40 protein-coding genes and 1 pseudogene are annotated in these 42,557 nt (G+C 55.2%); 24 read left to right on the forward strand and 17 right to left on the reverse strand.

What is annotated here, in order from left to right:
• Positions 1-168: 168 nt before the first annotated feature.
• Positions 169-1,002: a metallophosphoesterase gene (locus tag QQ91_RS09535; protein WP_166281889.1), complete on the forward strand. Its 834-nt coding sequence runs from the start codon at positions 169-171 to the stop codon at positions 1,000-1,002.
• Here the strand turns inward: QQ91_RS09535 and QQ91_RS09540 are convergent.
• Complete coding sequence (locus QQ91_RS09540) at positions 999-1,733, reverse strand: ABC transporter ATP-binding protein (RefSeq protein WP_166281891.1); 735 nt, start codon at positions 1,731-1,733, stop codon at positions 999-1,001. The genes QQ91_RS09535 and QQ91_RS09540 overlap by 4 nt on opposite strands.
• A gap of 15 nt (positions 1,734-1,748) precedes the next feature.
• Between QQ91_RS09540 and QQ91_RS09545 the strand changes: the two genes are divergently transcribed.
• Positions 1,749-1,886 carry a hypothetical protein gene (locus QQ91_RS09545; protein WP_166281893.1) on the forward strand — a complete coding sequence of 46 codons (138 nt, stop codon included), beginning with the start codon at positions 1,749-1,751 and terminating at the stop codon, positions 1,884-1,886.
• 165 nt (positions 1,887-2,051) lie between these two features.
• Here the strand turns inward: QQ91_RS09545 and QQ91_RS09550 are convergent, their stop codons facing one another.
• Complete coding sequence (locus QQ91_RS09550) at positions 2,052-2,279, reverse strand: ferredoxin family protein (protein ID WP_166281895.1); 228 nt, start codon at positions 2,277-2,279, stop codon at positions 2,052-2,054.
• A gap of 115 nt (positions 2,280-2,394) precedes the next feature.
• Between QQ91_RS09550 and QQ91_RS09555 the strand changes: the two genes are divergently transcribed.
• The 3 genes from QQ91_RS09555 to ftsH4 all read left to right on the forward strand — a co-directional run bounded on the left by QQ91_RS09555 (position 2,395) and on the right by ftsH4 (position 6,828).
• Entirely contained in the window at positions 2,395-4,335 is a 1,941-nt protein-coding gene (locus QQ91_RS09555) for an ABC transporter ATP-binding protein (protein ID WP_166281897.1), read from the forward strand.
• 336 nt (positions 4,336-4,671) lie between these two features.
• Positions 4,672-4,902 (forward strand): DUF2949 domain-containing protein, encoded by a 231-nt coding sequence (locus QQ91_RS09560; protein ID WP_166281899.1) that lies wholly within the window; start codon positions 4,672-4,674, stop codon positions 4,900-4,902.
• Between the two features lie 33 nt (positions 4,903-4,935).
• Positions 4,936-6,828: an ATP-dependent zinc metalloprotease FtsH gene (ftsH4, locus tag QQ91_RS09565; RefSeq protein ID WP_166281901.1), complete on the forward strand. Its 1,893-nt coding sequence runs from the start codon at positions 4,936-4,938 to the stop codon at positions 6,826-6,828.
• A gap of 124 nt (positions 6,829-6,952) precedes the next feature.
• Here ftsH4 and QQ91_RS09570 read toward each other — a convergent pair whose 3' ends face one another.
• Positions 6,953-8,875: a DNA polymerase III subunit gamma/tau gene (locus QQ91_RS09570; protein WP_166281903.1), complete on the reverse strand. Its 1,923-nt coding sequence runs from the start codon at positions 8,873-8,875 to the stop codon at positions 6,953-6,955.
• A 393-nt stretch (positions 8,876-9,268) separates the two neighbouring features.
• On the opposite strand from QQ91_RS09570, the gene QQ91_RS09575 reads away from it, so the two are divergent.
• The 4 genes from QQ91_RS09575 (at position 9,269) to QQ91_RS09590 (ending at position 13,411) form a co-directional block, all read left to right on the forward strand.
• On the forward strand, positions 9,269-10,618 hold the full coding sequence (locus QQ91_RS09575) for a hypothetical protein (protein ID WP_166281905.1): 1,350 nt from the start codon (positions 9,269-9,271) through the stop codon (positions 10,616-10,618).
• 44 nt (positions 10,619-10,662) lie between these two features.
• Positions 10,663-11,271: a PilW family protein gene (locus QQ91_RS09580; RefSeq protein WP_166281907.1), complete on the forward strand. Its 609-nt coding sequence runs from the start codon at positions 10,663-10,665 to the stop codon at positions 11,269-11,271.
• 188 nt (positions 11,272-11,459) lie between these two features.
• Positions 11,460-12,287 carry a pilus assembly FimT family protein gene (locus tag QQ91_RS09585; RefSeq protein ID WP_166281909.1) on the forward strand — a complete coding sequence of 276 codons (828 nt, stop codon included), beginning with the start codon at positions 11,460-11,462 and terminating at the stop codon, positions 12,285-12,287.
• The gene (locus QQ91_RS09590; protein WP_166281911.1) at positions 12,284-13,411 is read left to right on the forward strand and encodes a hypothetical protein; all 1,128 of its coding nucleotides are present in this window, start codon (positions 12,284-12,286) and stop codon (positions 13,409-13,411) included. The genes QQ91_RS09585 and QQ91_RS09590 overlap by 4 nt, the downstream gene beginning before the upstream one ends.
• 46 nt (positions 13,412-13,457) lie before the next feature.
• On the opposite strand, the gene pyrR is transcribed toward QQ91_RS09590, so the two are convergent.
• Both pyrR and cbiB read right to left on the reverse strand, forming a co-directional pair.
• A complete protein-coding gene (gene pyrR, locus QQ91_RS09595) occupies positions 13,458-13,994 on the reverse strand; it encodes a bifunctional pyr operon transcriptional regulator/uracil phosphoribosyltransferase PyrR (RefSeq protein WP_166281913.1) in 537 nt (178 codons plus the stop codon).
• Between the two features lie 17 nt (positions 13,995-14,011).
• Complete coding sequence (gene cbiB / locus QQ91_RS09600; protein ID WP_166281915.1) at positions 14,012-15,013, reverse strand: adenosylcobinamide-phosphate synthase CbiB; 1,002 nt, start codon at positions 15,011-15,013, stop codon at positions 14,012-14,014.
• A 243-nt stretch (positions 15,014-15,256) separates the two neighbouring features.
• Between cbiB and QQ91_RS09605 the strand changes: the two genes are divergently transcribed.
• On the forward strand, positions 15,257-15,844 hold the full coding sequence (locus QQ91_RS09605; RefSeq protein WP_166281917.1) for a GspH/FimT family pseudopilin: 588 nt from the start codon (positions 15,257-15,259) through the stop codon (positions 15,842-15,844).
• Here the strand turns inward: QQ91_RS09605 and QQ91_RS09610 are convergent.
• The 8 genes from QQ91_RS09610 to QQ91_RS09645 all read right to left on the reverse strand — a co-directional run bounded on the left by QQ91_RS09610 (position 15,841) and on the right by QQ91_RS09645 (position 24,183).
• The gene (locus QQ91_RS09610; RefSeq protein ID WP_166281919.1) at positions 15,841-16,689 is read right to left on the reverse strand and encodes a DUF6816 family protein; all 849 of its coding nucleotides are present in this window, start codon (positions 16,687-16,689) and stop codon (positions 15,841-15,843) included. The genes QQ91_RS09605 and QQ91_RS09610 overlap by 4 nt on opposite strands.
• Entirely contained in the window at positions 16,686-17,615 is a 930-nt protein-coding gene (gene cysK, locus QQ91_RS09615) for a cysteine synthase A (RefSeq protein ID WP_166281921.1), read from the reverse strand. The genes QQ91_RS09610 and cysK overlap by 4 nt, the downstream gene beginning before the upstream one ends.
• A gap of 10 nt (positions 17,616-17,625) precedes the next feature.
• Entirely contained in the window at positions 17,626-18,063 is a 438-nt protein-coding gene (locus QQ91_RS09620) for an RrF2 family transcriptional regulator (protein WP_166281923.1), read from the reverse strand.
• Between the two features lie 155 nt (positions 18,064-18,218).
• The gene (locus QQ91_RS09625; protein ID WP_166281925.1) at positions 18,219-19,031 is read right to left on the reverse strand and encodes a prepilin peptidase; all 813 of its coding nucleotides are present in this window, start codon (positions 19,029-19,031) and stop codon (positions 18,219-18,221) included.
• Between the two features lie 55 nt (positions 19,032-19,086).
• Positions 19,087-19,371 carry a hypothetical protein gene (locus QQ91_RS09630; RefSeq protein WP_201277404.1) on the reverse strand — a complete coding sequence of 95 codons (285 nt, stop codon included), beginning with the start codon at positions 19,369-19,371 and terminating at the stop codon, positions 19,087-19,089.
• 135 nt (positions 19,372-19,506) lie between these two features.
• On the reverse strand, positions 19,507-21,408 hold the full coding sequence (mnmG, locus tag QQ91_RS09635) for a tRNA uridine-5-carboxymethylaminomethyl(34) synthesis enzyme MnmG (protein ID WP_166281927.1): 1,902 nt from the start codon (positions 21,406-21,408) through the stop codon (positions 19,507-19,509).
• Between the two features lie 177 nt (positions 21,409-21,585).
• Positions 21,586-22,443: a GGDEF domain-containing protein gene (locus QQ91_RS09640; RefSeq protein WP_166281929.1), complete on the reverse strand. Its 858-nt coding sequence runs from the start codon at positions 22,441-22,443 to the stop codon at positions 21,586-21,588.
• A 252-nt stretch (positions 22,444-22,695) separates the two neighbouring features.
• A complete protein-coding gene (locus tag QQ91_RS09645; protein ID WP_166281931.1) occupies positions 22,696-24,183 on the reverse strand; it encodes a hydroxysqualene dehydroxylase in 1,488 nt (495 codons plus the stop codon).
• Between the two features lie 113 nt (positions 24,184-24,296).
• On the opposite strand from QQ91_RS09645, the gene QQ91_RS09650 reads away from it, so the two are divergent.
• Positions 24,297-24,518 (forward strand): hypothetical protein, encoded by a 222-nt coding sequence (locus tag QQ91_RS09650; RefSeq protein WP_166281933.1) that lies wholly within the window; start codon positions 24,297-24,299, stop codon positions 24,516-24,518.
• Positions 24,519-24,817: 299 nt separating this feature from the next.
• On the opposite strand, the gene argJ is transcribed toward QQ91_RS09650, so the two are convergent.
• Entirely contained in the window at positions 24,818-26,032 is a 1,215-nt protein-coding gene (gene argJ / locus QQ91_RS09655) for a bifunctional glutamate N-acetyltransferase/amino-acid acetyltransferase ArgJ (protein ID WP_166281935.1), read from the reverse strand.
• A 178-nt stretch (positions 26,033-26,210) separates the two neighbouring features.
• Here argJ and QQ91_RS09660 point away from each other — a divergent pair, with 178 nt between their 5' ends.
• Together QQ91_RS09660 and hemL are read left to right on the forward strand one after the other, a co-directional pair.
• Positions 26,211-27,140 (forward strand): class I SAM-dependent methyltransferase, encoded by a 930-nt coding sequence (locus QQ91_RS09660; RefSeq protein ID WP_166281937.1) that lies wholly within the window; start codon positions 26,211-26,213, stop codon positions 27,138-27,140.
• Positions 27,141-27,252: 112 nt separating this feature from the next.
• Positions 27,253-28,548, forward strand: coding sequence for a glutamate-1-semialdehyde 2,1-aminomutase (gene hemL / locus QQ91_RS09665; protein ID WP_510980327.1), 1,296 nt, complete (start codon positions 27,253-27,255; stop codon positions 28,546-28,548).
• Between the two features lie 100 nt (positions 28,549-28,648).
• Here hemL and QQ91_RS09670 read toward each other — a convergent pair whose 3' ends face one another.
• The 3 genes from QQ91_RS09670 to QQ91_RS09680 form a co-directional block, all read right to left on the reverse strand.
• Positions 28,649-28,801, reverse strand: a complete 153-nt coding sequence (locus tag QQ91_RS09670; RefSeq protein WP_166281941.1) for a hypothetical protein — start codon at positions 28,799-28,801, stop codon at positions 28,649-28,651.
• A 172-nt stretch (positions 28,802-28,973) separates the two neighbouring features.
• Positions 28,974-31,703: a cation-translocating P-type ATPase gene (locus tag QQ91_RS09675; protein WP_236096144.1), complete on the reverse strand. Its 2,730-nt coding sequence runs from the start codon at positions 31,701-31,703 to the stop codon at positions 28,974-28,976.
• Positions 31,704-31,764: 61 nt separating this feature from the next.
• A complete protein-coding gene (locus QQ91_RS09680) occupies positions 31,765-32,625 on the reverse strand; it encodes a helix-turn-helix transcriptional regulator (RefSeq protein WP_166281943.1) in 861 nt (286 codons plus the stop codon).
• 185 nt (positions 32,626-32,810) lie between these two features.
• Between QQ91_RS09680 and QQ91_RS09685 the strand changes: the two genes are divergently transcribed.
• The 11 genes and pseudogenes from QQ91_RS09685 to QQ91_RS09735 all read left to right on the forward strand — a co-directional run.
• Entirely contained in the window at positions 32,811-33,131 is a 321-nt protein-coding gene (locus QQ91_RS09685) for a hypothetical protein (protein ID WP_236096145.1), read from the forward strand.
• Positions 33,132-33,274: 143 nt separating this feature from the next.
• Positions 33,275-33,745, forward strand: coding sequence for a transposase (locus tag QQ91_RS09690; RefSeq protein ID WP_250833313.1), 471 nt, complete (start codon positions 33,275-33,277; stop codon positions 33,743-33,745).
• A 17-nt stretch (positions 33,746-33,762) separates the two neighbouring features.
• A complete protein-coding gene (locus tag QQ91_RS09695; protein WP_166281947.1) occupies positions 33,763-34,014 on the forward strand; it encodes a DUF433 domain-containing protein in 252 nt (83 codons plus the stop codon).
• Entirely contained in the window at positions 34,011-34,367 is a 357-nt protein-coding gene (locus QQ91_RS09700; protein WP_166281949.1) for a DUF5615 family PIN-like protein, read from the forward strand. The genes QQ91_RS09695 and QQ91_RS09700 overlap by 4 nt, the downstream gene beginning before the upstream one ends.
• Before the next feature lie 6 nt (positions 34,368-34,373).
• On the forward strand, positions 34,374-34,934 hold the full coding sequence (locus tag QQ91_RS09705; RefSeq protein WP_166281951.1) for a Uma2 family endonuclease: 561 nt from the start codon (positions 34,374-34,376) through the stop codon (positions 34,932-34,934).
• A 36-nt stretch (positions 34,935-34,970) separates the two neighbouring features.
• The gene (locus QQ91_RS09710; protein WP_166281953.1) at positions 34,971-37,670 is read left to right on the forward strand and encodes a CRISPR-associated protein Csc3; all 2,700 of its coding nucleotides are present in this window, start codon (positions 34,971-34,973) and stop codon (positions 37,668-37,670) included.
• A gap of 11 nt (positions 37,671-37,681) precedes the next feature.
• Positions 37,682-38,689: a type I-D CRISPR-associated protein Cas7/Csc2 gene (cas7d, locus tag QQ91_RS09715; RefSeq protein ID WP_166281955.1), complete on the forward strand. Its 1,008-nt coding sequence runs from the start codon at positions 37,682-37,684 to the stop codon at positions 38,687-38,689.
• A gap of 3 nt (positions 38,690-38,692) precedes the next feature.
• Complete coding sequence (gene cas5d / locus QQ91_RS09720; RefSeq protein WP_166281957.1) at positions 38,693-39,478, forward strand: type I-D CRISPR-associated protein Cas5/Csc1; 786 nt, start codon at positions 38,693-38,695, stop codon at positions 39,476-39,478.
• Complete coding sequence (cas3, locus tag QQ91_RS09725; RefSeq protein WP_166281959.1) at positions 39,471-41,801, forward strand: type I-D CRISPR-associated helicase Cas3'; 2,331 nt, start codon at positions 39,471-39,473, stop codon at positions 41,799-41,801. The genes cas5d and cas3 overlap by 8 nt, the downstream gene beginning before the upstream one ends.
• A 37-nt stretch (positions 41,802-41,838) precedes the next feature.
• A complete protein-coding gene (locus QQ91_RS21835; protein WP_250833314.1) occupies positions 41,839-42,087 on the forward strand; it encodes a hypothetical protein in 249 nt (82 codons plus the stop codon).
• A gap of 102 nt (positions 42,088-42,189) precedes the next feature.
• Positions 42,190-42,557: pseudogene (locus tag QQ91_RS09735) on the forward strand (CRISPR-associated endoribonuclease Cas6); the annotation flags it as partial.

Raw genomic sequence — 42,557 nt, forward strand, 5'->3', positions numbered from 1 at the left:
TTAACTCCTCAAACAGCCTGGTCATCCGTAGTCACTGCGGATGACCTTTTTGTCTAGAGAGAAAACAGACTTTAACGCTTCTTGATGTTCTCATAACCTTCAAGGGGTTTAATAAACAGGAAAAAAAGATGAAATTATCATTAAGATCTTCCTGACCCCCTAAAAGATATGCCATTTATTTCCCAACGGGCCGTGACCATTGAACGATGCACGGTCAAAATCAACGGTCTGTCCCCCTCCCTAGATGGGCTACGACTGGTGCAGCTCTCGGATTTTCACTTTGATGGCCAGCGCCTTTCGGAATCCTTGTTAATTAACGCCATTGAGACTGCTAACCAGCTCCAGCCTGACCTGGTCCTGTTGACGGGGGATTACGTCACCGATAGCCCGGACCCTATTTTTCAGCTGGTGCCCCACCTAGAGCGCCTCAAGAGTCCCTATGGGACCCATGCGGTTCTGGGCAACCACGACAACTATTTTCCCCACTCCCGCACCACCATCACCCAAGCCTTGAGTTCAGCCCATATCAACGTGCTTTGGGATCAGGTGACCTATCTGTGGGATCATTCCGTGGCCTTAGTGGGACTCAGCGATTACTGGTGGACTAAATTTAATCCTCATCCGGTAATGGCAAATATTCCTGCGGATGTGCCCAGAATTGTACTGGCCCATAATCCCGACACCGCCCGGACCCTCCGGAACTGCCGCGTAGACCTACAGCTTTCGGGGCATACCCATGGCGGGCAGGTGGTTGTGCCCGGCCTCGGTCCGGTGGTCAAGGGGATTCGGAAGGTGCGCAAATGTTCCTCTAGGCCTGTGCGCCGCTGGCTACCGCTACTGACTCAAAACTGCGACAAGGTGGTGCAAAACTGGGAATGGGCGCAGGGCCTGCATCACATTGGGGATAACCGGCTCTACGTTAACCGGGGATTGGGCAGCTTCTGGCCGGGGCGAATGTTTTGCCCGCCGGAGGTTTCACTCCTGACGCTCACCTGTGCCTAGTGACCGCCTCCCCCAAGATAGAGTGCCCCAACCTTAGAATCGTTGAGCAGATCTGGACCGGCACCTTCGTAGCAATCGCGTCCGGCATCAAGGACCACTCCTCGATGGGACATGGCCAGGGCCTTGCTGGCATTTTGTTCCACCAGGATAATGGACGTCCCTGCCCTATTAATGTCCTGAACCTTACTGAACACCTCATCCACCAAAATGGGAGAGAGGGCCGCAGAGGGTTCATCCAGGATCAATACCGGTGGATTCAGCATCAGGGCACGGCCCATGGCTAGCATTTGGCGCTCGCCTCCAGAAAGGGTTCCGGCTAGCTGCTTCCGACGCTCTTTCAGTCGGGGAAAGGTTTCGTATATCTTAGCCTTGAGGGGCTTAAGGGGGGTATTGCGGATAAAAGCGCCCATCTCCAAGTTTTCTTCCACGGTGAGTGCTTTGAAGACGTTTGCCAGCTGCGGTACGTAACAGATCCCGCGATCAACAATCTGATTGGCCTTGAGGCCGGCGATATTCTGACCGTTGAGGCGGATCTCGCCCTTGTGGGGACTGAGCAGCCCGGCGATGGTTTTGGCCAGCGTTGACTTTCCGGCCCCATTGGGACCAATGATGGCCACCATCTCTCCCTGGGCTATCTTCAGGTTGACCCCTTGCAAAATATCCAGGCCGGGGACGTAGCCAGCATAGACTGAATCGACTTCAAGAATAAGGGAATCCGGATTAACAGTCATAGGAACGGGTTGGGAATGGCGCTGGTCTTAAAGGAGGTTCTGTTCATTTATACCCTAACGGTGTCTCTCTGGATTGCGAGGGTTGCCCAGGGCTGGATCAGCTGGGTCCTGCCCTCCCCAGGACGCCTGCGTTGCCAGTCCTCTTGGCAATGACCGACGATGATTCAACCCTCTGCCTGCGATATGCAAGATCTCGCGGTGGCTCTGGCGCGCAAGACCATTGCCGCAAATGATTTCCATTGCCCCCTCCAGCGCGATTCCTGATGGGGCATGGATTCACATCACTGGTCAGGTCCCTCAAAGAACCCAGCCTCGGCGTCAAGAGGGTGTCTTTTGCAGGTCGGGTCGCTCTTCCGCCAGGATAGCCCCTTCAACGGGACAGACCTGGAAACAGATCCCGCAGTCAATACAAGTGGAAAAATCAATCCAGTACCAGTCTGTTCCCTTCGCATTTTTGCCAGGACCTTCGCTAATGCAGGCAACGGGACAGGCATCGACGCAATCCGCTACGCCTTCGCAAACATCAGTAACAATTGAATGAGCCATGGGTCTTCTTTCCTCTCTAAACAGGCGGTCGTTGCGACTTTTTTTATGATACGGGTTTGGCTCGGTTACAATCACGGGTACCCATCCCTATTGTCCCTTACCCTGACAGACGCCCATGACCGATACGATTCTGGAAGTTCGCGACCTGCGGGTGCACTTTGTAACGGATGCAGCCGTGGTGAAGGCCGTGGACGGCATCTCCTTTGCGTTGAAGCGCGGTCATACCCTGGCCATTGTGGGAGAGTCTGGATCGGGCAAGTCAGTGACTTCGTTGGGCCTCATGGGGTTAGTCCCCTACCCTGGAAAAATTGTGGGGGGAGAAATTTTGTTCTCGCCCCAGTCGCCAACCCAAGCCAGCGAACCGCCCGTGCCCCTGCATCAGTTGTCCAACTCCCAGATGCAGGCCTACCGGGGGGACAAAATTGCCATGATCTTTCAAGAGCCGATGAGTTCGCTCAATCCGGTTTTTACCTGTGGCTTTCAGATGGTCGAAGCTCTCAAGACTCATCAAAAGCTTTCCAAGGCTGAAGCGCGCCGACGGGCCGTGGCCCTGCTGCAGGAGGTGAAGCTCATTCCCAGCGATGCAGAACTGCGCGAAAAAGTTCTGCATCGCGAAAAGATCTCTGAGTCAGCGCTACAGGTCCGGATTAATGCCCAGAAGTATGCCTGGCTGTCGCGCTATCCCCACGAACTGTCGGGAGGCCAGATTCAGCGGGTGATGATTGCCATGGCCCTGGCCAGCAACCCCGATATTTTAATTGCTGATGAACCCACCACCGCCCTCGACGTTACGGTGCAGGCAACGATTCTGGAGCTGTTACGAGAGCTGCGCGATCGCCGGGGGATGTCCATTATCTTTGTGACCCACGACCTAGGGGTGGTGGCCGAACTGGCAGATGAGGTGGTGGTTATGTACCAGGGAAAAATTGTAGAAACAGGCAGTGTGCAGGAGATATTTACGCAGGCGCAGCATCCCTACACCCAGGGACTGTTGGCCTGTCGTCCCCAGCCGGATCGGCAGCTGCGCTATTTGCCTACCGTGACGGACTTCCTGGCGCAGACCGAGGCGGCCGGATCCGCGGCATCCGAGAACAAAGCATCCGAGAACAAAGCATCCGAGAACGCAGCTGCCGCTGCCGATCTGTGTGCATCCGAGGCCACCCCCGCCGCCCCGATGGAGTTGATCCTCGAAGAGATTCCCGATCAGGAGGTTGCAACCCGTCTGCTTCAGCTTCAGGATCAGCCTCCCCTGTTAGAGGTTAAGGACCTGCGGGTGTACTATCCCGTGCGGGGCGTTTTTGGACAAACTCAGCGCTATATCACCGCCGTAAACGGCGTCAGCTTTCAGATTTATCCTGGGGAAACCCTGGGTCTGGTGGGCGAATCCGGCTGCGGAAAAACGACCCTGGGACGCACCTTGGTGCGGCTAGTGCGCGAATCCGGGGGCGAGATTTATTTCGAAGGCCAGAACATTACTCGCCTGCGCGGGCGTGCCCTGCGCAAGATTCGCAAGAATTTACAGATTATTTTCCAAGATCCCTACAGCGCCCTCGATCCCAGGATGTCTGTGGGGGCAGCCATCATGGAGCCGATGCGAATTTTTGGATTAGGGGAACTCGGCCCGAAGCAGTCGTCTCAAAACCCCCGCGATCGCGCCGCCTATTTGCTCGAACGGGTGGGGCTGTGCGCCGATGATATGCGCCGTTATCCCCACGAGTTTTCCGGAGGGCAGCGGCAGCGTATCTGCATTGCACGGGCGCTTGCCCTCAATCCCAAGTTTATTATTTGCGATGAGTCGGTGTCGGCCCTAGATGTCTCGGTGCAGGCGCAGGTGCTCAATTTGCTCAAGGAGCTCCAGCAGGAATTTCAGCTCACCTATATTTTCATTTCCCACGATCTGGGAGTGGTGAAGTTTATGAGCGATCGCATCATGGTCATGAACAAAAAGGGCGAAATTGAGGAAACGGGACCCGCCGCTCAGATTTACACCCAGCCTCAGCGGGAATACACCCAAAGACTCATCGCCGCCATTCCCAGGGGAATTCCCGTCGCCTAGGTCTTTTCAACGCCCAGGGCGTAGATCATCACCGGAATTCAGCGGGTCCGACCCCAGCGGCCTCATGTTTGACGGACTGTTGAACGGACCACTGAACGGACTGTCGAATTGTTCCCACGCTCCTCCGGGACCGGCCTTGGTCGCTCCTCAGGCTGTTACGGTCTGCTTTTGCAGGGGGAGACCCCCCGCTTCTCATCCGATGGACAGAGGCTGGAATCCCTCGGAATGAACAGGAATCGCCCCTGGCGATCGCCCACAATGGACCCTATCGCAACAACCGAACCTGAGAGTTCGTAACATTTGTTAATATTTGTTAGAGACCGTTCATCCAACGTCATGTCTACCCACCAATCCCTCCTCCAAAAGTTGCTGAAGTTTCTTGAGAACGAAATAGGTCTTGAGTCTCGAGCGATCGATTTGGCGCTGCGCGAGGTTCAATTTCCGTTTCAAATTCCGGTCAGCCTCTGGCAATACGGTTTAATTTCATTAGATGAGGTCAGCCGAATTTGGAACTGGGTGGATTCAACGGGAGAATCTGATTACTTTCCTTCCGGTCATCACGGTTGATGGTCCGTTTGAACTATAAAGGAGGCACGGTTGATGCCGATCAAAAACGATAACAACCGCTCGCGGTTACTGAGCAGAATTTTTTTATACCTCACCGGGGGCCTTCTGGTCCTCAATCTCGTTTCTCCCCTGCTGTTTGGGCAAAATATTCAGCGAGTGCCCTACAGCATGTTCATCCACCAGGTGGATGAAAACCAGGTGGCTCAGGTGTCCATGGGGCAGAATCAAATTCGCTACCAGCTTAAGCCCCAAGACGGTGAAGAAAACGGCCAGGTTCTCTCCACCACGCCCATTTTTGATATGGAGCTTCCCAAGCGGCTCGAAGATCACGGCGTCACCTTTGCTGCGGTTCCACCGCCCCGCAATACCTGGTTTAACAACATCTTAAGCTGGGTCATCCCGCCCCTCATCTTCGTAGGCGTCTGGCAGTTTTTCGCCCGTCGCGGCCTGGGGGGAGGCCAGCAGGGTGTTCTCTCCATCGGAAAAAGTAAGGCCAAGGTTTATGTCGAAGGCGAAGCCGGAAAGGTGACCTTTGACGATGTGGCGGGCGTGGACGAGGCCAAAGTTGAACTCGAAGAGATTGTGGAATGTCTGAAGGAGCCGCAGCGCTATACCCAGCTGGGGGCCAAAATTCCCAAGGGCGTTTTGCTGGTGGGTCCGCCCGGAACAGGGAAAACGCTTTTGGCGAAAGCCGTGGCCGGTGAGGCTGGAGTTCCGTTCTTTAGCATTTCCGGATCTGAGTTTGTGGAAATGTTTGTGGGGGTGGGATCGTCCCGAGTCCGGGATTTATTTGATCAGGCCAAGAAGCAGGCTCCCTGCATTGTGTTTATCGATGAACTAGATGCCATTGGCAAATCTCGCGCCTCGAACGGATTCTATGGCGGCAATGATGAGCGTGAACAAACCCTCAATCAGCTCCTGACCGAAATGGACGGCTTTTCTGCCGGAGACAACACCGTAATTGTGCTGGCTGCAACCAACCGTCCTGAAACCCTTGACCCCGCGCTGTTAAGACCCGGTCGATTTGACCGCCAGGTTTTGGTAGACCGTCCCGACTTGGCAGGGCGCGAACGCATCTTGCAGATTCACGCTAAGGAGGTGTCCCTTGCCGATGAGGTGGATCTCAGGGTGATTGCCACACGCACTCCGGGCTTTGCCGGTGCTGATCTGGCCAACTTGGTCAATGAAGCGGCCCTGCTGGCTGCCCGCAACAAGCGGACGGCGGTGGCCCAGGAAGACTTTTCTGAAGCCATTGAGCGCGTCGTGGCCGGCCTGGAGAAAAAAAGTCGCGTCCTGAACGACAAGGAAAAGAAAATTGTGGCCTACCACGAAGTGGGGCATGCCCTGGTGGGAGCCCTGATGCCCGGCAGCGGCAAGGTCGAGAAAATTTCCATTGTGCCTCGCGGGATGGCAGCCTTGGGCTACACCCTGCAGTTGCCCACGGAAGATCGCTTCTTGAAAGACGAACTGGAGCTTCGCGGCGAGATTGCGACCCTTTTGGGAGGGCGAGCTGCCGAGGAAATTGTGTTCGGGAACATTACCACCGGCGCTGCCAATGACTTGCAGCGGGCCACCGATGTGGCAGAGCGCATGGTGACCACCTACGGCATGAGCAAGGTCCTGGGGCCGCTGGCCTACGAACAGTCTCAGCAAAACGCCTTTCTTGGGGGACAAATGCCCAATCCCCGCCGTGCCGTGAGCGAAACGACGGCAAAGGCCATTGATGAAGAGGTTAAGGGAATTGTGGAGACCGCTCACCGGCGAGCCCTGGAGATTCTCAATCTCAACCGCGATCTGCTTGAGGCTCTGTCTCAAAAACTTCTGGAGGTGGAGGTCATGGAGGGCGCGTCGCTCCAGGAGCTTTTAGCCCAGGTGAAAAACCCGCCGGAGTTGACCCAGGCTGAGGTGCCTCTGGTTCATGCGTAGGATTATGCCTGGGGGCATGTCCAGAATCTAACCCGCCCCGCATTACGAGTCTCTCAAAGCCGCCCTTTTGGGCGGCTTTGCTCTGAAAAGAGGTCTTGGGATAGGCTTCCGGTGGACGGAGGGATCATCCCAGAGGCGGAGAGGATTCCCTGGAGTCCTCTTGATCGGAGGCCCTTGGGTCGGTCTCCGACAGCTCCACCAGGGCGCCGTTGAAAAATTGAGCAAAGCTGCGGGCCGCAGCGGTGAGGTCATCCTCGGGTTCCCAGACTCCCTCGGCAACAGGGGGATCGAGAGGATCGGATGGGGACCGCGATCGCTGAGGGGACCGCTCAGGGGCTGTTGGCAGGGGCGCAGGGGCCACCGCCGGGGAATCAAAGGGACTTGTTGGCGGGACTGGGGGCGGGGCCGGTGGGCGATCCGTTGTCGGTGCGGAGAGGGGGGCCGGGGCCGGATCGGCGGGCTTGAGTACTTCCAACGTCACTTTGATCGGGCGCTGCATCAGCTGTGCAAAGGCGGCCTCAATATCGGCCAGGCGACTCAGGGCAATTTTGGCCAGAGGCTTGGTGGTAATGCCTAGGGTGGCGCTAGACCCGCGCAAAGAGAGGAGCGTTCCATGCTCTACTAGGAGGGCGCTGGTGAGCGGACTTAAATGACGCTGCAGCGCCTGCCAGGTTTGGGCTAGATCGATGGTGGGAGGAGCCGGCTCTGGCGCAGGGGACACTGGGGCAGCGGACACTGGGGCAGCGGATACTGGGGCAGCGGGATCTGGCGCAGGGGACACTGGGGCAGCGGAAGGTGAACGATGCATAGCACCGGCCACAGCTTGCGGCGGCGGGTTCGCCCCTGCGGAAGGTGCAGGGGCGGGCGCTGCAACCTGGGGGTGGGCTCTCCCCTGGTCCTGGGGGGGGTGGGGAGGAACCGAGACCTTGGGCAGCGGGGGGTCACTGGCGGTTGGGGAGACCGGGGCCATGAGGCCCAAAATGGAAATTTCCAGCCACAGGCGAGGCTGAGTGGTATTTTTGACCTGGACTTCGCATTGGCGCAGATGCTGCTGGCCCCGCAGAATTTCATCCATGGACAACTGCTGGCCAAAGGCGCACAGGTCGGCCCAGGTTTGCTCTGTGATCGCCACCAGATCCCGGCGAGCTGGGGCGGTTTTGGCAATGAGCAGATCACGATAAAAGCTGGTGAGATTTTGCAGCACAATCAGCGGTTCGCGGCCTCGGTCCAACAGGCGGCGCACCTGTTCTAGTAAGGTTTCAGGATGACGCGTGGCGATCGCCTCCAGCAAATGCAGCAGATCCTGTTCTGGCACCGACCCGGCGAGATCCCAGACGTGATCCAGGGTAATTTGCCCGGCTAGCAAACTGAGCTGATCGAGCAGGCTTTCTGCATCTCGTAACCCGCCCTGGGCCAACTGGGCAATCAGCTCAATGGCGTCGGGGGTAATGGCAATGGACTCTTGCTGGGCAATATAGGTGAGATGGTCCACCATGGCCGACAGAGGAATGCGGCGAAAGTCGAAGCGCTGGCAGCGAGAAATAATCGTGGGCAGCACGCGCTGGGGATCGGTGGTCGCCAGCACAAATACCACGCGATTCGGCGGCTCTTCCAAGGTCTTCAACAGTGCGTTGAAGGCTGCCGTACTGAGCATATGTACCTCATCCAGGCAGTAAATTTTAAACCGACACTGGACCGGGGCAAATTGCGATCGCTCAATTAACTCGCGGATATTATCCACCCCGGTGTTACTGGCGGCATCGATTTCCGTCACATCCAGCGAGGTGCCTCTGGCGATCATTTGACAGGCTTCGCAGATGCCGCAGGGGGCCGCTGTGGGGCGATCGCTGCTCAGGCAGTTCAGAGACTTGGCCAAAATTCTGGCACTGGAGGTTTTGCCCGTCCCCCGTGGGCCAGAGAACAGATAGGCCGGAGCAATGCGCTCTAGCTCAATGGCATTAGACAGGGTCGTCGCAATGGCATCCTGGCCCACAAGGTCGGCAAAGGTTTGCGGGCGGTATTTATGGTGCAGGGGCTCGTAGGTCACGATCTTGCTCGTCGCTCACGATCAGATAGGGACGCGCCCTCTCTTCTTATCAATGTATCAATCTACCAAGATCCGCTGCTTCACCCCCCTAACCGCTTCGCGGTATAGGCGGATCACGGCGACAAATCGTGGTAGCCTGTTGGGCTCAGGCGCGAGGGGGACTGGCCCAAACCAACAGCCTCCGAATTTTCTCGGATGAGAACAGTTCCAGCGATCGACTACACTACTGACAGCAGTGTGGCTTAAGCTAGCATCAGCCCGTCTAGATTCCCCAAGTAACGCCTTCCCCTGATGAATCCAATCCTGCTGAACCGGTGCGCCGCCTCCCCAGGTGGGAGGGTCCTTGTTTCCCTCTCCCTCCAGGGAAGCGCCGCGGCTGGATTCGCCTTGCCCATGGCGATTGCCCTGGGTCTGTGCATGATTGCCTTGGGGACCACCAGCATTCTTCTGGCCCAGGATGACCGGGATACGGCGATGCTGCGACGCAACAGTGCCGCGAGTTTGCTCACCAGCGATAGCGCGATCGCCGAGATCTTAACGATCTTTAGCGATCCGAGCAATGCCAGACTCCTGGGCAAAAACTACGATCCCATCCATCCCAAGACCGGCACTCACTATCTGGGATCGGACGGGATTCCCAATTCTGGAGATGAGGACTCTACGGCGGTGAACGAATGGCAGATCCCGGATCCTGCCTGTCTCTCCTCGCTGGGGGTGGGAACGCCCACCCTATCGTTGACCCAAACCCTCAACCCCCAAAGCAGCTATCGGCTCCTGGCCTATCGATATCATCCCAACACGCAATCAGGTCATATTCTGGTCGAGGGCATTCACAACAATATTCCCTCTCAGGTCTATGTGAATCTTTCCATCAAGCATGATTCCAGGGAATTTCCCGGCATTTCGGTCCATCAAAGCGCCTACTGGCAAGGGCGTAGGCTAACGGGCCACAATAGCAATTTTTACTTTCACCCCCAGGCCTCTGCCAGTACCGGCCTCTCTGGTAAGGCCACCCCCACTGCGGCCAACCGCGCTGACTACCTGGATGGAATTTGGAGCGGTCCCAGCGATAACCTGAACCTGGACTCTATTGAGGGGAACCTGGTAGCTTGCGCGGCCACGTCTTCCCTGTCCTATAGTCCCCAGGGCACAACCCTGGGCACAATTTCCACAAGCCGATCCTTGGCCGGTAACCCAGACAGCGTCACCCACTATCAAGCGGATCGCATTGAACTGTCCGACTCAGAGGTGCTGGAGGTGGATACCACGGCCGGACCGGTGTATTTGTACGTCAACGGGGTCACAGAACTGCGTGGAAATGCCAAAATCCGCAATGTGCGTACCGATGGCGCACTGCCCCGCGTGGGCGACTTCCGACTCCTACAGGTGGCTACCGAAACCGCCCCGCTGGTGTTGTACGACACCACCTGCATCCAGGATGCGTTTATCTACAGTCCGGAGGTGGATGTTCATCTGTTAACCACGGGGGATGGTTGTCCAGGACCGGGCAATAGCAGCATTCAGGGGGTGCTGTGGGCCGAGGACATTGAGAATTCCACCGATAGCGCCAGCGTCAGACCCTATGATCGAGACGGTGCCCCCAACCTGGTGACCAGCGGCGTGACCACTGGTATAGAAGTCCCCGAGAACGTTTCAAGCCTGGTGGACCTCCTAGAGGCGGTGAATTTGCCGGTATTCTATAAAATTACCGGTGTGAATGCTTGGAATAAGGTAAGACTGTGAAGGTGAGACTGTAGAAGGTGAGACTGTAGAAGGTGAGACTGTAAATGTTGAGGATCTGGCACCGGCAGGGCCACCCAAATCTTGGCGTTAACCCCTTGGGGCCGAAGCCAGGGCAGGCAGCGCCCTTCCCCAGGGAATCCCCCCAGGCCAAGGTGCAAATCGGCCCGGCGGGAAACCAAGGCTTCAGCCTGGTGGAGGTGATGGTCAGCATGATCATCACGCTTTCCTTTTTGATGATTACCCTGCAGATTTTTCTCTCCGCGGCCTATCTGCGGGCCCGATCCACAGAATATAACGAAACCTATAACTGGATTCAAGAGGATTTTGAGCAGGTACTCACCAAGGCAAAAGCCTACCAGGTGCAGGTCAAACCCTATTCCAGTCAATGCGGCGCAGCGAATCCAGATAATGGTCTAGCGGCAGGATTTATCGCAGACAGCGCCGATGGCCTGGGCGGCAGCTCAGCAACCTTGGGCACGCGCACCTACGGGGGCAAGAACTTGGAACTCAGGCGCACCGCTTCCTACAATGACACCCTGGATCCCAATCGGCTGATTAAACTTCAATATGCGATCGTGCCTCCGGGAGGGAGTCCCCCGGTGTTAGAACTGGAAACCAAGGTTGTCATTTATGCTGCCTTTAACTGCCCCTAGCAAGGTGAAGCAGCCACAGTAAAGATCTCGAGAACTCATCGAGGACGGCAGCGGGCTAAACCACTCTGGCCCTGATCAATCTTCAGATTTTGTCGTAAGATACCTCCTAATATTCAAATGGGCGGCTGCCGAGGCAATCGCAGACAGAACGACAAGGGACTCGTGAGTTTAGGACATCAATTACCGCTGTGTTTAATCGATCCCACTATCATCGGCGTAAAAGCTTTGGCTTTACTCTGACGGAGACCCTCATTATTCTGGCGGTGATGGGCGTAATGGCGACCCTCGCGGTGCCGAGCTTTGCCGCTTTGATGGAATCCATTAAGGTGGACCAGGTGGTGACGGAGATTCGCACTACCCTATCGCTGTCTCAACGTCAGGCCATTCAGGGGGGACAGCCCTGCGTTGCCAGCCTTGTGGTCCAGACCCTGGAACAGGCTCAGATCTTCCCGTCATTTCAATCTGGGATTGTCAATGCCTGCGGCCCCACCCATGACCGCGGTCCCCTGTTGGCAGGGGTGAGCGTGGTGAGCAATTTGTCTCCCAATCCTAGCAAAACCCAATCCCTTGCCAATGGCTTGCCGAGTCTGGAATCTGGCTCCGTGGAAGGGCTAGAGTTGGGGGATAATGCCGAAGATGATTGGATCGGGGAGACAGACCCCAATCTTGACCTAACCGTTTGGGAGCAGTCTGGGCAGTGGTTTTGTGAAAACTGGGGCTGGTGTCGTGAGCAAAACAGCTCGGCTGCCCTGGTAGACAATGCCGCAGTGGTGGATATTGCCTTTCGTCCCCAGGGAACGGTGGACTATCAGGTCCAGACGGATCAGAGCATTCCCCCCGATCCCACAGGCAAAATTGTGGCCTTTGTCTCGGATCGCCCCCAGGCCAAGCAGAGATGCATCGCAATTTCTAAGCGCCTTGGCTTGACCCGCCTTGGCACCTATGAGGGGCCCTTATCTCCCACTGCCATGACTGACACGGGCGTTTGTACTGCCTTAGAGTGGAAAAAGCAATGAGTCTCCTGCGCAACCCTCGGCAATTGTTTAGTGTTCAGCGACGCCGCATCGGGCAGCGGGGGGTGACGCTGACGGAATTACTGGTGGCGAGCTTACTCACCAGCCTGGTGATTTTAATTGGCTGGGGTGGGTTGGTTTCTGCGCTCAACATGAGCAATATTGCCCAGGCTAAAACTGCGCGTAAAGTGGAGCTGACGCGGGCCATGGACTTGATCACCAGTGAAATCCGAGAGGCTCAGGCCATTAATCAAGCGCGGTCGGTGGTGGCGGACGGCGGTACCGTTTCTGTGGCGGACGTGGTGGCAAGTGCCGGGGTCAATCTGGAGGATTTAGGAAACTATGGAGAGATCACCCTCTATTTAGAGTTGCCGACGGAGCAGTCTATTTCGACCTGTCCTGGCCCGGCAGGGGCAGATCCAGTGCCCGCGGATCGAGTTGATCGGGTGGTCTACGATGTCCGCCCCAGTCCCAGCGGCTGGCTAGCTCCCAATGCCATTGCTCGCTACGGTCGGATTCCCGATGCGAACGGCACCATTCATCCCTGCTCGACTCCCGTGGCCAGCGATATTGTCGCCGATGCGATCGCCCAGACCGACGACAGCCCGGCCTGTGGCGGAGTGCTCAGCGGCAGCAAGGGCTTCCATACCTGTATTCAAGGAGAAGAAGTGGCGTTGCTGTTCCAAAGTGCGATTAGCGATGTGGAAATTTCGCCCGTCAGCACTGCCGTAACGCCCCGAAGTGTAGACTTTAATCCCCCTAATCAGGTGGGATTAGCTCTACAACTAGAGCGTTCAGGAGGACATCATGTGATCCTGACATGGACCTGGCATCCTTCCAGCGAGGATGACGTTGAACAGTCCCATCCCTTCAACTTAAAAGCGGTGGGACCCAAGAAAATTGAAGAGACCGCCATCAAAGCTGAGGCGGTGGACTACAAATTTGATCTTAATAAGGTTTCAACGCAGGACACAGACACCATTTGTTTTCAGCTAGGGACCCTCAACACCAGTCAGGAACAGGTCAATAGCAATAGAATCTGTACCAGAAAGAAGGGTTCCCAGGACCAGACCCCAGTTTACTGGGAAGAGACCAGTGTCGGTAACATTGACATCCTCTCCCCGTGACCCGGACGGGGCTGCAGGGAGTGAACGGCAGCGGGCCACCGGCCGGTTAAGTTCGGAGGAGATCGACGCCGTCACGCTGGTCAATGTCTTGCAAATAAACTCGGACTTCCTCTTCGCGGGCGGTGGGCAATTCCTTCCCCACATAGTCGGGATGGATGGGCAAATCGCGGTGTCCCCGGTCAATGAGCACCAGGAGTCGGATCGATTGAGGACGTCCGTAGTCATTGATGGCGTTCAGCGCGGCCCGAATGGTTCGGCCACTGTAGATGACATCGTCCACCAGCACCACGATTTTACCGGTGAGATCCATGGGCATCACGGTGCGTTCTGGGGTGCGCAGCTGAATTTTATCCAGGTCATCTCGATAAAAGGTAATGTCTAGCTTGCCAAGGGGAACACAAACGCCCTCTAGCTGCTGAATCTGCTGGGCCAGCGCCTCGGCCAGAGGCACCCCTCGGGTGTAGAGGCCAATGAGCACAAGCTGATCGAGATCGCGCGCCCGCTCAACCACCTGGGAGGCTAATCGGGTCAGGGTTCTGCGCAGTTCGTCTGCCGAGAGAATTTGAATGGTATGGTCTGCCATGACTGAGCCAACGGTCCCTAGTTCAGCCCGGTCATCCTCCACTGCCACGCGCCGAGAATTCCCAGGGCCAGAATAATCCAGAGAATAAAGCAGGTGCGGGTTAAGTGCAAACCCTGGCGGATAATTTCCGGGGTGATGGGCTGGTGCGGCTCTCCCACCCGGGGCTTCTGTTTGATTCGACCCCGGTAGCGATTGGTGCCCCCCAACTGTACCCCCAGACTGGCCGCATAGGCACATTCACTCCAGCCGGAGTTCGGGCTGGGATCGCGGGGACCATCCCGTTGACACAACTGCCAGACCCGGCGCGGATGCCCAGAAATCAGGGCCAGGGTCAGTACGGTGAGGCGGCAGGGCATCCAGGTGAGAATATCGTCGGTGCGAGCGCTACACCATCCCAGATGCGTCCAGGGCGGCTCTCGATAGCCCACCATGGAATCCAGGGTACTGACGGCTTTATAGGCGATCGCCAGCGGCGCAGCCCCAAGACCGGGTACGATTGCGCCCACCAGCCCGTAAAACAGAGGCGCCATCACGCCATCAACACTATTTTCAGCCACCGTTTCTAGCACCGCCCGCAAAATCTCGGCTTCCTCCAGCGCCTCGGTGTCGCGGCCCACGTAGAGGCGCAGCCGCGATCGCGCCTGATCCAGGTTCCCCTCGCCTAGGGGCAACAGGACATCCTCCGCTGCTTGGCGCAGGCTGCGGCCCGCCCAGCAGCTCGCCAAGATCACAATATGGCAGCCCCCGTACAGCCAGGGCGACAATTGCCGAGCGATGGCCAGAATGCCCCAGGCCACCAGGCCACTCATCCCGGTTAGCAGCAGGGTCAATCCAATCCCGGCTATTCGCTGCGGGCGGGGGCGCTTCAGCCAGCTTAGGGCAAGGGTTTGGTAACGCTGAATGCCCCAGCCCATGACCTGGACAGGATGGGGCAGGGCCCAGGGATCGCCAAGGACATAGTCTAAAAGGGCTGCGCCCCCGAAAATTCCGATGAACTCTAAGGCGCTGTTTTCTGGCATTGCCCCCCGCCATTTCCTCTAGGACACCCCTGCCATTGTGCGATGCCGCTGGCCTCTCAGCAATGGGTTAGAGCACAGGACACGCAGCACAGGGTACGCAGTACAGGACACGCAGCACAGAGCACTCAAAAGTCGCTATGATTTCGAAGGCAGCAGCTGCAGCGGCCACCCCAATCGCTGAGTTGGATTCAGACGGGTGATGGGTGCAGTGAACTTGTGACAAAATGCGTTGTTCTGGGACCGATGGTTTCACCATACCGCGATGGACAGATCCCCTTAGCGTTCCTGGGGAGATCCCGATTAATCGGACCTCCACAACAGCAGGGGCTGACTCTGACTGAGATTTTGGTGGTGGTTTTTTTAGTGGGAGTTTTAGCTGCGATCGCCGCGCCCAGCTATCTGGCCTGGGCCACCAAACAAAGGGTTGAGGATGCCTTGGTGGTAACGGTGGGAGCCCTCAAGGAAGCCCAAGCGGAGGCCATTCGCAAAAGCCAGGGGTGTGAGGTGCAAATCACCCCGGCCACTCAAACCATTCGGGCCACCACCTTCCCGGCGGCCTCCCCCGCAGTCAACTGTCTCCCCACTGGAAATCGAGTGCTCAGCAGTTCTGCTGCCGATCTGCAGCTAACCACCAGCTTTACCCCCGAGGCCCCTCTGCGCTTCACCTATCGGGGCACCACGCCCCGCCAGGGCATTCTTGTCCTGGCCCACCCTGGCACCCCTCGCCAGCGCTGCGTGGTGGTTTCTGCGGGGATCGGCATTATCCGCACCGGCTACTACCGAGGCGACCCGGCCAGCCCAAGTTTAGCCAACTGCCATCGAGATCCCTAGGGAATTGGCCGGTCGGGAGACTCGCTGCCTGGCTTTTCGAGCATTAACTCATATTGGTAGAGGGCCACGGGGCGATTGCGCGCCCGAAAAAAGTCAGGATCCTGGGGCGACAGATAGATGGCGGTGATTTGCCGGGCCGCAATGTGCCGGGAGTCAACCTGATGGTAGTCCGTGGTGTTCTCCACCCGGTTGAGATAAATTTGCGGAGGTGATCGGAAGGTCTGCTGAAACAGTTCACTGGTCATCCATCGCTGGGGGGTAGACTCCGTGGCTCGTTCGCGGCTTTCGGACACAAGCTGCTGCCCCTGGCGAAACTGGGTCACCAATCGCCGGGGATCTTCTGGGTCAATGGACACCGATCGCACCGAGCCTTCGCCCAGGGTGGCCTTTCCCAAACTCACGCTGTTAAAGCGGCGATCGGCCACAATCCCTTGGAGGGCAGGTGCCGGAAACTGCGTAATGCCCCGCTGGGCCTTAAGGGGTGGGGCCAGCCGCTGATTGTAAAAGCGCACTGTAAACTGCACGGGCTGATCGAGCAACTGCCGGTTGTTTTCAAATCCCGGCGTTACAATCTCTGGGGCCAGCGGTGCCAGGGCTTGCCGAAGGGTGCTGGTGGCTTGCCAGGTGCCCTCAAACCAGTCTGGATAGATCAGCTCGCCCTGGGCTACTTTGCCCGGAGGTGGCGCATCCCAATTGGGGAAGGCAGCCAGGCGATCGCTCAGAGGACCGGCCAGAACCGGCGGCCTTGTCCACAGGCCAAGACTCAACCCCAGCAGCAGAACCGCAACCCTCAGCCGCCAGCCGCCGCTTCGCCAGGATTGCAGAGCGGATTGCAGCTTCCTCATTGAAACAGGGGCGTGCTCAAGTAGCGCTCTCCAAAGCTAGGCTGAATCACCACAATGAGCTTGTCCTGATTTTCCGGTCGTTGTCCCACCTGAACGGCGGCGCACAGAGCTGCCCCAGCTGAAATCCCCGACAGCAGCCCCTCTTCCCGAGCCAGACGGCGACCGTAGGCGATGGCCTGATCATCGCTCACCTGAATCACCTCATCAATCAGGTCCACCTGAAGATTCTGGGGCACAAAGCCAGCCCCAATCCCTTGAATCTTGTGGGGACCCGGTTCGCCTCCCGAGAGCACTGGACTGCCGGTGGGCTCAACCGCAATGGCGCGAAAGGTGGGCTTGCGGGTTTTTAGGACGTCGGCAATCCCGGTGATGGTGCCCCCTGTGCCCACCCCCGCAATCACGAAGTCCACCTGCCCCTCGGTATCGGCCCAAATTTCCTCTGCGGTGGTTTCCCGGTGAATTTGGGGATTGGCCGGGTTACTAAACTGCTGCAGGATGTAAGAATCTTCGATTGCCTCCGCAATCTCCTGAGCCCGCTGAATGGCCCCCTTCATCCCCTGGGCGCCAGGTGTTAGCTCTAGCTGCGCCCCAAAGGCCCGGAGCATGGCGCGCCGCTCCAGACTCATGGTGTCGGGCATGGTCAAGATCAGCTGGTAGCCCTTTGCTGCCGCCACCATCGCCAGGGCAATGCCCGTGTTGCCCGAGGTGGGTTCCACCAGCGTAGTTTTTCCCGGCTGAATGAGCCCCTCTTCCTCCGCCGCTTGAATCATGTTCATCCCGATGCGATCCTTGACGGAGGCGGCAGGATTCATGCCCTCCAACTTCAGGACCAGGCGCGCAACACACCCCTCTTCCTGAGGAATTCGATTGAGCTGAACCAGAGGCGTGCGACCAACTAGCTCTGTAATATTGTGGGCAATGCGCATGGACAGATCTCTAGATGTAATACATTAATTCGGCTTGGCGATGTTCATCGCGTTGATCGCACAGATCCTGTAGCGTAGAATTTTGCAGCACCTGACCCATGGCCTGACGAACCTCCTGCCAGAGGGTCTGAATGACTGTCTTTTCCACAGAGTCCTGGACGCGTTGGGAGGGATGGGCCGATAGATCATCCCCTTCAATACAACTTATCACCTCCAGCAGGGTGATTTGCCAAGGCGCCCGTGCGAGAAAATATCCCCCCCGAGATCCGCGCTGCGATCGCACCAGACCCGCCTTACGCAACACAGAGAGCAACTGCTCTAGATACCGATCAGGAATCTGCTGATCTGCGGCAATTTGGCGGATCTGGAGTGGCTCTGCCTCCTCCAAGTGATCGGCAAGGGCCATCAGGGCCAGTAGTGCATATTCACTTTTACAGGACAGTTCCACAGCCTTGACCCGGTCACATGAGCAAAGATCACCGGCAGGACGAGTTCACTGCATGCCCTTTCCAAAGCGCTGCCTCCCCTCTGCGCGGGATCTGTCACATTATAATCCGTATAGTCCGGTTCTCCGCCGGATATTGATGTCTTAAATCCTGCGGCCTAAAAACCCAGCAGTTGCAGGTACCCCTGGATTAAGAACTCCCCCCAAAACAAAGCGAGAATCGCCCCCAGCACCAAGTAGGGACCAAAGGGAATGGCCTGACGACGGCCAATTTTTCCCAGGGCGATGCCTCCTACGCCCACCACAGCCCCCACCAGGCAAGCCAGGAAGGCGCTCAGCAACATCTGCTGCCAGCCTAGCCAGGCCCCAATCAATGCCGCTAGCTTGGCATCTCCTCCCCCCATCGCCGGTTGTCCCAGCAGGCGACTGGCCACGACCGTAATGGCGTCGAATAAAAGCAGCCCCAGCACTGCTGCAAACAGGGCCGCAAACAGGGCCTGAGCGCCGCCCACGAGGGTCCCGCTGCGGTGCCACCCCCCCAGCCCCTGAAACACCAGTCCGCTCACCAGGCCCCACTGGGTCAGGGGATTGGGCAAGATCATGAAATCTAGGTCGATGAGGGCCAGAGCCAGCAGCCAGCCCAGAAACACAAAGGCCCCCAGCGTCATCCAGGCCAGGCCAAAGGTGCCATAGGCCCAGCCAAACAAAAGGGCACAAAGTAGCTCCACGGCCGGGTAGCGCCAGTGAATGGGACTGCGGCAATAGCGGCAGCGCCCCCGGAGCAAAATCCAGCCCAGCACTGGAATATTGTCCCAGGCTCGGAGCTGCGTGAAGCAATGGGGACAGCGAGAGGGGGGTCGCAGTAAGGATAATCCCTCTGGCAGACGATACACCACCACATTGATAAAACTGCCGATGGACGCTCCCAAGACTAGGGCCAGTCCACCATAGAAAATCTCAAACCAGGGCATGGGCTAGGTCAATACAGCACAAGACCGTCGCTCTAGGGGAGCGATCGCCCCTTCATTATTCCCAATATTCGCCGTAATCGGCATCTGGCTCAATGAGCTGTTCAGAGGGAATAAAGCAGTCGTAGGGCAGCAAAATGGGTTTCCCTGTGAAAATTAACTGCCCGCGCAGGTTGCGCTGATCGACGACGACGCCTAGGGGAGCCATTGCCTCGTTGCCGTGGGTTTGATAGTAGTTACGGTACACCTCCAGGGCTGCTTGAATCAGCTCGGGGGTGATTGCAGTTAGCTCCACTGGGTTGTCCACTGTCTCAGCCTCACGGGTCTCATAGAGGTAGGTCACGCGTCATTCCTCGCCACATTTCCCAAAACAATAACAGACTTTTCTAGCAGCAAATGTCACCCTGGGCAAGTTTGATCTCCCTTGACCGATCCGGCATGCCACCGCAAGGGCACAACGGATTTTTCCAGACTCCCCTTAAGTCTTGCTGGCGAGGGCGGCAAGCTGCCGATTTTGGACCTCCAGGTGTACCAGCAGGGCGTTAATATCAGCGGGATTCACCCCCCCGATGCGGGACGCCTGTCCAATGGTTAAGGGTTGGACCTTTGCCAGCTTCTCGCGAGCTTCCATAGAAAGGGTTTGAATCTGCCCATAGTCCAGATCTGGCGGGATGGGGCGCTTTTCCTGGCGGGCAATTTGCTCAATTTGACGGGTTTGCCGCTGGATGTAGCCGGTGTATTTTAGCTCAATTTCAACCCCTTCCTGTTCCGCCGCCGATAGAGCCGGATTCCCCAGGCCATACTTTGCGAGATCCAGGTAGTGAAACTGAGGCCGGCGCAGCAGGTTGGCCAGAGAAATGGCGCCCTTAATGGACTGCCCCGTAGCCTGGGCGATGGCTTTTCCCGCCGGGTCTTGCTCCTTCACTCGCTGACTCTCCAGCCGCTGTTTTTCAGCTTGCATGTTGGCCTGCTTTTGACAAAACAGATCCCAGCGACGATCGTCGATCAGCCCCACCGATCGCCCCAGGGGGGTCAGCCGCTGATCGGCATTGTCGGCACGCAGCAGCAGCCGATATTCAGAACGGCTGGTCAGCATACGATAGGGTTCGCGCAAATCCTTAGTGCACAGATCGTCAATCAGGGTCCCCAAGTAGCTGTGTTCCCGTGGGAATATAATCATCTCTTGACCCTGTACCCGGCGGGCCGCGTTTATCCCTGCCACAATGCCCTGGGCAGCCGCTTCTTCATAGCCAGTGGTTCCGTTAATCTGACCAGCACAGAACAATCCGGCAATCTTCTTAGTCATGAGGGTGGGATAGCACTGGGTTGCAGGGAGATAGTCGTATTCCACGGCATAGGCTGGACGCAGCATGACGCAATTCTCCAGACCTGGCAGCGATCGCAGCATTTCCAACTGCAAAGCCTCAGGAAGTCCCGTGGAAAACCCTTGGATGTAAAGTTCGGGAATATCTCGCCCTTCGGGCTCAATAAAGATCTGATGACTCTCCTTGTCGGCAAAGCGCACAATCTTGTCCTCAATACTGGGACAGTAGCGCGGCCCCTTGGCCTCTACCCAGCCCCCATAGACCGGCGAAAGATGCAGGTTCTCGCGGATCAGCTGGTGGGTCTGGGCAGTGGTGCGGGTAATGTAGCAGTGCATCTGATCGCGCTCCACCCAAACCTCGGGGTCAAAACTAAACCAGCGCACCTGTTCATCCGGGGGCTGGGCCTCCATTTTGCGGTAGTCCACCGAGCGCCGATCGACCCGAGCGGGGGTACCGGTCTTTAATCGGCCCGTTTCAAACCCCAAGCGCGCCAGGGTTTGGCTCAACCCCTCGGCGGCAAACTCCCCCGATCGTCCAGCGGGCATTGACTTGTTGCCCACCCAGATTTTTCCCCCTAAAAAGGTGCCGGTGGTGAGAATCACTGCTGCAGCCCTGAAGGCCACGCCGAAGTAGGTTTCAACCCCCACGATCTCGTGATTTTGATCCAAGATCAGGTCGGTCACCATGCCCTCGCGAACCTGGAGATGAGCCTGGTTTTCAATGATTTCCTTCAGGATGGCCGCATATTCCCGCTTGTCCGTCTGGGCCCGCAATGCCCACACCGCTGGACCCCGGGAGTGATTGAGCAGCCGCTTTTGCAAATAGGTGCGATCGGCCATCTTGCCGATTTCGCCACCCAGGGCATCCACCTCATGGGTCAGCTGGGACTTGGCGGGTCCCCCCACGGCTGGATTACAAGGCTGCCAGGCAATGCGATCGAGATTCAAGGTCAACAGCAGTGTTTGACACCCCATGCGAGCAGCGGCCAAGGCGGCTTCACAGCCTGCGTGGCCCGCGCCCACAACAATCACCTCAAAGGTATCAATAAAATCCATAGCAGTAAACCAAGCAGTCCAGATGGGGTTAAGGAAGAAGAAGAAGGCCAGTCTCTATTGTAGGCCTTCCCTGATCAGGTCTTGTCTGATCAGGTCTTGTCTGATCAGGTCTTCCCCAGTGGATGCTGGCTACCAAACCCGTCGCCCCCTCCCGACCCGATCCTCCTGGACCCATCCCTAATGGACCACCTGGTGAGCGTAGCGCAGGGGGAGATCATCGCCGCGCAGCGAGTTCAGCAGCTGTTTAGTCTGGGTGATCAAATCCTCGGTGGCCTCTGGCATCGACAGGAAGGTCATGCCGCCAAAGCGACAGATTAAGGGAGATTGGCGCAGTACAGGGTGGGTCCGTAACTCCTCTTTTAAACGCTCCAGCACCACGTCTGCCTGGTCCGAATCCGTGTGGGGGAGCAAAATCCCAAATTCAAAGTCGTTCAGGCGGGCCACCACGTCGTTGGAGCGCAGTTGCAGTCCCAGCTGATCGGCGATTTCTGCCAGCAGGGCATCCATATCTTCCTGGCTACAGGAGGCTCGCATCTGCTCAACGCGGTCAATTTCCAGGGAGGCCAGGGTGAGGGGATAGCCATAGCGCTGACTGCGACTGTATTCCGCCTGGAGCAGTTCCATAAAAAAGGGCTTGTTAATGGCGCCTGTGATCGGGTCGATGCGCAAAAGCTGCTGTTCTAACTCCGTGGACACCCTGAGATTCGAGAGCAAAATGCTGATGGTCCACAGCATGATCACAAAAAAGAGGGTGTTCCAGAGCAGTGTATTCCAGCCCAGGGTGGGTTCTACAAAGGCGGTCAGGGTCCACACCACGGCACTGAGCACCACAATGAAGTCACTGAAGCGACGCCCCAGACTCCAGGCAGAAATCCCCACCGGCAGCAAATACAGCGTAAACCAGACAAAGTTTTCCGTCACCCAGTAATCGAGGGCACCGATGATCCCCACCAATCCAATGCAAACTAGCTGGAGAACGGATTTTGGTGTCCGGTTCAGAAGTTCTTTGAGCTGATCACTCAATTCCCCAATCATTGACCTCATAAGACTTCGTTGATGTTAAAAAAAGTAAGGTACGCCCGCAGGCTAGATTCCCATGAAAATTACGATCAAGGGGTTTGACATTCCGAGTGATGGAACCAAGACCAAGGTTGATGCCGTAACTGAGAAATACAGTCGAAATTTTCCGTGAAAATACTGAGCTAAGCATGCCCCACTGATCTTCTGGATGTAACATCGACCTGATTTTTTATGTCAGCAACGCCGTTTCTGCCTGTGCAATAGAGTCTACCTCGAAAAAATCGCCTGGATGGTCCGATTTACGGTTCTAGCCCATTGTACGTGGGGTTCATCGTCCTCCACGGGCACAATGGTCGCTGGTTGACCTTGACCCTGCTGCGCAATGACCTGGTTCGCTGCCTCCAGTCCAGTGACGTAGGCTTTTTCCTGGGACCAGGATGCGTGAGTTGTCTGGACCCAATCTCCGCTCAAAAACAGGTTAGCAATGGGCGATCGCGTCGGCAAGAGATAGCGGTAGCTGCCTGGGGCAAAGTGAGTGACGGCCCGTGGCAGGCGCACCACGTTTGCCTGGGTCACCTGGGCTGCGGCGAAGGCGGGGACGCAGGTGCTGAGGTCCCGATGCACAAAGTCAATGATGGCCGAATCCGCTAGGGGGAGATACTGATTGGCATGGTAAAAATCCACCTCAATCACGCTTCCGGGAAGGTCCCGATAGTCATCATGCAGCGCATTTAAATCAAAGAAGGTCCAACCGGTGGTGGGGTGAAAGCCAAAGCCCGCATTGGCGGGATGGGGAATTGGAATGCGACGGTCAAACCACAGACGAGTGGCCAGAACATCAATGGATCCCAGGTTCATCAGGTTTCGGAAGGCCGCCTGCTGCTGTAGCGTGGGACTGGTCTGGATCATGTTTTGGAGTCCGGTGATCCCCACCGCCAAGATGACCGCATCGGCCGCAAAGGCTTCTTCCCCGCAAAGGACGGCTGCCACCTGACCCTGGTGGTTTAATTGCAGATCGCTGACGCGTCGATTGGTTAGAATTTGAGCCCCCGTCGCCCGGATGCGATCGCACCAGGGCTGAAAAATTTTCTCCCCAACCGTCCCACGACACCATACCACGTCAAAATCTGCCTGGTGGGCCAGGATAAAGTAATACAGCATTCCCAGGGCTGCCGCCGCCGAGCACTGTTCCCCTGGCGCAAATAAGCCCACCAGCAGCATCGGTTCAAAGGCCTGCTTGTACAGACGTTCAGAGACGCCATAGGATCGAAACAGATCCCGAGCCGAGATTGCGTCATAGCGATCCCAGGCTGCGGGAGAGTTATCAAAATCAATCACAGCTTGCAGCAGCGGCAGGGCCGTCAAGCGATCCCAGAGGGGTAAGCGGGGAAAACGAGGATAGGCAAAGGTGCCCAGGGGCATGGGCAGACGGGGCAAGGTTTGAAAAATTGGAGATTCTGCCTCCAGCCCTGCCGGTGAATACTGCGCCGACCGGGTCCAGGGAGTAAAGGGGGTCAGGCCCAGCTGCTCCACCCGCGAAAAGATATTTTTGTAGGGATACCAAAACCCATGGATGCCAGCTTCAACCGCTTGGCCCCCCGGCGTTTTCCACCCCGCCACCAAACCACCAGGATAGGGACCCGCTTCCAGGAGCGTAACATCATAGCCCTGTTGGGCTAGGTGATCGGCAGCGCCCAGCCCAGCCCAGCCTGCTCCCACCACCACCACTTTTTTCGCACGGTATTGAGTTTGCACAACTTAATGCAGGTCAAGAAATCTTAAAAAAAACAAATATCTGGGGACATTGGCAGAATGATCCCCGCATAATGGGCAGCATATGAAAACATTCTAAGCAAAATTAAGATTCCATGAAACACTCCTCTTTTATACACCCGGCGGAACACGATGCCCTAAATCATCGATCCTTTATCAACCTGAAGGACTATTTGAATGGGGCGGTTGTCACTCCCAATCCCTATGCTTCCATTGATGAATTTTTAGATGAAACCTGGAATTTAGCCGCACCCGAGTCGGCCGTTGTGCCCCAACCTGAGATCGGGGTTCCCCAGTCCTCCCCGGCGGGGATCTAAACCGCACCCTCAGATTTCCCGCTGATTCGTTGGCTTGAGTGCAGCAATTGCTCCGGCTTGAGTGCAGCAATTGCTCCTGGAGCTTGTCTCGGAATCTAGCAGCCCCGCCCCTGAAGAGCGGGGTTTTTGATGGGCCGCAATCCGGGCCGATGCGCCAACGCATTTGGGCCAAGGACATTTAAAATCCTGGCGCTAAGGCCCCATAGAGCTGGGTTCTATAAAGCTGGCCTCTATAAAGCTGGCCTCTATGGAGCCTGGGTCTAGGGATCTTCGGTCGGATATGCGGACGTTGAATATGCTTACGTCGTATATTCAGCGTTGATTTTGACATAGTCGTAGCTGAGATCGCAGCCCCAGGCCAGGCCACTTCCCTGGCCCTGACCTAAACTCACCACTAGCTGCACTGGATCTTGCCGAAGATAGGCACTGGCAGCGCTGCGGTCAAAGGGCTGGGGCGTCCCCTGGCGCATGAGCACAAATTCTCCGAGCTGAATATCAAGCTGTCCGGCATCAAAGGGAACGCCGGCTCGACCAGCCGCTGCCGCAATGCGGCCCCAATTCGGGTCGCGGCCAAAGACGGCGGACTTAAACAGCATTGACCCGGCAATGGTGCGGGCCACCTGGCGCGCAGCGGCATTGTCCTTAGCCCCGTTTACCCGCACTTCAATCAAGGTGGTGGCCCCTTCGCCATCTCGGGCAATGGCCTTTGCTAGAGCCTGACAGACCTCTGTGAGCATCGCCTCCAGCAAATCGTGGGCCTCGCCCACCTCTGTAATGGAGGGCGTGCGCGACTGACCGTTGGCCAGGGCTAGCACCGTGTCGTTGGTGCTGGTATCCCCATCGACGGTCAATTGATTGAAACTGCGATCGACGGCTCGGCGGAGCATCTCTTCCCAAAGATGGGGAGAAACTGCGGCATCGCAGGTAATGAATGCCAGCATGGTGGCCATGTTGGGGTGAATCATCCCGGACCCCTTGGCAATCCCACCTATTCGCACCGGGCGATCGCCAATGTGGGCTTCAAGGGCGTAGGATTTGGTCACCAAATCAGTGGTGATAATAGCCTTTGCGGCGGCGGCGGATCCCTCTGGAGAAAGCGCCTGAACCAGGTTGGGCACCGCTGCGTGCAAAATATCAAGGGGGATTTGCTGACCAATGACCCCAGTGGAGGCGATCAGCACGGTATGGGGATCAAGGCCCAGGGCCTCGCCAATCCAGCGACTGGTTTGGCGGACGGCCTCCCAGCCCTGCTTGCCAGTGGCAGCATTGGCCTGCCCCGCATTGCAGACAATGGCCTGGGCGGTGCTTTTTTCCTGCAGCCGCTGTCGGCAGTAATCAACGCAGGCGGCGCGGACCTGACTGGTGGTGTAGACCCCTGCAGCAATGGCCGGAACATCCGACACGATGAGCGCTAGATCGGGCTGGCCCGAGGCTTTGAGTCCGGCCACAACCCCAGCGGCGCGATACCCTTTGGGTGCCGTAACGCCCCCGGCGATGGCCTGCCAGTTTGCCATAGAGATCTCCTTTTAATCTGCTTGCCCAGATCCCTGGGTCGGGACGCTTCAGCATGCCAGGCTTGGCCCTGCCCGCTCGGGCAAGATCATTCCTATACACCTAGGCCCGTGCCCATGTCATCACAGTAATTCTGGCATAATTAAAGCCTGAAAATATTCCGAATCCTATAGACTGCCCATGACAGTTATCGCCACCTCTGCGCCCGGTTTAGCCACCACCCTGGTCAATGGTCTGTTGGCAATCAAACCCCTGGCCACCTTTGCCCAGCAGCGGGCCAGAACCATGATGATTAAGCGGGCGGAATCCATTGGGGTGAACTGGACCGCCCAGGCCCAGGCCCTGCGCGATCGCGGTCAATCGCAGTGGGACCAGGAGCGCGCCCAACTGGAAGATCCCACCCTGGTCTACCCCGATTACTACCTCACCGCTTTCCATGCCTACGAGTCGGGCAACCTCTCCTGGGAGGCCGCCACGGAAGTGGAGGTTGCGGCCTATGCAGCCCATGCGCGCATCTGGTCAGATCTGGGTGCGCGGGAAGGGGACGCCCGCTTACGGCAAAGTTTCCATGCTTTCCTGCGGGCGGAGCTGCCTCAGCCACCCCAGGATATTTTGGACATAGGCTGTAGCGTGGGCATGAGCACCTTTGCACTCCAGGATGCCTACCCTGAAGCCCGGATTATCGGGTTAGATCTATCCCCCTATTTCCTGACCGTGGCCCAGTATCGGGCGCAGCAGGAAAACCGAGCCATTCACTGGCTCCACCGCCCTGCCGAGGACACCGGGCTCCCCGAGGCCAGCTTGGATCTCATCACCCTTTTCTTGATCTGTCATGAATTACCAGGCGTCGCCACCACTGCCATTCTCCGGGAGGCGCGGCGGCTTCTGCGTCCCGGCGGATATCTGGCCGTGATGGATATGAATCCGGCCTCTGAGGTATTTAAAACCCTGCCCCCCTACATATTTACATTACTTAAAAGTACCGAACCCTACCTGGACGAGTATTTCAACTTTGACTTTGCCCAGAGCCTGCAGGCGGAAGGGTTCTGCGCACCCAAGCGACAGGAGAATAGTCCCCGTCATCGGACTCTACTGGCCCAGGCCATTTAACCTCCTGTTTCAGGTAAAATGGGGACTCACATCAATAACTGAACCATTAGAACCCGGACCTCAACAGGTCATTGATTCGTGGTTACTAACGGATACCAAGGAGATAACGTTGCTGACGAGTACTTTTAACACAACAAAGTCAGAAGAAATCTTTACCGCTGCCCAACAGCTCATGCCGGGGGGCGTGAGTTCTCCTGTCCGAGCCTTTAAATCGGTCGGTGGACAACCCATTGTTTTTGACCGGGTCAAGGGTGCTTACCTCTGGGATGTTGACGATAACCAATACATCGACTACGTCGGCACCTGGGGACCTGCCATTTGCGGACATGCCCATCCTGAGGTGCTAGAGGCCCTGAAGCAAGCCCTCGGGAAAGGAACCAGCTTTGGTGCCCCCTGTTTGCTAGAAAATATTCTGGCTGAGATGGTGATTGATGCGGTGCCGAGCGTGGAAATGGTGCGCTTTGTTAACTCAGGCACCGAAGCCTGTATGGCGGTGCTCCGTCTCATGCGAGCCTTTACCCAGCGGGAAAAGGTCATTAAGTTTGAGGGATGCTACCACGGCCATGCGGACATGTTCCTGGTAAAAGCAGGGTCCGGTGTCGCCACCTTGGGGCTTCCCGATTCGCCAGGGGTTCCTAAATCCGTTACGGCCAGTACCTTAACCGCTCCCTACAATGACCTGCAGGCGGTTCAGGCCCTCTTCGAAAACAATCCCGATCAAATTGCAGGGGTCATTTTAGAGCCCGTTGTCGGGAACGCCGGGTTTATTCCACCCGATGCAGGCTTCCTGGCCGGCCTCAGAGAAATCACCCGCGAGCATGGAGCCCTACTGGTTTTTGACGAGGTGATGACGGGCTTTCGAATTTCCTACGGGGGAGCCCAGGAGAAATTTGGCATCACCCCGGATTTGACAACAATGGGGAAGGTCATTGGCGGTGGACTTCCTGTGGGGGCCTATGGCGGGCGCAAGGACATTATGAGCATGGTGGCTCCAGCCGGTCCAATGTATCAAGCGGGAACGCTCTCGGGCAATCCGTTGGCAATGACAGCGGGAATTAAAACCTTAGAGCTGCTGCGTCGCCCCGGCACTTACGAAAAGCTGGCCACCATTACCAAAACGCTGATTGATGGCCTGCTCACCATTGCCAAGGACAAGGGGCATGAGGTTTGCGGCGGTAGCATCAGCGGCATGTTTGGCCTGTTCTTTACGGCGGGACCGGTGCACAATTACGAAGATGCCAAGACCTCGGATTTGAGTAAATTTGCCAAGTTTCATCGGGGGATGCTGGAGCGCGGCGTTTATCTAGCCCCTTCTCAGTTTGAGGCCGGGTTTACCTCCTTAGCCCATACGGATGAAGATATTGCCCAAACTCTGAGCGCGGCGGAGGAGGTTTTGGGCAGCATCTAGTGGCTGACTCTTGGCCTGGGGTTGCATCTCCGCGAGGGGCTTCGGCGGATATCTCCGGACTCTACCCCAGCGGGTGGAGGGGGGTAGGTTGAATATGCCCTTAGTCCTGCGGAAACGGTGGGGGATAGTTTGCCTGCTGCTGAATTACCTTGGCCACCAGCCCCGTCCAGCCGGCCTTCGGCCATCCCGTTTTGATGCAATGAATCGTTCTTGCGAGATCAACACTGACACATGATTGAGCGGTAATTGTCATTAGCTGTATCCACCGATCAGGCGAGGGTGTCGCGACAGTCGGTCGACAAGCCTCTGTCGCGACACGTCTAACCCCTTGACATTTGATATTAGCTCTGACAGCAACTGCAATGAAGGAAGAATCCCCGTCCTTCTTACGGCGGGGAGTTGTCAAAATTACAGAGCAATGGGCCTTAGGACCTCCAACGCTGATTCCATTTACTGATCTCAACTCCCCAGAAGACGATGCTGCTCAGCCCAAAACAGAGCAACAGCTCCTGCCCAGTGAGAGGCGTGGTGCTGAAAATCGCCTGTAAAAAGGGGACATAAATCACGGCGATCTGGAGCAAGAGAGTGAGGACGATGGAAGCCAGGAGTAGTGGATTTGACCGGCAATCCAGGGAGAAAAAGGACGCTCGCTGAGATCGCAGCGCCAGGGCATTCCCGAGTTGAGAGAGGGTTAAAACGGTGAACAGGAGGGTTTGCCAACTCTGCTGATCCTGGTGCCAGAAGCCATAGCCCGCCCCCAGCGAAACGCCTCCCATCAGCAGTCCAATCCACAAAATACTGACTCCTAACCCTGGACTTAGAAAAGGCTCGGTGGCGGCGAGGGGGGGACGCCGCATAATCTCGGGTTCTGGAGGTTCCAATCCCAAGGCCAGCGCCGGTAAACCGTCGGTCATCAGGTTGATCCACAGAATTTGTAAGGGCAACAGCGGCAGGGGCATCCCCAGCAGCGGGGCCAGTAACATCACCCAAATCTCGCCCGCATTGCTGCTGAGCAGATACTGCATAAACTTGCGCAGGTTATCGTAGATCACCCGTCCCTCCTGGACGGCAATCACGATGGTGGCGAAGTTGTCGTTCAGTAAGGCCATATCCGCTGCCTCTTTGGCCACATCGGTTCCCATGATTCCCATCGCGATGCCAATATTGGCCTGCTTGAGGGCAGGGGCATCATTGATGCCATCTCCGGTCATCGCCACAATTTGTCCCTGTTGCTGCAGGGCATCCACAATTTTGAGTTTGTCCTCAGGGGTCACCCGCGCATAGACAGACACCTGACCAACCTGGGTCGAGAGGTCCTGAGGAGAGATCTGGGCCAGGTCTACGCCAGTCAGAATAGGGCCATCCACCGAGAGGCCCAGGGATCTGGCAATGTGCAGAGCCGTGAGGGGATGGTCGCCGGTGATCATGACCGGGCGAATCCCCGCCTCCCGACAGGTTTGAATAGCCCTGGGTACTTCTGGCCGAATCGGGTCCCGCAGTCCCACCAAGCCCAGATAAACCAGGTCCTGTTCCGCCTCCGCCGAGAGGAAGTCGGTTGACACCCATTGAAATGCGATGGCCAGCACCCGCGCCCCACTCTGAGCCATTGCGTTTTGCCGTTGCACAATGCCATGGCGTCTATCCGCCGTGAGGGGGCAGATCTCTCCCTCCAGCAAAATTTGACTGCAAATGGGCAGCAGACTCTCTAGGGCGCCCTTCGTCAAGGCGATCGCCTGAGCCTCTGCCTCAGATGCTTGGGGGAAGGGCGCTTGGATCATCGGGTCGAGGGGATAGCGATGCAGGGTGGTCATGCGTCGACGCTGGGCATCAAACGGAATTTGGTCAAGCCTGGGCCATGCGGCATCCAACTGGGGCTTCCACAGTCCAAACTGGGCCGCAGCCTGCACCAGAGCCACTTCCGTGGGATCGCCGCTCACGGGATCCGTGCCGGAAGTTGCTGAGCAGAGGACGTCGTTACAGAGGACCCCGGCCAGCAGCAACAGCTCAAGTTCCGGCTGTTGCTCTCTTAACATGGACGCAGAGGGAACAGCCGATGGCTGGCCCCGGGAGAGAGTTGCCGCCTCCGGCCAACCAAGGTGTTGACCGGCGACCTCCAAGTCCGTCACGCGCATGCGATTTTCCGTTAAGGTTCCGGTTTTATCGGTGCAAATTGTGGTGACGGTGCCGAGGGTTTCAACGGCGGTTAGTTTTCGAATTAACACCTGATGCGATAGCAATCGCTGAGATCCTAGGGCCAATGCAATGGTGAGGACGGCGGGAAGGCCTTCGGGAATCGCGGCGACTGCAATACTAATCCCTGTGAGAAAAAGCAACGCCAGGTCTTCATTGCGTAACATCCCCAGGCCCACAATCACTGCGACTAAGGCCAGGGATCCTAGGACCAAGGCTTGACCCAGCTGGGCCAGCTGTTGTTGCAATGGAGTGGGCTCAGAATGAATGCTTTGGAGGAGGCCAGAAATTTGACCCAGCTGGGTCTGCATACCGGTGGCGATGACCACGCCCTCCCCACTGCCGTAGAGAACAATGGTGCCGCTATAGGCAAGGTTATGGCGATCGCCCAGGGGCAGGTCAGGCCTATCCAGTTTGCGAGGATGTTTATGCACGGGCTCTGCCTCTCCAGTCAAGGCCGCCTCTTGCAGCTGCAGATGAGTGACCCAGAGTAAGCGCAGGTCTGCTGGGACGAATTGCCCCGATTCCAAGTGGACAATATCGCCTTGCACTAACTCCGAAGCGGGTCGTTCTTGCCATTGATGGTCTCGCCGCACAGTGACTACAGGCGTCACCAACTCGCGGAGGGCGGCCATTGCTTTTTCAGAACGGTAGTCTTGACTCACGCCCAGGGCTGTATTGAGAACCACGATCAGGAGAATGGCTACGGCTTCTTGAAAATCTCCCAGCGCTAGGGAGACTAGCACCGCACCTAACAGGAGTAGCACCAGGGGGGCCATGATCTGCTGGAGAATAAGGCGCCAGACCTGCGGTGGCTGAGTTCTCAGCAATTGATTACTGCCCTGCTGAGAGAGCCGCATCTGGGCTTCCGCGTCACTCAGACCCTGGGGCGAACTGCCCAGATGCTTCAAAATGACATCGGCTTCTAATTGGTGCCAGGGTTGATCTGGAGGAGAATTTCGCAAAAATCTGAGCTCGTGGATGGGAGGACGGATTGAATAGCTGTCCAAGCAATTTTTGTTCCTGCTAAAGATAGTGCTGGAGTGTTGTCTGGATTTCGCTCTTGAGAAGATCGCGAATTTCAGGCGGGCTGATGATTTGGCAGTCTGGTCCGTAGCGCAGGACTTCGCGGATTAGCCAAAAGGGGTTCACGACCTTACGAGTGACAATGCGTTGTTGTGAGACGCCCTTCTGGGGATCGCTTGCAAGAATTTCATTCCTGATATCTTCTGCTTTGGACTCGTAGGCGGCGACCATGTCATTGGTAAACCGAAGCTGAACCAGAATGCTATCAAAGGAGCCTCGCCATTCACCTGTCGCTTCCAGGATACCTTGAATCCGATCGAGCCGAAGACAGCGATTGTGCTTGAGTTCTGGCAGGTCGAGATTGTCTTCGGTTTCGTCGCACCAGATCTGGAGATAATCCCGTTTCTCATGGAACTGAACTTCGGCGTAGCGAACCGTGAATTCTAGGATCTTGCCTTGCGAATTGGCATAGAGGACTCGAAATGGTTGCTGGCGATCGCGGTATTGATCCACTTGTATGCGCCACCCGTCCAGGGGATGACTGGCGGTTTTGATTAGCTCTTGACGCAGCGGGGCTTCAAGGTGAGCGTAATTCAACAAAAGTGTAATTACACTTTTTGCGAGGGTTGGCTGTCCTGAATCGATTAATGCCCTAATGGCTTGTTGCAGGGCTTCAATCTCTTCGCGGCTAAAGCTAAAATAAGGACCAACATATAGGCTTGAATCAGCGATCGCGCTGACTAAACCCGAAGGACTGGGTCTTTCCCCCCATTTTATTCCGAGACGGGCAGCGATCGCGTCTAACTTGTTTTTGGTTCCCGGTGGCACCGAGAGCGTTAGGGTTTCTTTCTTTCGTGGCATTTAATAAAAACTCAAGATTTTATATTTGCACTTTCTCTAATTCTGATCTAAATTGATTTTATCAATTACACTTTTGTTCTTCGATGAATTTAAATTTATTTTTTGATGATCGAGAGGTGAACTCTTTGCGAGTGCCTCGCATGGAGAACGTAACGGCGTGTCCTTGCTGAGTTGTGTGTTCTTGAATGGCTAACAAACCCTTGCGCAGGCAAAGTTATATTTTCTTGAATCTACAAATCTGGCAGCCGGATAATCCCTGGGTCAGTGCGATTGACCAGCGATTGAAAAAGCAGGCGATGGTCTGCTACGTGCTGTGCAAGCCAGTGCGAGAGGTGCAGCTACGGCTGCAGCTCCCCATGCACTTCCAGATTTACCCCATCAGCGATGCGAATAGCGTCCATGATGCCAACGCGCCCTACTCTGTGGCGTTTGGTCAGTCAGCGTTGCTGATTGACACCCTGGCCCACCGATTCAGGCGCGAAGGAGGCGAGATATGGGTTGTGTAATCATGGGTAGGGGCGGGGTTTCCCCGCCCAGGGCAAAATGTAGAAACATACCAGCTGTTTGGCAATCCTGCATTGGGCGAGGAGACCTCGCCCCTACGGCGATGAAATACAATCCTGCGATTGACCATCGGCGATCGACCTGCTTGAAAGACTACGACTATAGCCAAGCAGGTGCCTATTTTGTCACGATCTGCACCCAAGGGAGAGAATGTTTGCTTGGTGAGGTTATAGATGCCTCAATTTCTTTGAGCCAGTATGGGATTGTTGTAGAGCAGATCTGGCACCAAATTCCGCAACACTTTTCCTCTGTAGCTCTAGATGCGGCAGTCATTATGCCCAACCACTTCCATGGCATCATTGTGATTTCTGAAGAGAGTTTTCTCGTTCAACAAGAATCCCAAGATTTAGCGCCTAACAAAAATTCTAAGAAGCCAACGTTAGGTCAAATTGTTGCTTACTTTAAATATCAATCGACCAAGCTAATTAACGTAGCGCGTGATTTGAGCGGAGTTAAATTTTGGCAGCGCAATTATTACGAACACATTATCCGTAGCGAAGCATCCCTTGCACAATTACGCATATACATTGAGCAGAATTCCCGCATAACCAGTTAGTAGAGGAGTCACTAGCCATGAATGACCAAAAACTTCTGAGCCGTGTTACGACTAATCCTCAGATTTTCAACGGCAAGCCCATTATTCGAGGGCATCGCCTGGCAGTCGAGCATGTCCTAGGCATGTTGGCGGCAGGCGATACCATTGAAACTCTGCTAGAAGGCTACCCCTGGCTAGAGCGGGAGGATGTATTGGCCTGCCTTGCCTACGCCTATCGCCTGGTTGCCCATGAGCGGGTGGAGCCGCTGCTTGTGGAGACTCAGCAGTGAAAATCCTTTTGGATACCTGCGTGTGGGGTGGGGTCAGATCTGCCCTGGAGGCCGCTAGTCACGATGTGATTTGGTCTGGCGAATGGGACACAGACCCCGGTGATGAAGAGATTCTATCAATAGCTTACCGGGATGGCCGCATTCTCATTACGCTCGACAAGGACTTCGGTGAATTAGCCATTGTCAAAGGGACTCGCCATTGCGGCATTGTGCGGTTAGTTAATCTCAGCGGTCGGCAACAGGGAGCCGTTTGTCTGCGGGTACTGGAGCTTTATGGCAGTGAACTAACGGCAGGTGCTATCGTGACCGCTGAGCTAAATCGAGTCCGAATTCGCCCTTTCAGTGAGAGTTAGAGGGTTATGATCGTCCAAATTCTGCGAAAGAAATTCACGGTGGGGCAGTACCACCAGATGATCGAGTCCGGTATTCTGACCGATCACGATCGCGTTGAGCTACTTCAGGGAGAAATTATCGAAATGTCGCCCATTGGCATGCAACATGCCGCCTGTGTAGATCGCTTAACCGAGCTACTGGTCGGAACATTCCGGGGAAAGGCGATCGTGCGAGTGCAAAATCCCATTCAGTTGAGCACTCGCTCAGAGCCACAACCTGACTTTGCCATTCTGCAGCGGCGGTCTGACTTCTATGCCAACGGTCATCCTCAACCCAGCGATGTCTTTGCGCTGGTTGAAGTATCAGACACCACCATTGAGTTTGACCGCACGGTAAAAGTCCCTATCTATGCCAAAGACAACATCGCTGAAGTCTGGATTGTGGATCTCAACGCTGAGGCAGTGCAGATTTATCGAGAACCCAGTGAAGCAGGCTACCAGCAGCTACAGACCTTTCGCCGAGGGCAGGCGATCGCATTTCAGGCATTTACCGACGTTCAATTTACGGTTGATCAACTACTGGGCTGACAACCAATTTGATAAATTTTCTGGAAGTGTAGTTTGATGCTAAAACAACGTCGTCTTCTTAAACAAGAAACACAGAGTTTAGATGAGCAGTACTTTAGCGAAATTCGACCTAAACTTTATGAGTTGCACGGTATTCATGCTCAATATGGCAGTCGCCAGGGTAGAAGCCTTGCCGAACACCTTGACTCAGCTTGTCAGTTTGTTTTAACCGTTAGCAAGCTTGCTCAAGTCCCGGATAACAAACGCGTATTAATCCTGGCCGCAACTGCTGTCCATGATTTGAACAAGCTGGATAAAGATGGGCGTAATGTCAAAACTCTGGCTCGCGATCGCACCTTTCTCAAAGCACAACTGGAAGAAGCTGGCGTAGCTGACTGGGTAACAACCGATGAAGATCTGGAGCTAGTGCGCCGCCTAATTGAACGACATTCCGGGCACAGCGCCAGTGACGGCATGCGGTTTCTGCCCGAAGATCCCAATATTAAGCGCTGGGCAGCAATGCTGATTGGTGGCGATCTTTATGACTTAGGTATTCCGGAAGAGCAGCGCATTCGGAAAGTTGAAACTGAGCTAACCGTTGCCCTACAACGTGATACCCACTTATTTAAGGTGGGGTTGGCAGAAGATCGAGGCTACCTAACCGCTCTACTACTGGCAGCCTGTGAAGAAGTTCTCCATGATCAGGGGCTAGCAACCCTATCTATCGATCCAGACGGTCAGCTCTTGATTGGTGAACACTTCCCCGAAGAAGATTTGACCCTAGCGATCGCCCAAAAATGGCATCGCAAAATCAACCGGGTTTTCAGCGGCAATGTCGAGCAACTGGTCAAAGCCAGCAAAGACGGCATCAAAGTTGACCATCAGGCCGTGCAGCAGAACCCTGATGCGGCGATCGAGCAGGTAGACGCTTTACTGGTCAAAAAGTTTAGTGGCTACAAAGCCGACAAAATTGCCCAGGATGTTCAAAAATACGGTGGTGAAGCTGGGGCAGAAGCCTTGTCAGCAGCAGAGGAACTGGGCTTGCTACCAATTTCTAACGCTGAAGATTTTGCGGTTTCAGAAGGTCTTAAAGCAGCTTATCTTAGTTACCGCGAAGCGGCGCTTAGCCCCAAAGATGCTTGGGATCGCATTGCTGAAAAAGTTGAATTTACCCCTGACCAACGAATGGCTCTGGAGCCTTTCAATGCTCAGTATGGGCGATGTCTGTTTGCCCCTAAGGCAGTACCCCAAGGTCAAGCGGCGATCGCACCCCTGCTCCGAGATTCCTTTCAACTACGACAAACCGAAGATACCTCAGTGCCCCAGGAATTGGTGGCTGCTGTTGGCCAGTTGCTCAATATTGCTCATCCTTCTACCTGGCAAGGCTTTGCCGAACTCACTAGCTACATCGAGGCCAATCCTCGTCTGCGCTGTTCCCTAGGGCCAACGTCAACAGCTTCAGTGGAGGAGTTGATTTCTGCCAAAATGCCCCCAGAGACGAAGGTACAGTCGTTCTCGAATCGACTACCCGGCGGCATGAGTGCTGAACCCAAACGCCGAGGCGATGCGCTGTCAGCCCTGGGTTATCAACTACTCACCGTGGGGGCAAATTTTCCGAAGGCCAGCAAGCAGGCTCCCCTATACCTTCACTTTGCTTTACCCAAAGGCTCTAGCGTTGAACTCCAACGCATCTGGAAGCAGTTTCTCCAGCGCACCGCTGAGACTAACGAAGATGGCACCGTGACTGTTGATGAACTACAGCTCTATCGAGACAACCAGCTCGTCTTCAAGGCCAATAAAGTCGTTGGACTGGCCTTACCCAAACGGCCTGAGTTCATGCATTCCACTGTCACCATCCCGGTACTCTGGGGCGATGTGAATCATTCGCTGGCATTACTCAAGTCTCTGCGACTAGCCCTTGAAATGGCCTTAGCCCTGGATGTTGGCTTCCCCTTTGTGCTCAGCGCCAACCTGGGAATTGAGCCAAGCTGGGATATTTTTGGGCGGGTAGAGGGCATTCCATCCACTCTCCGGCCCCTTTTAGACTCAGGGCAGTACCTACGGGAAGGCAACCTATCTAAACAAGACAGACAACAGCAGGTGACTGCCGAAACAGTTTTAGATCGTTTGCGATGCCTTGGTCAATTGTCAGTAGCTGTAGCCAGCCTTACCAAAAAAGATGACTGTCTGTATGACTTGGCTACGGCTGCTGCGCGCCCACTAGATCTGTATCACGTCCTCCTGCGCTGGCTGTTGCGAGAACAGGATGATCCCAACCTGGAGGCTACTTGGACTCGAATTAAATACCCTTTGACCACCCTTTTGGAGAGTTTGATGTCAGAAGAACATGATCGTGTTTCGCGCTACCTCAAGCAGGCGGCTCACATTGCAGAGGTAGGGAAACTGCGCGGTAGCTCATTCCGCCGCACAGCTCAAGCTGAACCTTTTTCAGAGTTCATCAAGGCCATACGTGCCCGGAAGTCTCACATGGATTGGGATACAGTTTTTGCTGCTCTAGTGCAGCAATACCACAACCGTCTCGATCGCATTCGCGAGCATGGGGTTGGGGCCACCAAGTATGAGCAAATTTCTCAGTATTACGGTGTCCTAAAAGATCTGTTTGTCGAGGTTTATAACTCTCGCCCTGACCGGCTCTTGAGCGATAGTAAAACGCTTGAAGCTGCCTACCTCTTTTTCCTTCAGGAAGCTCGCAAAGAACTGAAGGCCCAAACTGAACAACAATCTGCACAAGCATAGGAGCAATTGAAATGTCATTTGAGAAACTGCAACCCTTTCTCGCCACCAGCTACGAAAACTTTCCCAAAGGGCGCACTATTGGCGCTGTGGTGCTGCGAACCACTCAATCAGAAACAATCTTCCGCACCGAGGGCACGGGAGAACCCATGTGCAGCGAGTATGTGCAAGCTGGGGCATCCAATCCCGATACCATTCCCCGTCTGGTAATGACCAAGCGTAAGCAAATAGCTCCTGAGCGGCGCAAAGGGCGCGAGTTTTTACGGGTTCACGAACTCCTTTACCCCGACCCCAAAGGTAATTCCATCTGTTCCCTCAACACCAACGCCCCCTGTGAAATGTGTATAGACTGCTTCCTCTATGGTTTCGCCGCTGGTGGTGAAGGGGCGCAGAAAAGCCGCGTGTGGACAGAAGATGCCTTTAGCGTCCTACCTTCTACTGAGCTAATTGGCGATCGCACTATCAATGCCATTTTTGAGACGGGTACGATGCGTGATGAAGAGGGAAAAGCTTCTACAGCCCTCAATACCAGCGAATACATTAAACCAGGCGTTCACTTTCTCGATATTGTCACCTTCAAAGATGTGACCGCTGATGAGCTGCGATATGCTTTAGGGAATATCTTGCTGACAACCCGCTATGGCGCTGTTTCTAGCCGTGTGGGACGCATGGAGAACCAGATTCTAGGTATTTTTGGGGGCATTGCTGAACTTCCTAGCTCCCTAGAATTAGTGCAGGGGATTTATGACAAGTTGCCTGCTGATAAACGAGAGCATCCCCTCAACACAGAAGCTTTAGTGACAGCAACTCAGGACGTCATCTCAACCTGGACCAGTAAGCGAGGCATTTCGATGCAGCTATCTACAACCGAGCTAGATGAGTTGATCGCCGACATAGATCGCCATCTGTCGCCTGATGATCAAGCTAATTTCCTTAAGCGACTGGATGAATCCTACGCGCCAATGCGGCAGCTGAAGGCTGAATCCAAGAAGAAGGGAAAAGGTAAAAAGCAGGAGGCTTGAGCCATGACTCAACTTGAGCTAGAGCCGCAAACAGTGGCCGTTTCCTATCAAAACGCGTGGCTAATCGAACTCTGGTGCGCAGAACCCGTCTTCTTTGCTTCTAGAGAACTATCAGACACTTACTATACCGAAGGCACAATTGGAAATTATGCCCTGGCTTATGCTTTGGGCTGGGCGCGATCGCCCTACCGACTGCTGGGCAAAGCAACGGGGAGACCCACCTACATCGAAGATCTCACACCCTTGGCAGGTCAACGATACATTCTCCCCGCTTGGCCCGCTGAAGGATCAGTATCCTTCAGATTTGAACGGTTTAATGCCCTCTCAGATTCCTACTGGTATGCGATGACCAATAACCGGGTTGCCACAGCCAGGGAAGATCTACCCCTAAAACGTACGGGTAAGAAACCTAACACGTTCCGCCCTAGTAACTTTCCACAGACCGGGCGTCTCCGAGTCATCGAACGGGGAAATCGCTTTCGAACCCTAGTCTTTGGCGATGCTGATCTGCCCGAATACATTCGGGTCGGTAAGTTTATGAGCAAAGTCAGAGTTAAAATTTGTTCCGAGGCCAGCGTGACCATGTTGCCGCCGAACGAGTATGACTGTCGAGCTTACCTCAACTCAGCTGATCTCCTTGCTGGTTCAGCTTTGCTGAACTTCGACTTAATTTCGATACCACCTGCCTCGTTACTCAAGAATCTGCGGTTTCGGGGCGCTGCTTGGCAGGTGGGAGACTACATCATTCCCGCAGGACTTGAATTTTGTGGAGGGCGCAATCGTGAGTAGCCTTAACATTCAACTCGAACCTCGAAGCATAGCGACCTGTCCCAACCCAAGTTTGCCAAACGAATTGCTTAATGCCTTCGAGCATGGCGTTCTGCGACATCAGGACGAGGTTTATAGAGCCGCAGAAACTCATGACATCATTCTGGATTTAGCCCCCACCGGAACCGGTAAAACGAAAGCGGGTTTGAGTGTTATCAACCACAACAAAGAGCGAAATGCGATTTATATTGCCCCCACGAATGCCCTAATTGAGCAACAAGCTGAAGCAGCTGAGAAATTTATTCAGGCTGCCGGGCTCCCTCACGTTGTGAAGGCCGCATCTGCAAGGCATGTCAAAGAATGGAGTAATGATCGGGTAGGTCATCGCTCAGGTGAAAAGCTCTACAACGTGCTTCGAGAACCTGCCACACTATTCCCCGAGTGTGCTGGTAGGCCGCTTTTGCTGGTAACAAACCCAGATATCTTCTACTACTCGACGTTTTTCGCCTATAACCGATTAGATCGCAGCAACATTGCTAGCGCTTTCTACTGCAGTTTTGCGACGGTCATCTTTGATGAGTTCCATCTCTACGACTCGAAGCAACTCGTTAGTTTGCTGTTTTATTTGGCTTTGTCTCATTCATTTGGCTATTTTCGGGATAAACGTAAGGTTGTACTTCTAACCGCGACTCCTGAAAAAGCCTGTGAAGCAGCACTCGTGAAACTGGAAGAAGCAGGAGCCAAGATTCACCGTGTCGATGCCGAAACTCAGACAGACCGTATGACACCTTCACAAACGTCTGTCAGCTTAGAAGTTCGTAAGCAGTTAGAAAAGAAAGCGCTCATTGCCGAAATTGCTGACGAAGTCCTGATAAGGGTGAAAGAGAAACCTGATCAGTTTGGAGCCGTTATTCTAGATTCACTCGACCAAGTCAACCAATTGAATGATCATCTGTGTAAGGCGGGCATTGAACATTTGCGTGGGCGAATTACGGGCGCTATTAAGTCCCAAGATGAACGTCACGAGGCTGCACAAAAGCAAATCATTCTGGCGACCAGCACAGTAGATGTTGGCTTCAACTTTGAGCGAGATATCGAAGCTGAACGTCAGAATCTGGATTGGTTGATCTTTTCTAGCCGCGATCGCTTTTCTTTTTGGCAGCGCATTGGGCGTGTAGGTCGAGTCTTAGGCAAAAAGCGGCCTGACATACCATCTGAGGCGATCGCCTATTTGTCAGAGAAAGCTTGGGAAGAAGGAATCGAAAGTTTAAATTGCGCTGGTGGCCGAGATGCCTTGAAGCAGACCCTAAAAAGCTTGAAATGTATGGAGCGTCCGTTTCTAGAAATTTATTGGAAATCCGAGGCGTTCCTCGAAATCGCTCGTCCACTGCTAGAGCTGGAGAGTGCCCTACACAACTTAGAGGAAGAGCGGTTAGTTCAAGAGTTATACGCCACTCTGCAAAAGTTATTTGGCGGTTCTCGCTCTTGGAAGCATTACAAGCATCGAGTGATGCAAATCACCACTGCTGAATCATTAGCTAAAGCTCCACTCAAACCAACAAGAAAAGGGCAATGGTCGTTTATAAAGACCTTTTTTAAACAGTCGAAGTATACACGTCACAGCTTCATCAAGAAGTTTCTGGAGTTTAATTATCCTGAACAGCTTGAAGCACTGAATAGACAAGAACTCCCGATAGAAGAAATTGAAAAGGAGATTAAGGATTATGAGGATTTAGCCTCTGAGATAAAGGACTTCGCAGATTTCTGGAAAACTGTTTGGTCACCTTTATTTAGATTTCGGGACGGCTTGTTCGATAATTTAATCATTTACGACCCACAAAACTTTCTCTTGGATACCGTCGGAGAAACCAACCTAGATCCTTTTCATCTACTCAGATTCTACGAATTTGTTTCAGATGATTCGCGGATAGAGGTGACCGCACGAGCTGAAGAAACCTATCAGCTTAGCTTCACACTTAACGTTGAAGCGCTTTCACATTTTGAGGCTACTCAACTTGGAAAGCTATGGGCATATCCGAATCTAAGTGTCAGACGGACTTCTGGTGGAGCTGTCAGGCCGACTAAACTACCCAATTGTTTGCAAAGAGCATTAAAAGACAACCTCATTCCTGGAGTTATCGTCAAAGAGCACTCTAAGAATCGTTGGGCCGTGATCAAACTGCGTAAGCAAGGTTTAGAGTGTTATCCCATTCATGTGTCCGGTTATGATAGTCCGAGTCCCAAGGAGTATCTTTTCTTCCCCAGTCTTTCCGGCATCCTTGCGATCGCTACTGCTGGCGTTTCCTTTCAAAGTCCTGATAACGAAGAATTCTGGGTTGCTTAACCATGTCACATAGTCTTGTCCCTACCCTCCTCCCCGAATCCCGACTCCCCCCGGCTTCTCTTCTGGCAAGCATCTCCATACACCCTTCCTCAACTTGGTTAGCTCCGTCGATCATGCAATCAGGCAAACCCTTTCCCCTCTTTCCGGCGGATGGGTTTTCTATCCATCAACATTTCCTGGGCAAATCCCTTCTGATGCCCCCCTCGTCTCCAGAGTAAACAGCACCCCTTATGGTAAACCAGCTTCCAGTCGTGACGTCTGCCGTCTCCTGATGCAATGCTTTTAACCCGTGCTTGCTGGGTCTGACGCGCATCGGCAAAGCGGTTTTAATGCGATCGGTTAAAGGCTGGGCCTCTTCGTAGTTATCGATTTGCATCTTTTTCCTCCCATGCCCCATAGTCTCGTGTTTAATCTCATTCCCAAAACTTTAATCCCACCAGGATACTTAACCGGGAAGCATCTCCATGCCCTCTTCCTTAACTTGGTTAGCTCCGTCGATCAAGCCTTGGGCGATCGCCTCCACGCCCAAACCCAAAATAAAGCCTTTGCCCTGAGTCCACTGCAGTGCCGCGCTCCCACGGATCCACTGATCTGGAACTACCGCCAACCCATCCCGGCCCAAACCCCCTGCTGGTGGCGAGTCTCCCTACTCGATGATCGGCTGTTTCGACACCTGATGCCCCTCTGGCTCAACCTCAACCCTGACAAGCCCTGGCATTTAGGGCCAGCCGATTTGTTGATCACCAGCGTGCTGGG

The organism is Lyngbya confervoides BDU141951 (assembly GCF_000817775.3).
Lineage (GTDB): Bacteria > Cyanobacteriota > Cyanobacteriia > Thermosynechococcales > Thermosynechococcaceae > Lyngbya > Lyngbya confervoides.

What these genes read in the sequence shown, in the direction of transcription:
- QQ91_RS09535 (WP_166281889.1), top strand. Translation starts at nt 169, where the DNA reads ATGCCATTTATTTCCCAACGGGCCGTGACCATTGAACGATGCACGGTC.
- QQ91_RS09540 (WP_166281891.1), bottom strand. Translation starts at nt 1,733, where the DNA reads ATGACTGTTAATCCGGATTCCCTTATTCTTGAAGTCGATTCAGTCTAT.
- QQ91_RS09545 (WP_166281893.1), top strand. Translation starts at nt 1,749, where the DNA reads ATGGCGCTGGTCTTAAAGGAGGTTCTGTTCATTTATACCCTAACGGTG.
- QQ91_RS09550 (WP_166281895.1), bottom strand. Translation starts at nt 2,279, where the DNA reads ATGGCTCATTCAATTGTTACTGATGTTTGCGAAGGCGTAGCGGATTGC.
- QQ91_RS09555 (WP_166281897.1), top strand. Translation starts at nt 2,395, where the DNA reads ATGACCGATACGATTCTGGAAGTTCGCGACCTGCGGGTGCACTTTGTA.
- QQ91_RS09560 (WP_166281899.1), top strand. Translation starts at nt 4,672, where the DNA reads ATGTCTACCCACCAATCCCTCCTCCAAAAGTTGCTGAAGTTTCTTGAG.
- ftsH4 (WP_166281901.1), top strand. Translation starts at nt 4,936, where the DNA reads ATGCCGATCAAAAACGATAACAACCGCTCGCGGTTACTGAGCAGAATT.
- QQ91_RS09575 (WP_166281905.1), top strand. Translation starts at nt 9,269, where the DNA reads ATGGCGATTGCCCTGGGTCTGTGCATGATTGCCTTGGGGACCACCAGC.
- QQ91_RS09580 (WP_166281907.1), top strand. Translation starts at nt 10,663, where the DNA reads ATGTTGAGGATCTGGCACCGGCAGGGCCACCCAAATCTTGGCGTTAAC.
- QQ91_RS09590 (WP_166281911.1), top strand. Translation starts at nt 12,284, where the DNA reads ATGAGTCTCCTGCGCAACCCTCGGCAATTGTTTAGTGTTCAGCGACGC.
- pyrR (WP_166281913.1), bottom strand. Translation starts at nt 13,994, where the DNA reads ATGGCAGACCATACCATTCAAATTCTCTCGGCAGACGAACTGCGCAGA.
- cbiB (WP_166281915.1), bottom strand. Translation starts at nt 15,013, where the DNA reads ATGCCAGAAAACAGCGCCTTAGAGTTCATCGGAATTTTCGGGGGCGCA.
- QQ91_RS09605 (WP_166281917.1), top strand. Translation starts at nt 15,257, where the DNA reads ATGGTTTCACCATACCGCGATGGACAGATCCCCTTAGCGTTCCTGGGG.
- QQ91_RS09610 (WP_166281919.1), bottom strand. Translation starts at nt 16,689, where the DNA reads ATGAGGAAGCTGCAATCCGCTCTGCAATCCTGGCGAAGCGGCGGCTGG.
- cysK (WP_166281921.1), bottom strand. Translation starts at nt 17,615, where the DNA reads ATGCGCATTGCCCACAATATTACAGAGCTAGTTGGTCGCACGCCTCTG.
- QQ91_RS09625 (WP_166281925.1), bottom strand. Translation starts at nt 19,031, where the DNA reads ATGCCCTGGTTTGAGATTTTCTATGGTGGACTGGCCCTAGTCTTGGGA.
- mnmG (WP_166281927.1), bottom strand. Translation starts at nt 21,408, where the DNA reads ATGGATTTTATTGATACCTTTGAGGTGATTGTTGTGGGCGCGGGCCAC.
- QQ91_RS09640 (WP_166281929.1), bottom strand. Translation starts at nt 22,443, where the DNA reads ATGATTGGGGAATTGAGTGATCAGCTCAAAGAACTTCTGAACCGGACA.
- QQ91_RS09650 (WP_166281933.1), top strand. Translation starts at nt 24,297, where the DNA reads ATGAAACACTCCTCTTTTATACACCCGGCGGAACACGATGCCCTAAAT.
- argJ (WP_166281935.1), bottom strand. Translation starts at nt 26,032, where the DNA reads ATGGCAAACTGGCAGGCCATCGCCGGGGGCGTTACGGCACCCAAAGGG.
- QQ91_RS09660 (WP_166281937.1), top strand. Translation starts at nt 26,211, where the DNA reads ATGACAGTTATCGCCACCTCTGCGCCCGGTTTAGCCACCACCCTGGTC.
- QQ91_RS09670 (WP_166281941.1), bottom strand. Translation starts at nt 28,801, where the DNA reads ATGACAATTACCGCTCAATCATGTGTCAGTGTTGATCTCGCAAGAACG.
- QQ91_RS09680 (WP_166281943.1), bottom strand. Translation starts at nt 32,625, where the DNA reads ATGCCACGAAAGAAAGAAACCCTAACGCTCTCGGTGCCACCGGGAACC.
- QQ91_RS09685 (WP_236096145.1), top strand. Translation starts at nt 32,811, where the DNA reads ATGGCTAACAAACCCTTGCGCAGGCAAAGTTATATTTTCTTGAATCTA.
- QQ91_RS09695 (WP_166281947.1), top strand. Translation starts at nt 33,763, where the DNA reads ATGAATGACCAAAAACTTCTGAGCCGTGTTACGACTAATCCTCAGATT.
- QQ91_RS09705 (WP_166281951.1), top strand. Translation starts at nt 34,374, where the DNA reads ATGATCGTCCAAATTCTGCGAAAGAAATTCACGGTGGGGCAGTACCAC.
- QQ91_RS09710 (WP_166281953.1), top strand. Translation starts at nt 34,971, where the DNA reads ATGCTAAAACAACGTCGTCTTCTTAAACAAGAAACACAGAGTTTAGAT.
- cas7d (WP_166281955.1), top strand. Translation starts at nt 37,682, where the DNA reads ATGTCATTTGAGAAACTGCAACCCTTTCTCGCCACCAGCTACGAAAAC.
- cas5d (WP_166281957.1), top strand. Translation starts at nt 38,693, where the DNA reads ATGACTCAACTTGAGCTAGAGCCGCAAACAGTGGCCGTTTCCTATCAA.